Annotated in this window: 50 protein-coding genes and 2 pseudogenes (1 of these 52 running past the window's edge); 10 read left to right on the plus strand and 42 right to left on the minus strand. The window is 40.4% G+C overall.

Going from position 1 to position 57,671, the window contains the following annotated elements:
* Nucleotides 1-5,324 (minus strand): ESPR-type extended signal peptide-containing protein (locus F902_RS22575; RefSeq protein WP_005200787.1); only part of this gene is annotated, 5,324 nt, incomplete at its 3' end.
* Nucleotides 5,325-5,454: 130 nt separating this feature from the next.
* Between F902_RS22575 and F902_RS02640 the strand changes: the two are divergent.
* Together F902_RS02640 and F902_RS22405 are read left to right on the plus strand one after the other, a co-directional pair.
* Nucleotides 5,455-6,259 (plus strand): annotated as a pseudogene (locus F902_RS02640) (IS5 family transposase).
* 179 nt (nucleotides 6,260-6,438) lie between these two features.
* Nucleotides 6,439-6,510: pseudogene (locus tag F902_RS22405) on the plus strand (DUF2132 domain-containing protein); the annotation flags it as partial.
* Between the two features lie 222 nt (nucleotides 6,511-6,732).
* Here the strand turns inward: F902_RS22405 and F902_RS22410 are convergent.
* The gene (locus F902_RS22410; RefSeq protein ID WP_157188069.1) at nucleotides 6,733-6,888 is read right to left on the minus strand and encodes a hypothetical protein; all 156 of its coding nucleotides are present in this window, start codon (nucleotides 6,886-6,888) and stop codon (nucleotides 6,733-6,735) included.
* 288 nt (nucleotides 6,889-7,176) lie between these two features.
* On the opposite strand from F902_RS22410, the gene F902_RS02645 reads away from it, so the two are divergent.
* From F902_RS02645 to F902_RS02660, 4 genes are read left to right on the plus strand one after another with little or no spacing between them, the layout of a single operon-like run.
* A complete protein-coding gene (locus F902_RS02645) occupies nucleotides 7,177-7,572 on the plus strand; it encodes a nuclear transport factor 2 family protein (protein WP_005200792.1) in 396 nt (131 codons plus the stop codon).
* Between the two features lie 11 nt (nucleotides 7,573-7,583).
* On the plus strand, nucleotides 7,584-9,011 hold the full coding sequence (locus F902_RS02650; protein WP_005200794.1) for an NAD(P)/FAD-dependent oxidoreductase: 1,428 nt from the start codon (nucleotides 7,584-7,586) through the stop codon (nucleotides 9,009-9,011).
* A 60-nt stretch (nucleotides 9,012-9,071) separates the two neighbouring features.
* Entirely contained in the window at nucleotides 9,072-10,511 is a 1,440-nt protein-coding gene (locus F902_RS02655; RefSeq protein ID WP_005200797.1) for an amino acid permease, read from the plus strand.
* Nucleotides 10,512-10,568: 57 nt separating this feature from the next.
* Nucleotides 10,569-11,465 (plus strand): EamA family transporter, encoded by an 897-nt coding sequence (locus F902_RS02660; protein ID WP_005200799.1) that lies wholly within the window; start codon nucleotides 10,569-10,571, stop codon nucleotides 11,463-11,465.
* Between the two features lie 111 nt (nucleotides 11,466-11,576).
* Here the strand turns inward: F902_RS02660 and F902_RS02665 are convergent, their stop codons facing one another.
* The 7 genes from F902_RS02665 to F902_RS02695 form a co-directional block, all read right to left on the minus strand.
* Nucleotides 11,577-12,938, minus strand: coding sequence for an MFS transporter (locus F902_RS02665; RefSeq protein ID WP_005200802.1), 1,362 nt, complete (start codon nucleotides 12,936-12,938; stop codon nucleotides 11,577-11,579).
* Between the two features lie 118 nt (nucleotides 12,939-13,056).
* On the minus strand, nucleotides 13,057-14,082 hold the full coding sequence (locus F902_RS02670) for an enoyl-CoA hydratase/isomerase family protein (RefSeq protein ID WP_005200805.1): 1,026 nt from the start codon (nucleotides 14,080-14,082) through the stop codon (nucleotides 13,057-13,059).
* 16 nt (nucleotides 14,083-14,098) lie between these two features.
* Nucleotides 14,099-14,869 carry an enoyl-CoA hydratase gene (locus F902_RS02675; protein ID WP_005200807.1) on the minus strand — a complete coding sequence of 257 codons (771 nt, stop codon included), beginning with the start codon at nucleotides 14,867-14,869 and terminating at the stop codon, nucleotides 14,099-14,101.
* 21 nt (nucleotides 14,870-14,890) lie between these two features.
* The gene (locus tag F902_RS02680; RefSeq protein ID WP_005200808.1) at nucleotides 14,891-16,018 is read right to left on the minus strand and encodes an acyl-CoA dehydrogenase family protein; all 1,128 of its coding nucleotides are present in this window, start codon (nucleotides 16,016-16,018) and stop codon (nucleotides 14,891-14,893) included.
* Between the two features lie 10 nt (nucleotides 16,019-16,028).
* On the minus strand, nucleotides 16,029-17,678 hold the full coding sequence (locus F902_RS02685; RefSeq protein ID WP_005200810.1) for an AMP-binding protein: 1,650 nt from the start codon (nucleotides 17,676-17,678) through the stop codon (nucleotides 16,029-16,031).
* Nucleotides 17,679-17,757: 79 nt separating this feature from the next.
* Nucleotides 17,758-18,648 carry a 3-hydroxyisobutyrate dehydrogenase gene (gene mmsB, locus F902_RS02690; protein WP_005200813.1) on the minus strand — a complete coding sequence of 297 codons (891 nt, stop codon included), beginning with the start codon at nucleotides 18,646-18,648 and terminating at the stop codon, nucleotides 17,758-17,760.
* A 14-nt stretch (nucleotides 18,649-18,662) separates the two neighbouring features.
* A complete protein-coding gene (locus F902_RS02695; RefSeq protein WP_005200814.1) occupies nucleotides 18,663-20,180 on the minus strand; it encodes a CoA-acylating methylmalonate-semialdehyde dehydrogenase in 1,518 nt (505 codons plus the stop codon).
* Between the two features lie 165 nt (nucleotides 20,181-20,345).
* Between F902_RS02695 and F902_RS02700 the strand changes: the two genes are divergently transcribed.
* Nucleotides 20,346-21,227, plus strand: a complete 882-nt coding sequence (locus F902_RS02700) for a LysR family transcriptional regulator (protein ID WP_005200816.1) — start codon at nucleotides 20,346-20,348, stop codon at nucleotides 21,225-21,227.
* A gap of 64 nt (nucleotides 21,228-21,291) precedes the next feature.
* On the opposite strand, the gene F902_RS02705 is transcribed toward F902_RS02700, so the two are convergent.
* From F902_RS02705 to F902_RS02720, 4 genes are all read right to left on the minus strand, one after another.
* Nucleotides 21,292-22,728, minus strand: coding sequence for an amino acid permease (locus F902_RS02705; protein ID WP_005200818.1), 1,437 nt, complete (start codon nucleotides 22,726-22,728; stop codon nucleotides 21,292-21,294).
* A gap of 191 nt (nucleotides 22,729-22,919) precedes the next feature.
* On the minus strand, nucleotides 22,920-23,279 hold the full coding sequence (locus tag F902_RS02710; protein ID WP_005200820.1) for a RidA family protein: 360 nt from the start codon (nucleotides 23,277-23,279) through the stop codon (nucleotides 22,920-22,922).
* Between the two features lie 9 nt (nucleotides 23,280-23,288).
* Nucleotides 23,289-24,392: an alanine racemase gene (gene alr, locus F902_RS02715; protein ID WP_005200821.1), complete on the minus strand. Its 1,104-nt coding sequence runs from the start codon at nucleotides 24,390-24,392 to the stop codon at nucleotides 23,289-23,291.
* 23 nt (nucleotides 24,393-24,415) lie between these two features.
* Nucleotides 24,416-25,672, minus strand: a complete 1,257-nt coding sequence (locus tag F902_RS02720; RefSeq protein ID WP_005200823.1) for a D-amino acid dehydrogenase — start codon at nucleotides 25,670-25,672, stop codon at nucleotides 24,416-24,418.
* Nucleotides 25,673-25,811: 139 nt separating this feature from the next.
* Between F902_RS02720 and F902_RS02725 the strand changes: the two genes are divergently transcribed.
* Nucleotides 25,812-26,279 (plus strand): Lrp/AsnC ligand binding domain-containing protein, encoded by a 468-nt coding sequence (locus F902_RS02725; protein WP_005200824.1) that lies wholly within the window; start codon nucleotides 25,812-25,814, stop codon nucleotides 26,277-26,279.
* A 41-nt stretch (nucleotides 26,280-26,320) separates the two neighbouring features.
* Here the strand turns inward: F902_RS02725 and F902_RS02730 are convergent, their stop codons facing one another.
* Nucleotides 26,321-27,508 carry a capsule biosynthesis protein gene (locus F902_RS02730; protein WP_005200826.1) on the minus strand — a complete coding sequence of 396 codons (1,188 nt, stop codon included), beginning with the start codon at nucleotides 27,506-27,508 and terminating at the stop codon, nucleotides 26,321-26,323.
* Nucleotides 27,509-27,517: 9 nt separating this feature from the next.
* On the minus strand, nucleotides 27,518-29,545 hold the full coding sequence (locus F902_RS02735) for a capsular polysaccharide biosynthesis protein (protein ID WP_005200828.1): 2,028 nt from the start codon (nucleotides 29,543-29,545) through the stop codon (nucleotides 27,518-27,520).
* 162 nt (nucleotides 29,546-29,707) lie between these two features.
* On the opposite strand from F902_RS02735, the gene F902_RS02740 reads away from it, so the two are divergent.
* On the plus strand, nucleotides 29,708-30,409 hold the full coding sequence (locus F902_RS02740) for a hypothetical protein (protein ID WP_005200830.1): 702 nt from the start codon (nucleotides 29,708-29,710) through the stop codon (nucleotides 30,407-30,409).
* 6 nt (nucleotides 30,410-30,415) lie between these two features.
* Nucleotides 30,416-32,098 (plus strand): hypothetical protein, encoded by a 1,683-nt coding sequence (locus F902_RS02745; RefSeq protein WP_005200832.1) that lies wholly within the window; start codon nucleotides 30,416-30,418, stop codon nucleotides 32,096-32,098.
* A gap of 14 nt (nucleotides 32,099-32,112) precedes the next feature.
* On the opposite strand, the gene F902_RS02750 is transcribed toward F902_RS02745, so the two are convergent.
* The 27 genes from F902_RS02750 to prpC form a co-directional block, all read right to left on the minus strand.
* Nucleotides 32,113-32,799: an acylneuraminate cytidylyltransferase family protein gene (locus F902_RS02750; RefSeq protein WP_005200833.1), complete on the minus strand. Its 687-nt coding sequence runs from the start codon at nucleotides 32,797-32,799 to the stop codon at nucleotides 32,113-32,115.
* 18 nt (nucleotides 32,800-32,817) lie between these two features.
* Nucleotides 32,818-33,861, minus strand: a complete 1,044-nt coding sequence (locus F902_RS02755) for a nucleotidyltransferase family protein (protein ID WP_005200835.1) — start codon at nucleotides 33,859-33,861, stop codon at nucleotides 32,818-32,820.
* Between the two features lie 27 nt (nucleotides 33,862-33,888).
* Nucleotides 33,889-35,055 (minus strand): UDP-N-acetylglucosamine 2-epimerase, encoded by a 1,167-nt coding sequence (gene neuC / locus F902_RS02760; RefSeq protein WP_005200845.1) that lies wholly within the window; start codon nucleotides 35,053-35,055, stop codon nucleotides 33,889-33,891.
* Complete coding sequence (gene neuB / locus F902_RS02765; RefSeq protein ID WP_005200847.1) at nucleotides 35,049-36,062, minus strand: N-acetylneuraminate synthase; 1,014 nt, start codon at nucleotides 36,060-36,062, stop codon at nucleotides 35,049-35,051. The genes neuC and neuB overlap by 7 nt, the downstream gene beginning before the upstream one ends.
* Nucleotides 36,049-36,687 carry an acetyltransferase gene (locus F902_RS02770; protein ID WP_005200849.1) on the minus strand — a complete coding sequence of 213 codons (639 nt, stop codon included), beginning with the start codon at nucleotides 36,685-36,687 and terminating at the stop codon, nucleotides 36,049-36,051. Before F902_RS02770 ends, neuB begins: the two co-directional genes overlap by 14 nt.
* 21 nt (nucleotides 36,688-36,708) lie before the next feature.
* Nucleotides 36,709-37,866 (minus strand): LegC family aminotransferase, encoded by a 1,158-nt coding sequence (locus tag F902_RS02775; RefSeq protein ID WP_005200852.1) that lies wholly within the window; start codon nucleotides 37,864-37,866, stop codon nucleotides 36,709-36,711.
* Complete coding sequence (locus F902_RS02780) at nucleotides 37,859-38,839, minus strand: NAD-dependent 4,6-dehydratase LegB (RefSeq protein WP_005200854.1); 981 nt, start codon at nucleotides 38,837-38,839, stop codon at nucleotides 37,859-37,861. Before F902_RS02780 ends, F902_RS02775 begins: the two co-directional genes overlap by 8 nt.
* An 18-nt stretch (nucleotides 38,840-38,857) precedes the next feature.
* A complete protein-coding gene (locus F902_RS02785) occupies nucleotides 38,858-42,040 on the minus strand; it encodes a capsular polysaccharide export protein, LipB/KpsS family (RefSeq protein ID WP_005200856.1) in 3,183 nt (1,060 codons plus the stop codon).
* Between the two features lie 77 nt (nucleotides 42,041-42,117).
* Nucleotides 42,118-43,794, minus strand: coding sequence for a polysaccharide biosynthesis/export family protein (locus tag F902_RS02790; protein WP_005200858.1), 1,677 nt, complete (start codon nucleotides 43,792-43,794; stop codon nucleotides 42,118-42,120).
* A gap of 5 nt (nucleotides 43,795-43,799) precedes the next feature.
* Nucleotides 43,800-44,900 carry a KpsE/RkpR family capsule polysaccharide export protein gene (locus F902_RS02795; protein ID WP_005200859.1) on the minus strand — a complete coding sequence of 367 codons (1,101 nt, stop codon included), beginning with the start codon at nucleotides 44,898-44,900 and terminating at the stop codon, nucleotides 43,800-43,802.
* Entirely contained in the window at nucleotides 44,881-45,552 is a 672-nt protein-coding gene (locus tag F902_RS02800; protein WP_005200860.1) for an ABC transporter ATP-binding protein, read from the minus strand. Before F902_RS02800 ends, F902_RS02795 begins: the two co-directional genes overlap by 20 nt.
* Nucleotides 45,549-46,373 carry an ABC transporter permease gene (locus tag F902_RS02805; RefSeq protein WP_005200861.1) on the minus strand — a complete coding sequence of 275 codons (825 nt, stop codon included), beginning with the start codon at nucleotides 46,371-46,373 and terminating at the stop codon, nucleotides 45,549-45,551. The genes F902_RS02800 and F902_RS02805 overlap by 4 nt, the downstream gene beginning before the upstream one ends.
* Before the next feature lie 301 nt (nucleotides 46,374-46,674).
* Nucleotides 46,675-47,040 (minus strand): ribonuclease E inhibitor RraB, encoded by a 366-nt coding sequence (locus tag F902_RS02810; protein WP_004801857.1) that lies wholly within the window; start codon nucleotides 47,038-47,040, stop codon nucleotides 46,675-46,677.
* A 136-nt stretch (nucleotides 47,041-47,176) separates the two neighbouring features.
* Nucleotides 47,177-47,650 carry a GNAT family N-acetyltransferase gene (locus F902_RS02815; RefSeq protein ID WP_005200862.1) on the minus strand — a complete coding sequence of 158 codons (474 nt, stop codon included), beginning with the start codon at nucleotides 47,648-47,650 and terminating at the stop codon, nucleotides 47,177-47,179.
* A 24-nt stretch (nucleotides 47,651-47,674) separates the two neighbouring features.
* Entirely contained in the window at nucleotides 47,675-48,340 is a 666-nt protein-coding gene (locus F902_RS02820) for a pseudouridine synthase (protein ID WP_005200863.1), read from the minus strand.
* A gap of 96 nt (nucleotides 48,341-48,436) precedes the next feature.
* Entirely contained in the window at nucleotides 48,437-48,889 is a 453-nt protein-coding gene (locus tag F902_RS02825) for a hypothetical protein (protein WP_005200864.1), read from the minus strand.
* 570 nt (nucleotides 48,890-49,459) lie between these two features.
* Nucleotides 49,460-50,347, minus strand: a complete 888-nt coding sequence (locus tag F902_RS02830; RefSeq protein ID WP_005200865.1) for a DMT family transporter — start codon at nucleotides 50,345-50,347, stop codon at nucleotides 49,460-49,462.
* 141 nt (nucleotides 50,348-50,488) lie between these two features.
* Nucleotides 50,489-51,193: a DUF1003 domain-containing protein gene (locus tag F902_RS02835; RefSeq protein WP_005200866.1), complete on the minus strand. Its 705-nt coding sequence runs from the start codon at nucleotides 51,191-51,193 to the stop codon at nucleotides 50,489-50,491.
* Between the two features lie 117 nt (nucleotides 51,194-51,310).
* Entirely contained in the window at nucleotides 51,311-51,550 is a 240-nt protein-coding gene (locus tag F902_RS02840) for a DUF6868 family protein (RefSeq protein ID WP_005200867.1), read from the minus strand.
* A gap of 127 nt (nucleotides 51,551-51,677) precedes the next feature.
* Nucleotides 51,678-52,376 (minus strand): hypothetical protein, encoded by a 699-nt coding sequence (locus F902_RS02845; RefSeq protein ID WP_026057477.1) that lies wholly within the window; start codon nucleotides 52,374-52,376, stop codon nucleotides 51,678-51,680.
* A gap of 65 nt (nucleotides 52,377-52,441) precedes the next feature.
* Nucleotides 52,442-52,960: a GNAT family N-acetyltransferase gene (locus F902_RS02850; protein WP_005200869.1), complete on the minus strand. Its 519-nt coding sequence runs from the start codon at nucleotides 52,958-52,960 to the stop codon at nucleotides 52,442-52,444.
* 76 nt (nucleotides 52,961-53,036) lie between these two features.
* Nucleotides 53,037-53,612 (minus strand): DUF4126 domain-containing protein, encoded by a 576-nt coding sequence (locus tag F902_RS02855; protein WP_016164902.1) that lies wholly within the window; start codon nucleotides 53,610-53,612, stop codon nucleotides 53,037-53,039.
* Nucleotides 53,613-53,739: 127 nt separating this feature from the next.
* A complete protein-coding gene (locus tag F902_RS21990) occupies nucleotides 53,740-53,883 on the minus strand; it encodes a zinc ribbon-containing protein (RefSeq protein ID WP_004637424.1) in 144 nt (47 codons plus the stop codon).
* Nucleotides 53,884-54,013: 130 nt separating this feature from the next.
* On the minus strand, nucleotides 54,014-54,433 hold the full coding sequence (gene vapC, locus F902_RS02860; protein ID WP_005200871.1) for a type II toxin-antitoxin system tRNA(fMet)-specific endonuclease VapC: 420 nt from the start codon (nucleotides 54,431-54,433) through the stop codon (nucleotides 54,014-54,016).
* Entirely contained in the window at nucleotides 54,433-54,663 is a 231-nt protein-coding gene (locus F902_RS02865) for an antitoxin (protein WP_005200872.1), read from the minus strand. The genes vapC and F902_RS02865 overlap by 1 nt, the downstream gene beginning before the upstream one ends.
* 229 nt (nucleotides 54,664-54,892) lie before the next feature.
* On the minus strand, nucleotides 54,893-57,511 hold the full coding sequence (acnD, locus tag F902_RS02870) for a Fe/S-dependent 2-methylisocitrate dehydratase AcnD (RefSeq protein WP_005200874.1): 2,619 nt from the start codon (nucleotides 57,509-57,511) through the stop codon (nucleotides 54,893-54,895).
* On the minus strand, nucleotides 57,511-57,671 hold the final stretch of the coding sequence (prpC, locus tag F902_RS02875) for a bifunctional 2-methylcitrate synthase/citrate synthase (protein WP_005200876.1). 997 nt of this gene lie beyond the right edge of the window; only the last 161 of its 1,158 coding nucleotides appear in the window; its start codon lies off the right edge, out of view; the stop codon is at nucleotides 57,511-57,513. Before prpC ends, acnD begins: the two co-directional genes overlap by 1 nt.

Raw genomic sequence — 57,671 nt, forward strand, 5'->3', positions numbered from 1 at the left:
CCTGTCTTGTCAACAGAAACGACTGTACCTGTACCAGCACTATCCTTAATCGATAGACTGCCCGCATTGCTTAAGGACAATGTATCGTTCAGGCTGTATTTGTAGGTATTCGTCGCCGCATCATAGGTTGCTGTTGTATTTGTACCATTTGCAAAGTTAACAGTTTCTCCCAGCTGTACGTTGTCTGCTGGAGTTACACCATTCACTGCAAAATTCAAACCTTTATCTGCCTGAGTCTTCGCATTAGTCGCGGTGCTATTTACCTGTTGAATTGCATCGTGAACCGTATTGGCTCCTGTAACTCCGCCAATATTTGTTGAAGTTAAATTGCCGGTTGCATCAATCTGTGTGCTGCTCCCCAATACATTCTTCACATTGTTTTGTGCTGTATATAGCTGACTGCCATTCACGGCATCTGTAGATGTTGAATTGACATCCCCAGCTTTAACATTGGTGATCTTCTGATTGCCTGCATTGATCCCTGTCGCTTTGTCGATAATAATGTTCCCAAGAGTCACTTTGTCAACACTAATATTTTTGGCTAAATCATAGTTAATAGTATTATCCGCACTGCGGGTAGCAACTAAATTTCCATCTGTATTGCGGAAATCAACTGTTTCACCTAGCTTAACTTTATCTGAATTAGCACCTTGGGCTGAGATACTGAAACCTTTATCAGTTAAAGTTGTATTTAGCTGATTTTGTGCAGAAAGCAACTGTTCCTCGGTCGCTGCTCGACCACTATTGTAAGTGCCTGCAGGATTCCACGTTATATTGCTTAACCCAGTAACATCATTTGTCGAAGTATTTACCTTCACATTACCGGCTTTTAATCCAGTATCCGTTAAAGTATTTGTACCGACTTTAACTTCATTATTTTTTATGCTCGCAGAGCCTGTTGTCACACTACCATTGCCACCAAGATTTATTGTTTCAGCAAGACGAATATCTAGCTGATTTGTTCCATTGGCAACCACACCTATATTTCCGGTGCCAGCGAGTGTACCTGTTGCACCGCCTTTCACATTGAGCGTTTCACCAAGTTTACGGGATATTTGAGCCCCCGTATCACCAGCAAAGCTTAATGGTTGATTCACTGCGGTATCTAATGCAGTTAAGGCTGCACCTACATTATTGACCGTAGTTTTTGTACCTATTCCTGCCGGGTTAGTTGTGACGGTATAACTTGGCGCACTAATTGCTCCAGTAGCTTGATTGGCTAATGCCCCACCACCTAATGCTTGTGCTGTTTTATTCGCTAGGTTGGCTAATTCTTCATTGGTTTGGAATAACTGGCTACCATTAATTGCATCAGTACTTGAAGCAGATACTCGACCTGCAGCGACATTAATGATTTGACGTTCATTACCTAAACTGCCCACACTCACAGTTGATGTTGGATTTATGCCTGCATAATTATAGGTTTTACCGTTAACAATTGCACTTGTAGTTGGTGTTGCATTACCAGAAATCGATCCACTACCCAAGGCAATTGCATTTGTATGTGTAACTTTTGCACTAGTACCTAAAGCAAAACCATTGGTTGCAGATACATCAGCACCTGTCCCTATAGCATTCGAACTTTCAGCACCAGCTTTAGCTCCATTACCAAATGCATTCGCATTTAAACCTGCTGCGTCTGCACTTTTACCTATAGCAGATGCATTGAGGCCACTTGCAACGGCACTTGTACCTAACGCAAGCGTATCCTGTCTTAATGCTTGAGCGCCTGTACCCATAGCATTCGCATTAACACCTGTTGCTCGCGCATTGGTACCAATTGCACTTGCATCTTGTTCAGATGCTTTTGCACCCTTACCCATAGCATTCGCATTAATACCTGTTGCTTGCGCATTGGTACCAATTGCACTGGCATTATCAGCTGCAGCTTTTGCATTATCACCAATCGCATTACTGCTTGTGCTTGTTGCTTCTGCACTTTTACCCATCGCATTGGCATTACCAGCAGTCGCTTTTGCATTATCACCAATTGCATTGGCGCTTGTTCCACTTGCTGTTGCATAGTTACCAATAGCATTAGCACTTACTGCAGTTGCTTTAGCAAAATTACCCAATGCACTCGCATTTTCTTTTGCTGCTAGTGACTCATGGCCAATTGCTGTTCCATTATCGCCCTGTACAATTGCTTTACGTCCAATTGCAATGGCCTGATCAGCATTCTGTACTTCTGAATAACTGCCAATACCCACTGCATAGTCAGAATTACCAGTGGTTTTATCAATTTGAATATTGGTACCTATTGCAATACTTTCCATACCATTACTGCTGGCATTGGTACCCATTGCAATATTGTTTGTACTTTTTGCTAAAGCAGTCTTACCAATCGCAATAGATGCATCACCATTTGCTTGCGTGCTGGTATTACCAATTGCGACACTTTCTTTTGCATTAGTTGCAGCATCAAAACCTATAACAACACTTTTTACACCTGCATTACTTGTTGTGACACCAGCACCAATTGCTAGCGACTCGTCAGCAGTTGCTCCCACATTATTTTTATTCGCTGGATTTTTACTATTAATGGAGACATGATGTTGTCCATTATCTGCAATAGCTTGATTAAGCTGTGCCAAATTCACAGCATCTGTAGCTTTTGTTCCTGCAGTAACATTCGAAATACGGCCATCAGCGGTATACATGACAGCGTTGCCAGGTAAAACACTAATTGCACCAGATGACACCGCATTAATTGCACTCGAAACATCTTTATATTGATGAGTCTGGCCATTTTTATCTGTCAATTCAATAATGTAGCCTGTAAATGTCCCTGTAGCTGAATCAACGCCTGTTTGTCCACCAATCAGGCTTGCTACATTTTTTTGCATTGCATTTAATTGCTTGACATTGACTGCATCTGTAGCATTTGCACCCGCCGCAACATTCGTAATACGACGCTCTTGTCCAGCTTGACCAACAGAAACTATATTATAGCCGCCCGTTTTTGTATCAGCTGTCAAATAAGCCGCAGCAATTGAAGTTCCATTGGCTACACTGGACGCCCCTAGAGCAATATTATTGGTACTAGCTTCCGAGTCACGTCCCAATGCCGTTCCAGAATCGCCTGTCACTTTTGCTTTATAGCCCAGAACAGTTGCATAATCACCGCCAGAAGCATTGGCCTCATTACCCAGCACGGTCGAACCTGTTGTTGCATCTACACGTGAACCAATCGCTACAGATTCAGCAACTGCGGTTATGTTTTTATTCGCATCGCGGCCAATAGCAATATTATCATCACCACTTAAATTACTTCCTGCATTTACCCCAATCGCAATATTGTCATCTGAGCTGTCATTACCACCCACTGAAAGGTTGGAACCAGCGCCAATACCTAAAGCAATATTTCGATTACCAATAACATTTTTGCCGCTATCACGTCCAATAGCAATGTGGTCTGTACGGTCATTCGTTGCACCTTGTGATGTACCCACTCCCGCATTCTGACCGATTGAAATACCAGCTGTTGTATTTGCAAAAGCACCTTGACCCAATGCAACAGCACCATCACGGCCCGCATTAGATGCTCCGCCGGCAGCCAGTGCACCGCTTGCAGCTGCTTGAGCTCCAGCACCAATCGAAATTGCCTGCTCTCCTGAAGCATTACCCTTTCGACCTATTGCAATCGCATCCTTTGCAACAGCTTTAGATGAATCACCAAGAGCAACACTAGATTCACCGGCTGCCAAATTAGAAGCGCCCAAAGCTATACTATTCTTTCCAAGAGAAAGATTCGCACCGCTGCTTAACAATGCCACGAAGCTATTAACTTCAATATTTGTAACCGACACCCCATTAATTTCAGTAATATCTGTTAAATTCGTACCTGCACCTGTCGTAGTTACAGAGATGCCATCTATTGCAGTAATTCTACTATTTGCATCTCTTGTATAAACAGGCTGGCGCGGTGTCCCTGTGGTTGAACCAATTGCTGTACTATTTAAACCAATTGCTGCGGATTGTTTACCAATTGCAACTGCATTTTCTTGATCTGCGCGCGCTTGGTCGCCCATAGCAATTGAACTTGTACCATTTGCAATTGCTTGAGGTCCTATAGCAACCGATTCTAGACCTTTTGACTGTGAATCAGCTGCAGCAGAGTTGGTATGGAAATATTTAATACCAACCCCGACTCCACTTCCTGTTCCAGTGGTATCAACCCCTGTAATATATTCAATAGCTTGCCTTACATTATTAAAAGCTTGTGTACCGCCTTTACCATCACTCACCGTATAAGTTGGATTTTCTAAGGTTCCATTTGCATCTAATTTTGTTCCTAGGACATCCGCAATATTTTTATTGACGGTATAAAGCTGCCCACCATTAACTGCATCCGTACTGCTCGCATTACTGATATTTCCAGCCGCTAATCCAGTAATTTTTTTACTATTGAGATTCGCACCATTATTAAATGTCGCTAATCCATTAACATTCAAAGTACCGCCTACAGTTGTATCTCCTGTAGTTGTTAAAGTACCTGTAATATTGGTATTTTTAAGAGCCGTCGTACCATTTGCTACAGTCAAACCATTTCCAATCGTTGCTGAGCCTGTCGTCGTAACATTGCTGAGTGTCGTATTACCAACGACATTTAACGTGTTATTAAGTGTCGTTGCACCTGTTACTCCCAAAGTACCGCCTACAGTCGTATTTCCCGTAGTTGTTAAAGTACCTGTAATGCTGGTGTTTTTAAGAGCCGTCGTACCATTTGCTACAGTCAAACCATTTCCAATTGTTGCTGAGCCTGTCGTCGTAACATTGCTGAGTGTTGTATTACCAACGACATTTAACGTGTTATTAAGTGTCGTTGCACCTGTTACTCCCAGAGTACCGCCTACTGTCGTATTTCCTGTAGTTATTAAAGTACCTGTAATGCTGGTGTTTTTAAGAGAGGTCGCACCATCTGCTACAGTCAAACCATTTCCAATCGTTGCTGAGCCTGTTGTAGTTAATGTACCTGTCTTAACTGAACCGTCCGTATCTAAACCTGCAGTACTTAATGTCGTATTTGTCCCGACTTTAACTGTATTTGTGGTTTTATCTAATTCAACACTGCCTACCGTAACTTTATTCAGACTTACGTCATCCGTTGTTGCAACTACAAAATCTGTGCCACTAGGTGTAACTGTAATATTATTTCCTGCCAAAACATCAGCATAAACTGGCATCATCGCACTTGACGCAATAGCTATAGCTACTGCTACAACTTTCACCGTTTTTGTTTTCGTTTTACTTTTTGCATTTTCCGAAACCGCAACCCATGCCCCTATCGAAGCATTCCAAACTACTCTATAGATCCTATTCATACTTACACCCTTTATATGATTTATAACTTATGAAAATAAAGATAATGTGTTTAGGGTCTGTTGACAATTGTTGCCTAAAAAAATAGCGAGATAGTAAAATCAAATCGCCAAACCCAATTTTACACTCGCTATGCCTCGTACAATGCTGAATGATCAACACTGGTCTAAGTTAACTACCATTTTCCGTCATTTTAATATTTATCTCAAATTAAATTTGAGGAATTTTATCGAAGCTATTCTATTTAGGATACGTACAGGTTGTCCTTGGAGAGATTTACCTCAGGAATTCGGTAAGCCAAACTCTATTTTCAAGAAATATAATCGCTGGTCTAAAAACAACAAACTTATGAATATATTTAAGTTATTTAGTCAGCATGCTGATAAAGAATGGATTTTTATTGATGGTAGTCATGTTAGAGCACATCAACATTCAGCAGGAATTAAGAATCAAGATATTTCTAAAAGTATCGGTGGCAATAGTTCTAAAATACATTTAGCAATTGATTCAAATGGTAATCCAATTGAGTTTATTATTTCTGACGGAACTTCTCATGATATGAAAATTGCCCCAGATCTTGTATCAAAACTAGATTTAAGTGAATCAGAAATGCTGTGCGCTGATAAAGGTTACGATTCTGAAAGTCTTAGAAAGCAAATTCAAGACAGCAAAACAAAACCAAATATTCCTAGAAAATCAAACACAAAGTCTAGTAATGATCACATGGATTGGTATATGTATAAAATCAGACACTTAGTTGAGAATTTATTTTGTAGATTGAAACAATTTAGGGGGATTGCGACACGATATGACAAGCTAAAGCGTAATTATCAAAGTGCAGTTGCTTTAGCTTGTATATTTATATGGTTACCGTTATAGAGTGAATTATGAGCAAGAAATGTCAACACACCCTAATTTCTCCTATTATAAGCCATAAAATGATGTGGTCCTAGGATTTTATACCACGCCTATAATTTCAATATCACCTTTCGCCTTATAAACATGTTGGCCAAAAGCATTTGACAAATGTCCAGTGACACAGTCCAGAGAACTAAATTGATATGAAGGCGGTAAGAGTAAAATAATTTCTGATTCTGCTGTCTTGAATGAAGCCTGCCCTGGGCACGTGAAAAAGTAGAAAGCTTATATTTGTACGTCTTACGCCAAAAGGCCAAACAGAAACCGTAGCCTCAGGCAACACCCCTCTCATCATAAAATTATACCAGTCAGTAAAATACCCTTAGATTAAGCATATGTATGTTGGTTATTATTGTTGAATATCACAATAAATTAGTGACCAAAAATAAAAGTACCCACCCTACCTTAAATTACACCACACAAAAATAAAAACCCTATATAACTGTTATATATAGGGTTTATTAAAATACTAATTATGTAATTTAATGCATTTTATGTCGGTGACTCTTGCCAAGGTTGGGGTTTTAGATATCCCTGAACCAAAGCACTGAACATCATCCGACAAATTCGACCTTGCAAATTTAGACCGCTATTTGCAGTATCAGCAAACAAAGCTTCCCATATCTGTGGTGCTAGTGAATTTGTCACTCGTTTGTCCTTTTTCTTAGTGCAATTTATGAGCTATTTTGAAGCCTTCAACCTTAAAGTGGTGCATTTTAGAGATAGAAAGGTCGTATTTCTTTCAATCTGGCATCATCTCAAACTAAGCAAAACACATTCCATAATAAAATTTTTAAATTAATCGATATAAAACAATAAATTAAACTAGAAACTATCTGGCTCCATCAAAACCTCAGTACTGGTACTACGTCGAACACAATGATTTACGTACAGTCCAATCATCAGCCAAGACCTTTAAATATTTGGAGCTATCTAATGAATCCAACTCAACTTCTACAACTCATTACTGACTTTTCTAATGCTTGGAACAAACACGATGTTGAAGCCTTAATGGTCTGTATGCATCACGACTGTTGCTTTGAAACGGTTGCAGGCAGTGATGTATTTGGTACTCGAATTCAAGGCTATGATGCTGTTCGTCAAGCATTTGAAAATACCTTTAGATCCTTCCCTGATGCCCAATGGCTGAATGCTAAACACTGGTTAAGTGAAGATGCCCAATTTGGTATTTCAGAGACTACATTTACTGCGACTGTACCAGATGGCGGACATATTGAAGCCAATATGGTCGATGTCTTTACCTTCAAAGATGGAAAAATCCTAATTAAAAATGCGTTCCGTAAAAATCGGCCTGTACAAGTCGCTGCATAAGGAGCTTGTCTATGAATCAATCCATACAACATTTGATTGGCGATTCGGATCAACACATCCCGCCCATTCAAAATACATTCAATACCTACAATACAAAGTTTGACCCTTTAATCGATCAAGGATTAAAAGGTAATGAACAATATGCACCCACCTATTGGGTTGCAACTGCTGGCACTCCACCAGAAGATGACGGTCCGCTTCTAGGTGACATTGATGCAGATATTGTGATTATTGGTGGTGGTTTCACTGGTCTTTCCACTGCACTCACCTTAGCTGAAAAATTTGGCACTGCACCATTAGTACTAGAAGCCAATCGCACCGCATGGGGGTGTACCAGCCGTAATGGTGGTCAAGGACAAAATGCATCTGGTCGCCTCTATCGCTCACAATGGATTGATAAATGGGGACTCGACACTGCAAAACGCCTCGATGCTGAAATCCGAGAAGGTTTTGATTATTTCAAAGAGCTCGTGAGTGGTATTGACTGTGATGCACAAGATGGTGGGCATTTATATATTGCTCATCGTGCAAAGAAATTGGCCTTTCTTGAACATGAGAACAAAGTCATGCGAGAGGCTTTCGGATATCAAACAAGGATATTGAGCCGAGAACAACTACATGACGAGTTCGTTGCAGATCAAGAGGCTGCGGGTGCACTATTCGAACCTGATGGTGTTGGTGTACACCCATTAAAATTAGCTTTTGGTTATTTAAAGCGTGCCCGTGCGGCAGGTGCAAAAGTACATACATCTACGCCTGTCCTCAATTGGGAAACACACAACGGTATCCATTACTTACAGACGCCATATGGTGTCGTAAAAGCAAAACGTGTTGCAGTTGCGACAGGTGGATATACCCCGAATGGCTTACACCCAAGTTTGTCTGGCAAAATCATGCCGATTTTATCTAATTCAATCGTGACTCGGCCTTTAACAGCACAAGAACTCAAAGAGGCTGGTTTAAACAGTACAACTTTTATTACGGATACACGCACCTTAAGACACTACTACCGCTTACTCCCAGATGGTTCAGTGCAATGTGGCAGCAGAAGTGCGCTTACGGGTGCTGATGCCAACAATCCTGCACACCTTGAAAGATTAAAAGAAGGTCTTTACCGTAAATTTCCTCGCTTGCGTGGTATACCGATTGCATATTCTTGGTGGGGATGGGTTGATGTCAGCCATGACATGATGCCTCGGATCGTACAACCAAATCCTGATGAAACCATCTATTACGCCATCGGTTATGGTGGTAATGGTGTCTCATTTTCAGCAATGGCAGGTCATCGTTTGGCAGAGCGAATCATGGGTATTCAACGTCCTCAATTCGAATTACCTATTTACCAATCACCACTACCATCACATTTATTTCGTCCCTTTAGACGACTGGGTCAAGCCTTGTTATATCGCTGGTATTACTTAAAGGACGAGATGCTTTGAGTGCTATTTCGCAATCAGGCGAACAGTCAAGTTATAAAAAATTATGAGGGATATGCAGTTATGTATGATTCAAATTCTAATCAAGATTTAAAAAGCACATTGAAGCCTCGGCATGTACAAATGATGGCTCTCGGTGGTGTTATTGGTATGGGCTTATTCGTGGGGAGTTCAGTTGTCATTCAAGCTGCTGGCCCAGCAGCTATTTTGTCATTTTTGATCACAGGTATTTTGATCATTCTGGTCATGAGAATGCTGGGTGAATTAGCAACAGCTTCCCCCGTTACAGGTTCTTTTTATGCTTATGCGCGTTATGCCTTTAAAGACTCTCCATTTTTATCCCGATTGGCTGGCTTTATGACGGGGTGGATGTATTGGTATTTTTGGGTGATTGTAATCGCGCTTGAAGCCATCGTCGGGGCAAAACTGCTTGCGTATTGGATGCCTGATTTACCTCAATGGATTGTCAGTCTAGTTTTACTCATGTTACTGACAGCAACTAATCTGTTTTCTGTTCGCTCTTTTGGTGAGTTTGAATTCTGGTTTTCCTCAATTAAAGTAGCTGCAATTACAGTCTTTATTTTCTTGTGTTCTATTTATTTATTCGGCTTATGGCCAAATCATCAAGCTTCAGGATTTGGAGAGCTCTTAAATCATGGCGGTTTTATGCCAAATGGTTGGGGGCCTGTGCTATCAGGCGCTGTAGCAGCAACAGCGTTCTATTTTGGAGCAGAGATTGTTACAATTGCAGCAGCTGAAACCAAGAATCCTGAAGAGTCCGTAGCGAAAGCGACTCAATCTGTTATCACACGGGTTTTGATCTTCTATGTTTGCTCTATTTTCCTCGTGGTTTGTATCGTCCCGTGGAATAGCACTGCGATTGCTACACCTTATGTCAGTGCCTTACAGGTCTTAAATATTCCCTATGTCGCGGACATCATGAACAGTGTGATTTTAGTTGCTGTACTCAGCTGTCTGAACTCTGGCGTTTATGCCGCAAGTCGTATGTTATTTGCTTTAACAAAAAATGGGGATGCACCTCGTAGCCTAACCAAGCTGTCAAAAAATGGCGTTCCTATCCGTGCCATTTTATTTAGCACTTTATTTGGTTATTTTTCGATCTTAGCCTCCTACTTTTCTCCAGACGGTGTATTCCCGTTCCTCGTTGAATCGTATGGAACAGTCGCGCTATTTGTTTATATCATTATTGCCTTTTCTCAAATTCGTTTACGTCGTCATTTAGAACGCGTAGCACCTGAACGCCTGAAAGTTCGGATGTGGTGTTTTCCTTATCTTAGCTACCTAGCGATCATCGGTATGTTATGTATTTTTGCTGCCATGGCATTCTTACCAAACCTACAGAAAGCCTTTTGGTTCGGAATTGCAAGTGCTGTAATTATGTTCTGTATTTTTATGATTCGTGACTACTTTGAACTACTCAAACTACGTCATCGTTATCCCAAGTTAGATACGCTCATCATCACAAAAAATCACAAAATCTAATCTCGCTGTCCCTCAACGACCTGCCTCATCGTAGGTCGTCTTGACCAGGAATCCTTTATGTTACTAAAAGATAAGCTCGCTGCTTTAGCAGTGGTGTTCATCTGGGGTATTAACTTTTATTTCATGAAAGTTGGTATAAGTGAAATCAGCCCAATGATGCTTGGATGCCTACGCTATATATTCGTATTATTGCCAGCCTTGTTTCTTATTCGCATTCCGCAAGTCGGTTGGAAATGGCTTCTACTTTATGGGCTGATCAGCAACTTTTCCCAATTTGCATTTATGTTTAGTGCGATTGCTACGGGTATGCCTACAGGGTTGGTGGCTTTAGTGGTGCAGTCCCAAGCCTTCTTTACTGTAATCATCGCTACTTTTTTTCTCAAAGAGCAGGCATCTTGGAATCAATGGTTGGCTATCCTGATTGCATCACTCGGCTTAGGATTGATTGCTTTAGGACAACATCATAGCCATGTACCTTTGGTCGGTTTGCTATTGGTTCTATGCTCGGCTTTCTCTTGGGCATGTGGAAATATTGTCGTCAAACGCATGAAGTCTGTTCATCCAATTGGTTTAGTGGTTTGGGGAAACCTACTCACACCACTTTGGTTTTTATTATTGGCTATCCAGACTACAGGTTGGCAAGGAATCATTGCAGATTGGCATGCTTTGAGTTGGAGAGGATTCGGAGCAGCGGCTTTCCTAGCCTATTTTGCGACAATTATTGGTTATGGTTTATGGATTTATTTATTAACTCGCTATCCTGCGGCAAAAATCAGCCCCCTCTCCCTCTGGGTACCTGTGATTAGTATGATTTTCGCTTATCTTGTACTAGATGAACATCTGAATAGTTGGCAATGGCTAGGATCAACGATTGTAATGCTGGGCTTAATGGTTCATTTACTTGGACAAAAGATCAAGGTGCCTTTTATTCGTAGAAAGATGATCCAAAGTTAAATGTGTGCATGATTCTTTATATGATTTCTTTTCCCTATACCAAGCAGCCTAATAACTTTTAGGCTGCTTGGTATCAAACGAGTTAGAGAAAAAACCGATTAAGCAAGACAATTAAAAATGATCCGTGGCATTCTTATCGAGCTTTAAACGATCTTTACTTTTATAAGATTGATCTAATCCGACGCTCTGATCCCGTGGCATAAAGGTGGTCGAGATAATCGCAATCACCGCCATACTGCCAATATAGATCATGATCAGATGTGGGCTGCCGCCACCAACACTAAGTAGCTTCGTCGCAATCAACGGTGCTAGTCCACCACCCAATACCCCCGCTAACTGCACCGAAATCGAGATACCACTATAGCGAATTTCTGCGGGAAACTGCCGTGCAAAAAGTTGTGCCTGTGGTGCATACATAATCGGGAACACTACGCCGATCGCCAACACGATTGCAGTCCAGACCAACACAGGGTCCTTGGTATTGAGCATGCTAAAGAATGGATAGCTATACAGCGCCAGTACACATAGGCCGAACATAAACATATTACGCTGACCGACTTTATCGGACAAATGTCCACATAATGGGGTCATAAACATAATCACAATGGCCCCACAAATGGTGGCAAATAGGATCTCTTGTCTAGCAATCCCCAACTGTGTGGTGGTGTAGGCCAAAGTAAAGGTCGAAGCAATATAAAACCATGCATTTTCAGCTGCGCGCGCCACAATAATGGTGATCAGTTGCTTCGGATGATTTTTAAAGACCTGTAAAGCAGGGACTTTAACTTGTTCCGCCTGCTGCTTCACTTTTTCAAAATCGGGAGACTCTGGCACTTTGACTCGAATGTACCAACCGACTGCCAGTAACACGATGCTGGCAAGAAACGGAATCCGCCAACCCCAACTAAACAAAGCCTGCTCAGGCAATAAAGAGACTAATCCCAACGCAAGTGAGGCAAGCATTAAGCCACCGCCAGTACTGGCTTGAGGCAGACTGCCCCAAAAGCCCTTTTTACCTTCTGGGGCATGTTCAACCGCCATTAACACGGCACCGCCCCACTCGCCGCCCATGGCCATACCTTGGACAAAGCGCAAGATCACCAAGCAGATGGCGGCCCAATAGCCAATTGATTCATACGTCGGTAACAGACCAATCAGGACGGTGGGAATCCCCATCAACATCAAGGTAAGCAATAACATCGATTTACGCCCGATCTTGTCACCAAAATGCCCAAATACCAGACCACCCAACGGCCGCCCGATAAATCCCACCGCATAGGTGGCGAATGCGGCAAGCACACCCGTCAACGGATCAAGGTTAGGGAAAAACAATTTATTAAAAATTAAAGCTGCCGCTGCACCGTAGATAAAAAAGTCATACCACTCTATGGTGGTGCCTACCATACTTGAGATACCCGCCAAGCGATGAGAGGACTTTTTAGCAGATGAACCGTTTCCATGTATTGTTTGCATCATCATGTTCCTTTCTTGGATCTTCTTGTTTTAGGTTTTTTTGCTGATCATCAATCCTGACCATCAGCATGTCAGACGTTTTACTACTCCTTCGATGAGTCAATATGCATGATTGGATTTAGCTGAGTTTTTCCAGAATCTGTTCCAGCTCGGGGTTACGTTGTTGCCATTGCGGCTGTTTGTCTTTGTCCACAATCAGGGCACGTACTCCTTCAATAAAATCACCATGCTCAAACCAGATATCTTGTAGGTCTCGCTCCAGTTGCATGCATTGTGGCAAGGAAAGACCACGGCCTAAATGTTGTAGTTTCAAACTGGTTTGTTTGGCAATGAAGGACCGCTGCTGCAAGATGCTGAGCATTTTTTCTGTCCAAGGCTGCAATTGCTCCTCCTGCTCAGTTGCAAGGCTTTGCTCAATTTCGTCCAAATGCTGAAAACCGAAATGTTTGCGAATACCATCTGCCAACTGTTTCAGTTCACTTTCAGCAGGTCGAGTAATAAAGCACGCAACAATATGCTCAATATTCTGTTTGCTTAAATTCGGCTCATTGATCAATGCCTCTTGCAAAGCATCCAACTTGTCACTGGGTACGTGATAGTCGATCAAATCCAAATAAAGGGCATCACTACTGCTAATCTGCTCGCCCGTAATGGCCAGATAAACGCCGATATCATCCAGTCGAGACAGGAAATGGGTCGCACCAACATCTGGGAAAAAGCCAATTGCTGTTTCAGGCATCGCAAATCGAGATTTTTCACTGCTCACCACAATATGACAGGCTTGTGCCAAGCCAAAACCACCACCGAGCACATAACCATCAAGCACCACCACCACAGGCTTTGCATAGTCACGCAGCAGATTCAGCATTTTATATTCGGCACTAAAATAGCCTTTATAATCAGCCGTATCATTTTTATAGCTATCATATAAATAGCGAATATCCCCACCTGCACAGAAAGCTTTGGGGCTATTCGATTTAATCAGGACCGCCTGAACTGCTGCATCATAACGCCACAGTTCCAGTTGGCTACAGATGCCCTCTATCATCTCCAGTGACAAGGCATTTAAATGTTTAACCCGATCTAAGCTAATCAGGCCAAGACTACCTTTTTGCTCAATCATTAACTGATTTTCAATATTCATTGTTGTTGATCTCTTATCAATTTTTAAATTTCGCCTGACGTTTTTCCACAAAAGCCTGCATACCTTCTTTTTGATCCGATGTGGCAAAAATGGAGTGGAACATCCGTCTTTCAAAACGCAAGCCTTCAGTAAGATTGACTTCAAAGGCGCGATTAATGGTTTCTTTCAGCATCATGTTGGCCGTTAAAGAGCGTGCAGCAATGTTCTCTGCGGCTTGCAGGGTTTGTTCAAGTAATTGTTCTTTACTAAACACACGCGCCACCAGCCCACTTTGTTCAGCTTCAACTGCGCCCATTTGCCGTGCGGTAAAGCACATTTCCATGGCTTTGGCTTTACCAATTGCATGGGTTAAACGTTGCGTACCGCCAATCCCTGGAATCACACCCAAGGTGATTTCAGGCAGACCAAACTTGGCATTGTCTGCACAATAGATAAAGTCACACATCAAGGCCAATTCACAACCGCCGCCCAGCGCATAGCCACTCACCGCTGCAATGAGCGGTTTACGCCGTTGCGCGATACGATCTGCCAGATGGAAAAAATCATCAAAATAAATGTCGGGAAAGTTCAGCTCCGCCATTTCCTTAATGTCGGCACCTGCGGCAAAGGCCTTTTCTGAGCCTGCCAACACCATGCAGCCAATCTCGCGATCTTTTTCTAATTCATCTAAAGCCTGATTCACTTCGCTAATCAATTCACTATTCAGCGCATTCAATGCGTGCGGGCGATTCAGCGTAATCAACCCTACGCCATTGTGTTTTTCTAATAAAATGGTTTGCCACTGCATCATCGATTCCTTGTTCTCTGGTTATAAGCTACGGGCGATCACTAAACGTTGAATATCACTGGTGCCTTCATAAATCTGACAAATTCGAGCATCACGATAGATACGTTCAATCGGGAAGTCTTTCAGATAGCCATAGCCGCCAAACACCTGTAACGCAGCTGAACAGACACGCTCAGTCATTTCTGAAGCAAACAGCTTGGCCATGGAAGCTTCATTGAGACAAGGTTGCCCTGCTTCTTTGAGACGTGCAGCGTAGTGCACCAGTTGTCGAGCTGCTTCAATCTCGGTCGCCATACTAGCAAGACGGAATGCCAGTGCTTGATGCTCAAAAATTGGTTTGCCAAAGGTCAGCCGCTCTTTGGCATAGCGCGTGGCTTCTTCCAATGCTGCACGTGCCAAACCGACCGCCTGTGCAGCAATGCCGATACGACCACCTTCCAAATTGGCAAGCGCGATTTTCAGCCCTTCACCTTCCACACCCAACATCAGGCTTTTATGAATACGCACATCCGTCAGCGCAATCTGACAGGTATCAGAGGCATGTAAACCGAGTTTCTCTTCAACCCGAATCACCTCATAACCTGTTGTCTCGCGTGGCACGAGGAAGGCACTAATGCCCTTTTTACCCGCACTAGGATCAGTCACAGCAAATACGATAATCACCCCCGCGTTGTCGCCCGAGGTAATAAACTGCTTAGCACCATTGAGAATATAGTCATCGCCATCTTTCACGGCACGGGTTTTAATCGCTGCCGCATCCGAACCGGTATGCGGTTCAGTCAGGGCAAAAGCACCAATCATTTCACCTTGTGCCAAGGGTTTTAAAAAGCGTTGTTTTTGCTCATCGCTACCAAATTTTAAAATCGGCACACAGCCCACCGAGTTATGTACGCTCATGATGGTTGAAGTGGCACCATCTGCTGCGGCCACTTCCTCAAGCGCCAAGACATAAGCGAGATTGCCTGTATCGGAACCGCCCCATTGCTCTGGAATCAACATACCCATAAAGCCGAGTTGGCCCATTTGTGCCAGTGCTGCTTTTGGAAAAGTGCCATGTCGGTCCCAATCACTGGCATTGGGCTTGATTTGTTCTTGGGCGAAGCTTTTCGCCATATCACGAATTAAGACTTGTTCTTCAGTTAATTGCATCTTGTGTTCCTTACCCTGCTTTCGCTTGCTGTTTGGCAATTTCCTGATTACGTAATAAAAAGCGCTGAATTTTGCCACTTGGGGTTTTTGGCAGTTCGGTAACGAACTCGACTAAACGTGGATAGGCATGTGCAGACAGGCGTTTTTTCACAAATTGACTCAGTTCCTCAGCCAGTTGTGCTAAGGGTTGAACGCCTGTCGATAAAATTACAAAGGCTTTCACCACCTCGGTGCGCTCTGGATCAGGCACCCCGATGACCGCTGCTTCAACCACTGCATCATGTTCGAGTAAGGCACTTTCCACATCAAACGGTCCAATCCGATAGCCCGAGGTGGTGATCACATCATCACTGCGCCCAACAAAACTCATGCTGCCATCGGCATGCAACTCGGCAGTATCGCCCGTCAAATAGTACTGCCCAATAAAAGGCGATTTACGCGTTTCATGATAGCCACCAAACCACATCATCGGGGATTGACTGATATCGACCGCTAAAATCCCGGGGGTATCTGCAGGCAATTCTTCGCCTTGTTCATTCACGACGGCAACACGATAGCCTGCACTGGCAAAACCCGCTGAACCAGCACGAACCTCATGACTTAAACCATGGTGATTACACACCACCATGCCCACTTCAGTTTGCCCATAATGATCATAAATCGGCGCATCCAACACCTGTTTAAACCAGCGAATCACTTCTGGATTCAATGGCTCTCCTGCACTGCTGACCACACGGAACTGGCCTTTTAGCGCGGCCATCTGGGCAGGGTCTGCTGCCATCATCATGCGGTAAGCCGTAGGTGCACCCGCCAGATTGGTAATCTGATAATCCTTCACAATCTGACACAGGCTGTCCGTACTAAAACCACCGTCATAGAACAAGATGGCATGCCCTAAAAATAAGGGGCCAGTAATACCGAAGTACAGGCCATATGCCCATCCTGGATCGGCAATATTCCAGAATGAATCCTCTTCCCTTAAACCAACCGCATCTTGCATATAGCGCGCAAAGGCCAGTAAGGCTTTTAACGGCACTTCTAAAGGTTTGGCAGGTCCTGTGGTTCCTGACGTAAACATCAATAAAAATGGATCTTGAAGGCTTCGCATGACCAAGTCACAGTGCTCAGGTTGCTGCTGTACTTCATCCCAGAAATTAAAGTCTTCTGGGTTTAACGGTGTCGCTTGCTGATCTGCAACCGTGACAATTGCGGGGCAACGCTCAACTTCATCAAGTTTGCTGCGGTTACCCGTATCCGTCACTACCAACTTACTTTGTGCCAGTTGCAGACGATGCTCGATGGCCTTGGGCCCAAATGCAGTAAACAAAGGTTGATATACCGCACCAATTCGCCAAGCGGCGAAAATCGTTACCAGCAACTCTGGTGTTCTCGGCAGTAATCCTGAAATACGATCACCTGCTTTTACACCCTGCGATTTTAAGAAGTTGGCAAATTGACTCGACCATTGCTGTAACTGGCGAAAAGTGTATTGCTCTTTTCGACCATCTTTGCCTTGCCAATACAATGCGATCTTGTCGCTTTGTGCGTGGCGATCACAACATTCATAACAGGCATTCAATGCATCGACTGAACCTGACAGCATCTGTGTTGCTGTACTTTGCAGATCAAAAGCCTGTACCGTCTCTTTATAATTCAACATCTGTGTTCCCTCAGTCTGCTTTGATTGTTATTCATGACAGGGTTTAATTTTTTGATAAGCCATCCTTTGGCTTGAGCTGTTATGCCTCTGGCGGTAGGTATTGCTGAATAATGCTGGAAAAATCGAGATGCGCATTGCCGCGCATACACATTTGCTGATACAGCTGCTGCACCATACCACCCAACACAATCGGTTGTTTGACTTGCCCTGCCGCTTCTACCGCAAGACCCAAGTCTTTCAACATCAACTGAGTGGCAAAACCATCTTGATAGCCACGCGAAGCGGGTGCATTTTCATTAATCTGTGGCCATGGATTACAGACTTCCGAACTCCAGCAACGACCACTTGAGGTGTTAATCACCCCAGCCAAGGCTTTTGGATCAATGCCCAGCTTGGCACCTAGCGCCATGCCTTCTGCCACCGCAGCCATAGAAATTCCGAGAATCAGGTTATTGCAGATTTTGGCAATTTGACCTGCACCCACCTCACCGCAATGCACCACGTTTTTGCCCATGTGACTGAGTACAGGTTTGACTTCATCAAAAGTCTGATCATTGGCACCCACCATAAAGGTCAAGGTCCCCGCTTGTGCACCGATGGTGCCACCCGAAACAGGCGCATCACAAATATGAATATTTTTACTCTGCGCAATCGCAGCAATATCCTTGATGGTTTGCGGGTCAATGGTACTGCTATCGATACATAAGCTACCTGCTTTCAATACCTCTAACACACCATTTTCACCGAGATAGACTTCTTTGACATGTTTGGCCGCAGGTAACATGCTGATCAGCACATCGGCTTGTTTGGCAGCCGCTTGAGGGCTGTCACATACTACCCCACCCGCCTCGGCAAAGTGCTGAATCGCCACTTCGCTGAGGTCATAACCATAGACGGTCAGTCCGGCTTTAAGTAGGTTGTGGGCCATTCTGCCGCCCATATTGCCTAGACCGATAAAGGCGATATTCATCCGTGATCCCCTTGTTAACGTAAACTGATAGTGGTATTGACACCGCTCACTTCGTGACTGTCTTCAAACCAGCGACTGGTAATGGTTTTGGTTTGGGTATAGAACTGCACAGCCTGTTTGCCATAAGGGCCTAAATCACCGAGTTTTGAACCACGAGAACCGGTAAAACTAAAGAACGGTACTGGGACAGGAATTGGAATATTGATGCCGACTTGACCAATATCAATCAGGTTCTGGAAAGTACGCGCAATCGCACCACTTTGCGTGAATAATCCCACACCATTACCAAATGGATTGGCATTGATCAGCGCAATCGCCTCTTCAAGCGTATCGACACAAATAATCGCCAGTACAGGACCGAAGATTTCTTCTTTATAAATACGCATATCCGTACTTACACCACTGAAAATTGTGGCTCCGACAAAGTTGCCTGACTCATAACCGTGTACCTGAACATCACGGCCATCAAGCAGTAGTTCTGCACCTTGTTCAACACCACTATTGATCAAATCCAGTACCCGGGCTTTGGCACGTTTTGAAATCACAGGGCCAATATCAGTATTCGGTTCATGCCCTGCATTAACAGTTAATGTTTTGGCCTTTTCAACCAAGTCTGCAATCCAGTGTTTACTGTCTCCAACCATCACCGCAACTGACAACGCCATACAACGTTGCCCTGCTGCACCAAATGCGGCACCGACTAAAGCATTCAGCGTTTGTTCTTTATTGGCATCAGGCATTACCGCGACATGGTTTTTCGCACCCATCATCGACTGCACACGTTTACCATGTTGTCCTGCAAGGTTATACACATGCGTGCCCACTGCGGTCGAACCGACAAAGGAAATCGCTTTAATATCAGCATGCGTACACAGGCGATCAACCACCTCTTTACCGCCATGTACCACATTGAGCACCCCTGCTGGAATGCCTGCCTGAATCGCCAATTCGACCAGCATCATGGTCGACAATGGGTCTTGCTCAGAAGGTTTCAATACAAAGGTATTGCCACAGACGATCGCCATTGGGAACATCCAGAGCGGGATCATGGCGGGGAAATTAAATGGGGTAATGCCTGCACAGACACCCAAAGGCTGCTGTAAGGTATAGGTATCCACACCACGCGCGACACCTTCAACATATTCGCCCATTTGCAAGGTGCCAACCGAACAAGCATGCTCAACCACTTCCAGACCACGTTGAATATCCCCTTCGGCATCCGCCAAAGTCTTGCCTTGTTCCGCAGTGAGTACCTGTGCAATTTCTTTCATGTTGGCACGAATCAGGTCTTGCAGTTTCAGCATGATACGCATACGCGCCTGAATAGGGGTCTGACGCCAAGAGGCAAAAGCTGCTTGTGCAGACTGAATTGCCGCATCGACTTCCTGCACCGTAGCAAATGGCACACGACCAATCACTTCCTGCGTTGCAGGATTAATAATGTCTTGCCATTGTTGGGTTTCAGATTCGATAAAACTGCCATTAATGAGTAACTTGGCTGTTTCCAATTGAATATTTTGGATTGTGTTCATAACCTCTCCATAGGCCGTATTTTTATTGTGTTCAGTGTTCAGAAAATATCGATCGTCGTATTTTCTTTATTCAGGTTTTATTCGAGACTAGCAAAGAAAGCTTTGACCACCAACGCAAATTAATGCACGATCATTGTGCAAATATGCACAAAGAAGACCATAATAATGAAAGTGGATTGGGATCATCTACAGTTTTTTTTAGTGTTGGCACGGACCAAAACCTTAACCAATGCCGCCCGCATTATTGGCGTGGAACACAGTACTGTAGCGCGGCGGATTCAGGCGTTGGAGCAGGCTTTAGGCATTACCCTATTTAAACGCGAAGCCTCTGGCTATGAGCTGACTATGGAGGGTTTGGCACTGGTGCCGCGGGTTGAGCAAATGGAATACGCTTTCCTGCAAATTGAAAAACCGCATCAACCTTTGCAAGGCCGTGTGCGAATTGGCACACCTGAGGGTTTTGGTACCGCCTTTTTGGCGCGCTTACTGGCGGAGTTTTCCATACAGTATCCCTCACTCACCATTGACCTGATTCCAGTGCCGAAAATGATCAAGCTGTCGCATCGTGAAGCAGATATTGTGGTTTCAATTGAACGACCCACCTCTGGCCCCTATATCATTACGCGACTCTCGGATTATTGTTTAAAAATTTATGGCAGCAAAAGCTATCTGTCTCAGCATCCCCCGATTCGGCATTTACAGGATTTAACCCCGCATCGCTTCGTCAATTATATTGATGATTTGGTTTACAGTCCCGAGCTGTACTGTCTGGAACGCTTACCTTTAAAACTGAATGCAAACTTTCGCAGTAGTAGTATCTTAGCGCAGCAGATTGCAGTGAGTGCGGGTGCAGGATTGGCGATTTTGCCCAAGTTTTTGGCCGATGATAAGCCCGAGCTTGAAGCCGTACTGGAGCAACAGGTGCGCTATACCCATACCTTTTGGATGCTGACCTTTGTCGATCTACAGCATGAGCCCCGTATTAAACTGGTCTGGGATTATCTACGCAAACAGGCTGATCAATATCAGCACTTATTGGTGGATTAAACACATTGGCTAGACCATAAAAAACCGATCAATATAGATCGGTCTTTTACTGAATAGACAAGAATTATTGTGCCAATTCACGACCCAATTTTTTCATGCGTGGTTTATACATCAGCTGATAGGTCACAGCCAAAATAACTACCCACAACGGGCTAACATACAGGGCTTTTAAGGTATCTGGTTCAAGTGCCAAAATCACCAACGCAAATAACAAGAAGGCAATCACGATATAAGACGTGAATACGCCACCCGGCATTTTAAACTTGGATTGAGCATGCAATTCTGGACGTAATTTACGGTAGCGCAGATAGCACACCATGATCAGACTCCAGACACTAATGAATAGAATCACACACAGTGAACTCGCCAGCGTAAAGGCCTCAAGGGTATTCGGTACAAAGTATTGTAGTACGGCTCCGCCCATAATGAAGACACAAGAGAAAATCAAACCATTGGCTGGCACGGCACTTTTGGATAAACGACCAAAGGCATTCGGCGCCTGACCATCTTTAGATAAACCAAATAGCATCCGACTGGTGGAGAATACCCCACTGTTCATCGAAGACATCACTGAAGACAGGACCACCAAATTCATGATGATGGCTGAGGTGACAATCCCTGCATTTAAGAATAACTCCACAAATGGGCTCTTATCTGCGCGGATAATATTCCACGGTGTCACGGACATCACCACCAATAAAGCCAACACATAGAATAAGATAATCCGAATCGGAATCGCATTAATCGCCTTAGGTAAATTCTTATGCGGGTCTTTGGTTTCAGCCGCAGTGGTTCCAATCAGTTCCACCCCGACAAAGGCAAATACCGCGATCTGGAAACCAGCCAAGAAACCATCCAGACCTTTTGGAAACATACCACCATGCGACCAGACATTACTGAGCGAAGCGACAGTGCCATGCGGTGCCTGAAAATGACTAAAAATCATATAGCCACCAACACCAATCAAGCCAATAATCGCCAAAATCTTGATCAGGGCAAACCAGAACTCAATTTCACCAAATAGGCGCACGGTGAGCAAATTCAAGAACAGTACAAACAGCACACAGCCTGCGCTAATTGCGGCCTGTCCAATCGGAGTAAACATGGTGCCTTCAGGCAGCCAGAAGGTGAGATAATTGATCACGGCGGCCAGATCGGCAATCCCGACCAATACCCAACCCAACCAATAGGTCCAGCCCATGTAATAGCCTGCCCATGGTCCAATCAGATCATGCGCCATATCGACAAAGGATTTGTAATGCAGATTGGCAAGTAACAATTCACCGAGTGCCCGCATTAAGAAGAAGAACATGCCACCAATGATCATGTAAATAAACAGAATTGATGGGCCTGCCAAAGAGATGGTTTTGCCTGAGCCCATAAATAGGCCCGTACCAATGGCACCGCCGATGGCGATCAACTGCAAATGGCGATTGGAGAGTTTACGTTGTAAGTCTTGGGGCGACTGTTCGCCTTCTGACTGATGAGATGTAACCGTCATATAAAGTTCCTTTTACTTTTTTCCTAAATGAGTCAGCACTTGATTTATACGCCATACCCTAGCTGTCTTTTAAAGACGGCTGACTCATTTCGATTGCAAGAAAATACGTATCTGACTACGTTTTATCTACTGCAAATACGTTACTTTTCTTCTTTTTTTATATTTTTTAAACAAAAATAAAGCGGATCGCTTTATTTTTGTGCTGCAACGACTGCAATTTCGATCAACCACTTCGGATTGACCAAGTCTGCCTGAATAGTGGCACGCGAAGGTGCAACATGACCTTTTAACCAGTCAATCCAGATGGTGTTAACCACTGGGAAATCGGACAGGTCTTTAAGAAATAATTGCGCCGACAATAAACGTGATTTATCCGTTCCTGCTGAAGCCAAAAGTTGTTCAATGGTGGCCAACACTTCACGGGTTTGCCCTTCAATATCTAAGTCCGCATTTTTAGGCACTTGTCCTGATAAATACACCACTTGATTGAAAACCGTCACTGCACTCATGACTTCATTGGTATTGAGCTTTTGAATATCTGAGTTAGACATAAGAAATCCTTATTCCTGAGTAATAAATGAAACACGTGCAGTCACGCCACACATCAGTTCATAACCGATGGTGCCTGAACCTGCTGCCACTTCATCAATGGCTAAAATTGTGCCTGAACTGGACTGACCCCAAAGCACCACCTCACTGCCAACATCAGCATCGCTGATCGGGCTGAGGTCTACCGCCAGCATATCCATGCTGACCCGTCCAATGATCTGGGTCCGAATCCCATTGACCAGAACAGGGGTTCCTGTTGCTGAAATACGTTGATAACCATCGGCATAGCCACAGGCCACGATGCCAATTCGGATCGGTTGCTCGGCCACATAGCTAGAACCATAGCCCACACTTTCATTGGCATTGAGTTCTTGCACGGCAATAATCTCGCTGCGCAAGGTCATACTCGGCGCAAGGCCCCAGTCCTGAATCGTGTGTTTGGGATAATCAGGCGAACTGCCGTACAGCATGATGCCGCCACGGACATAGTCCGACTGTAATTGAGTTTGATATCTTAAGATTGCAGCACTGTTACTAACCGATCTTTCTCCCGGTAAACCTTCAATCGCGGCATCGAATTGCTGCAGTTGATAGTCAATGCCGGTTTCTCCAAAACGGTCACCATCGGCATCGGAGAAATGCATCATATGGGTGATGCTGGCAATGTTGTTCAACTGACTCAACTGCTGCCAAATGTCACGATATTGTTGTGGTTTGAATCCTAAACGGTTCATACCACTGTTCATTTTCAGGAAAATATCGAATTGAGCGGGATAGGCATGCTGCTGTATCCAAGCCACCTGTTGGGTATTGTGTACGGTAAAACTCAATTGATACTGCACACAATCAAACAGGTCTTGGGCAGAGAAAATTCCTTCCAGCAATAAAATCGGACCGGTCCAGCCCAATCCCCGCAGACGTTTTGCTTCGTCCAAATCGAGCAAGGCAAAGCCATCGGCGCTTTTAAAAGATGCATAAACACGTTCAATCCCATGCCCATAAGCATTGGCTTTGACCACCGCAAACACTTTGCTGTTCGGAACCGATTGCCTTACCACAGCAAGGTTTTGGCGCAAGGCTTGGGCATGGATCACCGCAGTAATTGGACGAGGCATAATTAACTTCCCTGTCTATGCAATTAAGCGGCGTGCGAATAACGTTGAATCGACAAACCATCGGTACTGATATCAGGGCGATGGTTCATGACTAAATCACTGATCAACTTGCCTGAACCACAGGCCATGGTCCAACCTAAAGTGCCGTGCCCTGTATTCAGGAACAGATTCTTGTACTGGGTTGCACCAATAATCGGCGTGCTGTCTGGGGTCATTGGACGTAGGCCAGTCCAGAATGAGGCTTGAGCGAGATCTCCACCTGGGAACAAGTCCTGAGTCACCATTTCCAAGGTGGCACGACGATCTTGATTCAATCCAAGATTGAAGCCACTCAATTCAGCCATACCACCAACACGAATTCGTTGATCAAAACGGGTAATAGCAACTTTATAGGTTTCATCCAATACCGTTGATTGTGGTGCAAATTTTGGCTCTACAATCGGAATGGTCAGCGAATAACCTTTGACTGGATAAACTGGTAAATTCAGTTCCAGTGGTTTCAGGAAGTCACGAGAGTAACTACCAAAGGCCAAGACATAACGATCCGCAGTGAGAACTTCACCATTGACCTTGACGCCTTTGATTTCATCGCCTTCAACAATCAGGTTTTCGACATTTTGGGCGAATTTGAATTCAACACCCAAATCTTGGGCCAGTTTTGCCAAGGCATTGGTAAATAAATAGCAATCGCCAGTTTCATCATTCGGTAAATGTAAGCCACCGACCAGTTTATCGGTATGGGCTAAAGCAGGCTCTACACTCGCCAGTTCTTGGGCATTCAATAAAGCGAAGTCGACACCACACTCTTGCAACACTTGAATATCACGTTGTACCGCTTCAAGTTGCGCGTCGCTACGGAACACTTGTAAGGTGCCCTTTGAACGGTTTTCGTAGTTAATGCCGGTTTGTGCTCTTAAATCACGTAAGCAGTCACGGCTGTATTCTGCCACACGCATCATGCGTTCTTTGTTCACTGCATAGCTTTGTGGATTACAGTTTTTCAGCATCTGTGCCATCCACTGCAACTGCCACATACTGCCATCAATATTGATTGCTAATGGCGCATGATGCTGGAACATCCACTTGACTGCTTTAAAAGGAATACCCGGTGCTGCCCATGGGGTTGAGTATCCTGGGGAGATTTGACCCGCATTACCAAAACTGGTTTCTTTGGCAGGTCCTGATTGACGGTCAAGTACCGTCACTTGCGCACCTTGTTGTGCAAGATAATAAGCACTTGCCACACCAATGACGCCACTTCCTAAAACGATTACGCGCATAACAGATCCCTCAAGCACACACTAGGTTATTTAACTAGTATATTTTTGGATCAATAGTTTTTTTCACTGATTTTATGACTATAATCTAGGTAATTTAATATTTTCGTCGCGAAAAAATTAAAATAAAAGGGAATCTTCTATGCGTAAATTAGACCGGATTGATCGCCAGATTTTAGATATTTTGCAACGTGAAGGCCGCATTGCCATCAGTGAGTTGGCATCTCGGGTCAACCTGTCCACCACGCCCTGCTCAGAACGAGTGAAGCGTTTGGAGCGCGAAGGGATTATTGTGGGCTACTATGCTCGACTCAACCCAGCTTATGTCGATCGTAGCCTACTGGTGTTTCTTGAAATCAAACTGTCTGCCAAATCTGGCGATGTATTTGATCAGGTGGCACGAGATCTGGTTGATATTCCAGAAGTACTGGAATGCCATCTGATTTCAGGTGAGTTTGATTATCTGGTCAAAGCACGCTTAAAGGAAATGAGTGCCTATCGCCGCCTATTAGGTGATTTATTAAAAAAACTGCCAGCCTCCGCCTCTTCACATAGCTATATTGTGATGGAAGAAGTCAAAGAGTCTTTATATTTAGATATGGGGATATAAACTTGTACCCAATAAAATGCCCTGATTTAAAGGCTTTTTTATTATTTCATCCAGAAATTTTTGCCGTAATAGGCCCCATTTAATTGGGTTATTTCAATCAGTTTTTCTCTGAATGCTCGGAAAACAGCACCATTCGGTGCTTGAGGATTCTGCCAGAATTTATCCAGATTCATCTGTACTGTGAGACCAGGTAAATCATAAAGTGAATGCCCTAGGGTTTTGACTGGAAGATGATGGTAGAGGGCTTGAATCCCTGTGGTGCTATTAATCGTAACGAGCCCTAATCCGTGCTTCAACAATGTTGGCAAATGAATATCACAAAAGTAGTGGACACGATCTTCAACCCCTAATTTTCTTGATATATCTTTAATTAAACAGCCATAATGGCGATAACCACGGTCCATCGGATGATGTTTTAACACCAAGTGATGTCCTTGCTCGGCATATTGGGCAAAAGATGTAACCACTTCGGCAATACAATCTCTTACGTCTTTATAATGACTATGAATACGGACTTGTGAATCATTATGTACTTGTAAAGTAAAGATAAAGTACTTTTTATCATTTTCTTGAATAAATGATTGAAACCGCTTAGGTTCTACTAAATGATTTTTAAAGCGACGTAACATCGCTATAAACCAATAACAAAACTCTTGTAGAGGGTTATAACCCCGATGGTGTTGATAAAATGGATAAAGCCAAAACAACAAAGCCCAACACAGGTAATATTGAAAACCATTCCAAATCATTCGATGGTAATGGTTTTCACTTGCTTCACAATGAGTTTCTTTAGAGCTACTATTCTTATCTTCTAAGAAATGTTGCTGGAAATTAGAAAAATTATTGACCCCGCCCTCTTCAAAGGTCAGGTAGTCTGGTCGAATGTAACCCTCTTCAAACACATAGAACTTGATCTGCAACTGTTGCGCAACCGCGTGTGCCTGTTGATGGTAGAAACGGCAATCGCCGAAACATACTATCGCATCAATTTGATTTTGCTGAATATGTTCAGACAACCAAACGCCAAAATCAGTTGATTTTTTTCGGTAATGCCAAATATTCGGGCGAGAGTGATAGTAACGCCAGTCCCCCGCATTAAAATTGACTTTAAAACACTCAATTTGTTTGGTTGTAAGCCAATCTGATAAATCAGTAAAAAATGCTCCTATTGGCCCTTGCAACAACACAACTTTCTTGGCAACCAATAGTTCATCTAAATATATAGACAATATCTAACCCTAAAATTTTATTTTCAATGCACGTAAACGTGTAAACATCCATGACCAAACACTCGATGGAGATTGCCCTGCCCTTTGCTGTAATTGACATAGATGCTCTATGACAAGCTCAGGCGTAACCAATGGAATCTGCATTGGGTTTGTCTGCGGCAGATTATAGATGGGATATTCCACTAATGCACAAAAAGCTAGCTCTTCAACTGTTAATTTTCGTTGCCGTCTTTCACAAGAATGACGATCACACGTCAAACCCCAACCTGCATAAAAAGGCACGCCATAGCAGTATACTTTAATATCTCTTAAAAGTGCTTCAAATCCAGATAAAGATGTGATGGTATGTAGTTCATCGATATGTTCAAAGAGCGTGATGATAGATTGATTGACTTCGATATGCTCTACAAGATCCTTAATCTCATCCCATATGATTTTTCCTTTTCTTAGTCCGCTTTCTACATCTGGGTGAGGCTTATAAATAATATGAGCGTTAGGGTTATTTCTATGAACTTCCTTGATCAGATCTAAATTGGTTTTGATGTCGTAGCCACCTAACTGTATCGATAAGTCATCTTCAACCTGCCCAACAACTAAAATCACCTTTTTATCAGGATCGATTATTTGAGAGGATTCAGGCAATGCCTGACCAACATTATATTTTGTTAATTTATTTTGAATAACTTTTTGAATTAAGCTTTGAATTCGATCCCGTTGATCTTCATTTAACTGAACTTGATTTAACAAATTCTCTAAACGAGATGGGTGACGTGCATCATAGTAAATACCAATATCATCAAAAACCAAAGAATATGGGCGAATTAATTTTGCACCTAACCCCAATGATCGCAAAAAGCCGTCTTCAACTGTCCAAACTTGTTGAAATCCTTGCTGTTTTAATAAAGCAGCCTTTTTCCCCCAAGCAACAATCGGTTGATCCTTCTTGGGCTTCAACCATTGCCTAAAACTTAGTTTGATATGAGGAAAAGCTAAAAAATCTTTGATAAAACTCTTTTTCCATCGACTGAAACCATAAGCCACCACAGATGAAGCGGTTAATTGCTTTTGAAACTCAATATTTGGGATCAGGACATCTATAATCTCCTCTAGTTCACAGCGCTGTTGTGAAACAGGTGAAACGTATTTTGCATAATTTAAATATGCGGCTACAAACAATTGCTCAAGAGATTGAGATATATTTCTTCTCTCTTTAAGAGAATCTGGTAAATCTTGGTAATCCTGTGTCAGCCCCCAACCCGCATACCAAGGCCAGCCAAAACAATGTACTGGTTTGCCACACAGCAATGCTTCAAAACCCAATTGAGAACTCACCACATAAACTTCTGACATCTGTTTACACAGTTCGATTGGATTATAATTCTCTTTTAATAATTCTATATTTGGAGAAGTGAGATCGTTAAATGAAAAATGCCCTTTTGCTTTTCCTGCGATTACATCAGGGTGAATCTTTACCCAAATCGTCGCATCAGGATGATCCGCAATAGCACGATGTAACATAGTATGAAAACGAGCCGCTGATGCCATCGCATAATGAATAGATTGATCACCAAATGTTTGATCAACAACTAGAATATTTTTCTTATTATGAAAGATTGACGAATCAAGCCGCTCGTATTGTAGATTGTATTTAGTAATACCTTGGGCAACCATACGCTTAATTAAAGCTTGAGATCTCTCCAATTGTTGCTTAGAAAAGCTATTTTCAACAATTAGTTTTTCTAAATCTGATATTTGTGCTGCATCAAAATAAATACCAGACTGATCCAAAACTATCGAAAGTGGAGGAGATCCTTGTTTACCTAACCCCAACGAGCGAATAAATCCATCCTCTAAACAAACAGATTCTGTTTCATATTTTTGTGCATGTTTTTCAGCACGGAAAAAACTTGGTTTTCTACCCCACCCCCCAAAATTTTGAGATTCTTTCCAGAAACGACTCATCAATGAACTCACTTCTTCTCCAACAAATTGCTCAATCGCTGGAATTTTTCTTATTTTTTTGGAACATAGAATCATGTCAACCCTATTTATCACACCTTAACCTGTTCATCATATTATAAACCGTAGAGGTAGACAGAAATTAAGTAATTCTATTAAGATATCCCTACTAAATGTTGAATTTCAATATCTTTTAATTACATACATTTAGGTTATAAAAATAAATGTAGGGGCTTTATTTTGGGTACAATTCATGTATTTATTGGCTACGATATAAATGAAACGATTGCTTATCATGTCTGTTGTGAAAGCTTAATTCGGCATAGTTCCAAGCCATTGGCAATACATCCACTTTATTCCAAAGCATTGCCTACACTAGCCTCAGTACAATTTCCTTCTAATTACCCACCATCCAACCAATTTATTTTTTCTAGATTTTTAGTCCCTTATTTAATGGAATATTCAGGTATAGCATTATTTTTAGATGGTGATATGGTAATCAATAATGACATTGTAGACTTATTTTCCAAGTTTCAATCTACAGATGAATGGGCTGTCAAAGTCGTAAAACATGATTATAAAACATCTAGTTCAGAAAAGTTTAAAGGTGCAACTAATCTTGATTACCCTAGAAAAAATTGGTCTAGTGTGATCCTTTGGAATTGCAGTCATCCATCCAATAGAACTCTAACTCCTGACTATATAGGCCAAACAACAGGAACGTTCTTACATCGTTTTAGTTGGTTGAATGACCAACAAATAGGCGAACTGGAAAAAGGTTGGAATGTTTTAGCTGATGAAGAAAATCAAGAAATAAGCCCCTCTAAACAATATATTTATCACTATACTTTAGGGACACCCTGTTTTCCAAAATATAAAAACTGCCAGTTTTCAAGTTATTGGCACCAATATCAAAAGCAAGTTAATTCATTTATTGAGTAATAACTTATGGACAACATAGCAATAAAAACAGATGAACGACTTGCCCAAGTTTTGTTGGAAAATAATCGTTCTAATACGTTATCTAGAACAATATTCAAACAGCTCACTGACAGATTAGCAATTTATACCCCTCTCAATAATGATTTATTAAACGCAATTGCTCAAACGCTATCTTTATTAAATGATTTCCATGTTGGCGAACAAACTGGTCTCTATCGTTGTGCACGATTATTAATTACACATAGCCGCCAAATGCAGGATCGTCATGACCTCCAAGCTTGGGAAAATGATTTAATCTTGTTATTAAATCTTGAGTTTCAGAAAACTGGACTGAATTTAAGTGGTCATCAAAAACGGCTAGAAAATTATCAAAAGCAAAAAATGTTAGTCGAAAAAGAAAGGGGTTCTCCTAATACAGAGACAGCCTCAAATATCATCACTTTTTTTGATCAAGAACAAGATGTTGAAAAAACAGCTATATTTATAGGACAACTTTTAAGTAATAAGACCTGGGGAAATCAAGTTTTCCTAACTATCAGCCAAAAAAGCATTTTGATAAAAAGATATGACTTATTAGAAAAACTAATCAAACAAGCTGGGGAAAGAGTTTTATCTAAACAATCGGCTCCATTAAAAGAAGATATTTTATTAAATAAAATTGCGACCTTGGGTTCTTATTATCATGAAATGGGACAGTATCAAGAGTATTTATCCTTAATAAAATGGTCAAAAAATATTTTTAAAAACAGCAACTTACTAGATTACCATGAAGGAATTTGTAAAATAGCTTTAGGAGATCTAGATGGTTGGCGATTGTTTTCAGTTCGCCGAAAAATGGTAAAGCTCCCCTCCTTAATTCAGAATTTAAAAACTTGGGATGGACACAGTCCTGTAGAAAATCTACTAATTTGGTGGCCAGAAGGTGCTGGTATTGGTGGTGAAATCATGCGCTTAATTTTTCTACCAAATATTCTAATAAAAGCAAAAAAAGTGGGAATTATTTGTGATACGCGATTACATTCCGTTTTAATGCAAAAATTTCCACAAATTAAATGCTATCCATATTCAATGTTAACTTTAGGTACAGCAAATAATTATGATGCAGAAATAGATTTAATCTCCTTAACTCAGTTTTTTCTTACGCCATCATATCAAGCACAGCCTATACTTAGCACCAATACTCGTGCAGATGTCAACGTCATTGGACCCCTTCTAAGTACAAGAAAAATACGCTGTGGTATCTCTTGGTTTACACCAAATAAGCGTAGCCAAATACAACGCTCGATCCCAGCTCATATCTTATCCAACTGGATAGACTCTCTAGATGGTGTAGAATTTTATGCTTTACAACACAGCCTTGATGACTGTCCAGAATTTGAACTACATAATTGTAAAATAAATTACTTAGTAAATGCTGAAAAAGATATTGATGGATTACTTCATTTAGCAGCAGATATGGATCTGATTATCACGATAGGAAATAGCACTGCTCATTTAACAGGAGCACTAGGTATACCGACCTTAGTTCTGCTGCCACAAAAACCCAGATTTCAATGGGGTATAAAAGGTATAAATATGCCCTTTTATAAAAATATGAAACTTATTAGACAAGAAATTCCAAATGATTGGAACGGATGCCTATTGCAAGTATCAAAATACATTCAAGAGTTAAAAGGACTTAACTCCTGAATTATAGTTTCCTATCAACTATCATATTGAAATAAGGCTTCAGCTATACGAAAATCAAAAAGCTCATCAATATCAATAGAGTTCTTTCGTGACATAATAAAACCACAGCTAGGATAATTAAAAAGACTTTTATTCTTTTTAAAATCTTCGACTTTGGTTATATATATAGCACCATTTAATCTGTATTCTTTTTCAAAATCCTGAGATCTCTGAGGAAGTTGTTTAAGCTTAGTAAAAAAATTATCTAACGAATTATTGTCTGGAAGACGCATAGTATAATCAGTAGGATGATCTACTTCAGTAACAGAGACTACACTTGTATATTTGCCTTTCTCAAATAATTCAAATGCTCCGTTCAAGTCATTTACTGTTCTCAGTGGAGACGTTGGCTGTAACAAAAGTAAATTGTCAAAATTTTCTTTCAACTCATCTAACACATTTAAAATAACATCATTTGTAGAGGCAATATCAGACGCTAACTCCACTGGTCGTCTTAAAAACAATATTTTGGGGAACTTTACTACTAAATTTAAAATTTCCTCATCGTCCGATGAAACAACTATATTTTCAAAATTTGCAGCTTGTGCAGCCTCAATTGTCCACTCTATTAATGGCTTACCATTTAAAGGTAGTATATTTTTTCGGGGGAGCCTTTTACTGCCTCCTCGAGCAGGAATAATAACTAAGGAGTTAGACTTCATAAATCACTCAAATTTCAATTAGAAAATTCCAGATTGAACATCTCGCTGTGCTAGCTCAAAATCATCCATTCGACCAACATCTAACCAATATTCATGTATTGGGAAACAACTTACCTTTTGCTCTTTCGACATATGATTAAGCAAAAGTGTTGGCATATCTATCTTCTCATTTGATTTAACACTTTTAATTACTTCAGGTTGTAAAACATATATGCCTGCGTTCACAAAAGAGCGATTTTTCGGCTTCTCTACCATCCCCTTGATATAATGTCCATCTATCTCAATTACCCCAAAAGGTACTTGGTGATAATATTCTCTTACTGCTACCGTGGCGCAACTTTCATGTTCATTATGGAAACTTAGTAGTTGTGCAAAATCTACTTTAGTCATGACATCTCCATTTGTCACAATTAATGGTAAATTCGACTCATCAGGTAAAAGAGATAATGCTCCACCTGTTCCCAAAGGTTCATCTTCATAAACATATTTGATCGAAACACCCCAATGTTCTCCATTCCCAAAATAGTCTGTAATTTGGTCTGCTAAGTAATGGGTCGAAAAATAAAATTTATGAAAACCACATTTTTTTAAATGTAGCATTATTCGTTCTAATATTGGTTTATCACCAATTCTTAACATTGGCTTTGGACAATTATCAGTCAATGGCCTGAGCCTTGTCCCAAATCCTCCTGCCATAATAAAAACAGGGTTATCTAATTTTTTAGTTTCTAAAAAACTATCATAAGTCAAAACATTGACTAAATGATGATTTTCATCAATAACTGGAACATGCAAAAATTTATGTGTAATTAGAATTTCTTTAATAACTTCAGGACTGACATCTTCTTGATAGCAAAAAACTGGCTTTGGATTCATGATTTTTGAAACTTCATCGTCCAAACCAATATTTTTTAATAGACCTCGTCGGATATCGCCATCTGTTACCATGCCAACTAGCTTGTCACCTTCTAATACAAAAGCAGCACGATAGGCATTATCATTAATGACTTGAAGTGCTTCTTTTACCGTTATATTGGGTGCAATTACAGCCTTTGTCCACATAACATTCCCTCTATCTTCAGTTATTTTTTAATACGTTTTGATATTAAAAAATTTTTTACTCAATAATGTTGACCACTCTATATTTTCAATAAAGCTCATAATTTCTTTAACCGTATTTCCATTTCCGTATGGATTTTTGATTGAGCCTAAAGACTTTTTAAAAGTGGAGTCTGATATTTTCTCAAGTGCCTCAGAAACCCCGTTGAACGTTGGCTCACAATTGATAATTGAATCGGCTTGTAACCTACCTGCTTGTCTATTCCCAATATTAATAGTAGGCACAAATAAAGACGGCGCTTCAAGTATTCCACTTGATGAATTACCAACAACAGCTTCACAATGCTTCACTGCAGATAAATAACGTAATTGCCCCAATGAAGCAAAACAATGAATCCTATCTGGATGCTTCTCACTCCATTTACGCATGCATTCATTAATTGTACGCCCACCGACGTCTGCATTTGATAATGTCACAATAATTTGCTTCAAACCATCACTCAGTAATGCAGACATGATGTCGTCTATTTCTTTAATAATGTCTTGCTCACTTACAGTAACGGGATGGTACGTCATCAAGAAAAATGGAATAGATAAATCAAGTTTTAATGATTTCGCTAATTCTTCTTTCGTAAGTAAAGGGAGTATATTGATATTATCAATTCCTATCGCCCCACTATTACAGACGTACATAGGTTGCTCACCTAACTGTATAACACGCTCTCTATATTCATCTGTAGATGTAAAATGTATATGACTTAACTTTGTTAGAGCATGTCTAAAGTTATCATCTGATGCCCCTTCTGTAATCTCCCCCCCATGCAAATGCACGACAGGTATTTTAAAAATATTCGCAGCTGTTGCCACGCCTATCATTTCGTAACGATCACCAAGAATGACAATAAAATCAGGCTTCAGCCTCTCAAATGCATCCGCAATCCCGATACACAGTAGCCCTAAACTCTTAACCACAGCAGTTGAGGAATCATTACTCAATAGCATGTCAACCTTAGCATCTATCGAAAAGCCATCTTGCTCAATCGCATGCCATGTCATACCAAATTCAGATGAGAGATGTGTTCCAGACACAATCAACTGTAATTCATAGTTTGCAGACTCATTCAGAGCTTGAATCAATGGTTTGAGTAACCCATACTCAGCTCGAGTTGCTGTAACTACACAAGCTTTTTTCACCATTCGATTTTATCCCCTGCCTTGTAGTCTTTTACCGCAGGTTGTCCCACAACCTCATTCCAAAACATAGGAGAAATTCCATCTCCTGGACGCATCGTTGTCAGTACATCCTCTGACATGAGCTCCCCTTTTTGAATATCTGTGGCTGCAACTATACTTTTTCTAGCGACATGAATATTTTTACGTTCGGAGTCAGAAACAAACTTGATTGAACTACCTAAAACTTGTTCTACGACTCTAATCGAGTCAACCATCGCTTTTAATTCATGAGGTTCTAAAGAAGCTTTGTGATCTGGCCCAGGTAAGTTTTTATCTAAAGTAAAATGTTTTTCAATGACCTTGGCACCTAAAGCTACAGCTGCAGTTGGTACAGTAATTCCTGTGGTATGATCAGAATATCCATAGGCTGTTCCAAATATTTGTCCCATACTGACCATCGCTTTTAAATTCACGTCCGTCCAAGGAGTTGGATATTCCGTATTACAGTGTAATATGCAAATCTCTTCTCTCTTTCGTCCACAATCTAAAAAAACTTTTAAAGCCGCCTCAATATCAGCCAGATTACACATACCTGTAGACAGAATAACCGGCTTATTCAACGCTGCGATTTTCTTTAAATACGGATAGTTTGTGATCTCTCCTGATGGAATTTTCCATACAGGAATATCTAATTCAATCAAGGTATCAATACTTTCAAAATCAAACGCTGTAGAGAACCAAATGAGTCCTTTGGACTCAGCATAATTTTTTAACTGACTTAATGCTGGTACAGGTATTTCTAATTTTTTTAACATTGCATATTGGCTATCTTCATAACCAAGGTTCTGCTTCTGATATTCAGCCATTTTTGCTGATTTAGAAACAAGATTATCTGCCTTAAATGACTGAAATTTAATCGCATCTACTTTTGCTTCTGCAGCAGCATCAATTAATTGATAAGCTTTTTCCAAATCACCGTTATGATTTACTCCAGCTTCTGCAATTAAGAAAGTTTTATTAGCCCAAATCATTGTTTAATTTCCTCGCAGGTGAACCAACCCAAGTCCCAGCTTCTAATATATCTTTGATTACAATAGCACCTGCACCAATTGTTACATTATCAGCTATTGTGATTCCTTGAAGAATTACAGAACCTGAACCAATCATACAATTCTGACCAATAGAAACATCGCCATTCACCACAGCACGAGTGGAAATATGAGTGTGATTTCCAATCCTTGCACCATGTTCAATAATTGCCGCAGTGTTGATAATAACGTTTTCACCCACGATAGCTTTTGCATTAATTACAGCCTGCTCGAGAATTACGCTCGCCTTACCAATTACTGCATGCTTTGAAATAACAGCTGTTTTTGCAATTAACGATGCTCTATTTGCATTAATATCAATCAGTTTTTTATAAATTTTTGCTCTTAAAGAATTAGAGCTAACCATACCAACAGTAACGATAAAGTTAATATCATCCGCTTTAGCTAAATCAGGTAGGTCACTATCATTGCCAATTACTTCATAAGAAAGTACTTTGGCACCAACCTGATTGTCTACAATACCAACCACATTAAAACCTGCTAACTCCGCAGAGTTAATACATGATTGGCAGTGCCCACCACCACCGACAAAAACAAATTTCTTCACTGGTGTACGCTCAACTCTAACTTAAAGGGAAATAACACTACTAGGAATATTCACTAAGCGTTCTTGTAACCATTTAGCAGTTTCACATCCATCATTCTGACATTCTGAAAAGGCTGGCAAATCACTCATAAGCTCCCAAACAGGCCTCATCATGATTCCCCGCTTATTGGCTTCAGCAAGTAGTGTTTCTCGTACAGAGAAATCTTCCACCAAAATAGCATTCAACCAAAAATTTGATTCGCCGCCTTCAGTATTCGAGATAAATGGAATATCATTTTTTTCACAGATATCCGCATAGAAACTTGCAAGTTGCTTTTTCTTTTCCAAGAAAATAGGCAACTGCTCTAATTGAGCACATGCGAGAGCAGCATTCACATTTGGTAGGCGATAGTTATAACCAACTTCATCGTGAAAAAATTGCCATGCATGAGGTAACTTAGCTGTAGTACTTAGATGTTTTGCTCTTTTTGCAATTTTTTCATCATTGGTTACAACACACCCACCGCCGCCACTGGTCACAATTTTATTACCATTAAAACTAAAAGCAGCGAGATCGCCATAAGAACCTAATGCTCTCTCTTTATAACGTGAACCTAATGCTTCAGCTGCATCTTCAATTAAAACTAAATTCCAATCAGTACAAATTGCTTTAATTTCATCAATTGCAGCAGAAATACCAAAGGTATGCATAGGTACAACTGCTTTAATCACTCGACTTGTATTTTTGTTAATACATTGATTATTTTTAATAAAAGCATTTTTTTCCAAAAAATCTTTCAGCGCCTTGGGACTTAATCCCAATGTCTCTTTATCAACATCGACAAAAACTGAATGAGCCTTTTGATAAGAGATCGCATTACACGTTGCCACAAAAGTTAGCGGCTGTGTAATAACCTCATCATTCTCACCAACATCAGCTAAAATTAATGCTAGGTGTAAAGCCGCTGTTCCGTTCATTGTCGCGATCGCGTACTTAGTGCCTGCTATTTCCGCCATCATCTGTTCAAAACGGTCAACAAAAGCACCAACAGAGGATACAAATGTTGTATCGATACATTCAGCTAAATACTTTTTTTCATTACCATTAAAGACTGGTGCATGTAAGGGAATAAATCCCTCACCAAACACCTCCCTAATGGAACCTAAAAGATTTTCATACTTTTCAGGTAAATTAGACATTATAAATACCTGCTTTATACTTTTCTAAATTCTTAGGATTTAAGAACCACTCAATAGTGTTCTTTAGGCCTTCTTCAATTGAATACTCTGGTTTAAAACCAGTTAAACTATGAATTAAAGTGTTATCACACCAAAGTCGGAAAACTTCTGAGTTTTGTGGACGTAAACGATCAATATCTTCAATAAATTGAGCATCACTATTCATTAGATCTCGAATGAGGTTAAGCGTGTCTCTTACTGAAATTTCATAATTAGAACCAATATTTACAGTTTTACCAATCGCTTCATCACAATTTGCTAAAGCAATAAAACCACGGCAAGTATCGCTCACATAATTGAAATCACGAGTAGGACTCAAGTCACCTAACTTAATTTCTTTATGCCCAGCTGCGATTTGCGCAATAATCGTTGGAATAACAGCACGAGCACTTTGACGAGGGCCATAAGTATTAAATGGTCTTGCAATTGTTAATGGGAGTTCAAATGCATTATAAAAACTCATAGCCATTGCATCTGCCCCAATTTTTGAAGCACTGTATGGTGATTGTGGTTGCAAAGGATGTTTTTCATCAATTGGAACGTATTGTGCTGTCCCGTATACTTCACTCGTTGAAGTATGAATCACACGTTTAGTACCCAATTCTTGAGCTGCCTGACAAATATTAAGCGTACCAATTACATTGGTATCAACATAACTTGTAGGAGCCACATATGAATATGGAATCGCGATAAGTGCAGCAAGATGGTAGACCACATCAATATCTTGCATAATGTGTTTGCAATAATGTGCATCACGCACATCGCCATTTACAACTTCAACTTTATCTAAACAATTGATGTCTTCTAACCACCCCCAATAATTGAATGAATTATATTGAGATAAAGCACGTACTTCATGACCTTGGCTTACTAGCATTTCTACCAAGTGAGAACCAATGAATCCATCTGCTCCAGTGACTAATATTTTTGACATATCTATTACCTTTGTAAGTTAGTTAAGACTATCTGAAAGAAATTTCTCAAGACAATGAGTATTATAAGGAGCCATAAACTGTGGGTTTTTGCTTAAATAACTATCTCTAGTTTTTACAAGCTTTCTATATTCAACGCCTTTCTGTATTAAATCTTGAATTAATTGCTCAAGCTCTTGCTCATTTCGAGCTTTTAAAGCAAGGCCAAGTTCCGAATAATCAATAGACTCATGTAAATCTTTAAAATCAGCAACAATAACTTCTTTACCATAAATTGCAGATTCTAAAAGCACACTGCTGAATAAACCAATAACTATGCTAGATTTTGCAATAGCGAGATATGTATCGCTATCTCTCGATAAAAAATTAATATTTTCACTACCATCAAATATATTTTTCACTCTATTTAAAATAGGTAGTTCTTGCATAGGATGAGGTTTTACAATCAATTTAATATTGTTTTTTCTCGAAATATTATTTAATGCTTTACTAATTAACATCATCTCTTCAGGTAAAGAATGTTGCATTGCAAAGAAAATCGTTGGCTCATTATTAACATTAATACCACTATGAGCTTCTTCCATACGATACATACGGTCAATAATATTAACCGAACCAACAATATGTAAATTTTTTGAAGTAGTTCCTAATGCCTCAAAAATATCTTTTTGCTTAGTGTCAATCACCCCCATCTGATCAACTAGAGCTTTTCTATATCTAGCAGACTCAGAAATAACCTGTGGTTGTAAACCTATAGTCTTAACGCCAGACTCACGAGCTATTTCAACAATAGCTCGTGAAATATGTCCACGCTCCATAGATGTGAAATAAGCCTTTGCATTCCGCATTACCACAGAGAATTCTGATATCAAAACAAATAGTGGAGCTAAATTATTAATATAAGCTTTAATACGACTTTGAACAATTGAGATAAACTCTGTAGGTAACTGCTTTCTCAACTCATAAATATAAAATGCGAGTAAATCTTCTGAAAAAAACTTTTCAGCGTCAGTATAAACTTCTGCGTATTTTTTCCTAAAATTCAACACACTACCATTATAGACTTCACAGCTCTCTGCATAATTATATTTTAATAAAGTCGCTTTTATTTTATCTTGCAAAGAATCACCAAGAATAGAATTGTTTATATATAAAACTTTCAATTTCTTCTGTTTTATAGCGACATCTAAAAGTTTAAATGTAGCTGGAGAATATGCATAATTTTCATCAGCAATATCGCCACAAACGACTACAACATCATCCTTAACTTTTAAGTTTTTAAAACTCTGATGATCAACACCCCACCAAAAAGCTGCAAATTTCTCTTTACAATCTGCAATTAATCTTATTTCCTCTTCTAAATTAGTTGAAATACCTTCCTTTAATATTTTTTTGGTGGCATTTACTTCCTTAAAGGCAACGTTTATCTTAGAGAAACATTCCATTTTCTCACCATGATACATCAAAGAATCTATTACATCCTTACTAGACTCATAATCATCAAAGTAAGCTAGTAAATGGTCACTGTTATTCAACATATCAGCATAACCATTAAACCTTAGAATCTCCATATAAAGATAATCTTCAATACCTTCACTTATCTGTGCCAAAATATTATGATGCACCAAATTATTAGTAATCAATTTTAAGATTTTTAATAATTCAAAGCTGAAAATTTTTGCATATCTTACTGCTTGTGATTCAGCATCAGACATAGGTTTTGAGTAAAGCTTATGAATAGAAGTAAGTTTAATGTTATTTAAAAATTCATTTTTAACAAACATTGCCTCATCATTTGCTAAATTATCTCTCGTTGTGACTAAAAGAATTTCCTTATTATATTTTGATAGCTTTTCTGCCAACATAAGGCTGTCTTTCTTATCAGTTAATATAATTGTTTTGGAGTCTGTTGATTTTGCAAAATATTGCAAACCAAGTGGATGAGTAGTAGCTGCATTATAGAACGACATGCCTCGCTCTACTGAAAGGGAGGAAGATAAGTGTATATCAGTTAATCTTTCTTTAAGGAAAGCTAAAGTTTCATATAAATTTGTTTTTTCCAACCCATTATAACTTCTATATCTTGGATACAGAATATATGCCGCGGCAAATAGCTTCTCTAGTGTTAACTTTCTTTTTCTTCGACTAACAATTTGGCGATCATCTGTTAACCCCCATCCTGAATAGAAAGGTGCTCCAAAGGTAGTGACTGGCACACCATACAATAAAGATTCAAAGCCACCTAATGATGTCAAAGTATACACTCTATCTACTTCATACAAGGCATCAGCTAAAGACATTGGTGTTTTAAAGATTTCTACTTTATCTTCAACCTCTGATAAATCAGATAATTCTTTTCGCTTTCCAAAAAGTACATCAGGATGAGGTTTGTAAATAATTTGCGCCTCAGGATTTTCTTCTAATGCTTTTTTTATTAACTGAACATTTGTAATAACAACATTACAGCCATATATTAATGACTGATCATCTTCAACTTGACCTAGAACCAATATTCTCTGATTCGTTTTAGGTCCATATAATGACTCCGCCAAGCCTTCATTTGTATCATTGTATTTGGACAAATGGTTATGTTTAATAAAATTTAAACATTTGTTTGCCTCTTCAAGCAACTTACTATCTTTTTCAAAATCATATGTATTTAATATATTTTCTAGATCTGATGGCTGAGTTGAATCGTAATACAGACCTGTTTTATCTAAACAAAGTGATAATGGTGGTACATGATTAGCACCTAAACCAATCGAACGAATAAAACCATCTTCTATATAATAAATAGGAATTCTGTATATTTCTGCATACGAACTAATATGTACTGGCGTATTCCTGCCCCATATGACAAATACAGGGTTATGTGCAATTTTCATTGCAATATGTAAAGAATCCATATCCATATTTGATGAAAAAAATAATACATTATATTCGTTTAGGAAATTTATAACATATTTCCTTTTCCATTGAGCCACATTAAAGGCTATTGCTGTTCTCTTATAGGGTTGAGTAATATATCCAGAATAGTATTTAATAGCCAGTCTCGTATCTAAATAGGCTTCTCTTACTTTCTCCAATTCTTTTGTAGTTTTTTGTACTGTTTTCAAAAAACCATCTTTTTTTATTTTTTTTATTTTTCCTTTTATATTTGCTTTTACCGCATTAGTTTTACTCTGAATATCTTCAAAATCCATTGTTTAAACTCACTCAATTCCAAATAAAAGAAAAACCTGATTCTATTAGCTTTAAAACAACAAGCTCAATTTATAAACTACAAGTCCAATGCAACTTTCGCAGCAATCGCAATTTGATATAACACTTGGGTAATTCCTCGTGTCAACTCCACTACTTTAGTTTGCGCCTTAGGTAACACTAAGATTTCATCACCTTGTCTAATCTTATAACGTTTACTCACTAATTCAGATTCACCATTTTGATGAATCACGACTAATTTAGATTTGTTTGATTTCTGGGTAAACCCTCCGACCTGATCAATATACGACCCTGCAGACATGTTTGGTTGCCATACCACACCATTTGGGAAAGTGACTTCACCATGTACCATAATCACCGAAGTCTTCTCTGGTATATTAAGAATGTCACCATTTTCTAAGATTACATCATCAAAATCTTTGGCATTTAATACCACCTGCCCTTTAGGCTCTACAGTCCGTGCTTTGGCAATAAACTGCTTTACTAGCTCTGCATCTTTGACGCGTAGATTAGCTTCTTCTTGAGTTGTTGAACGTACAGAAAATGTTGCCTCTTCAAGTTTATCTAAAGAAACATTTAACATCTCTTTCTGACGCTTCGCTACAGATGGACGGAATAATTGTAGTGCCTGAACTTCAGAGAGGGTGTTTGGCTGTATTTGTTTAAGAACTTCCGATAATTTTGAACCATATGGTAACACTACAGCATGCGCGCCATTATGTGCACCTTCAATCCGTACCTGAATAGTGCCTGCATAACGATCTGCAGTCACTGTTAAGATATCACCATCTTCAATCACGACATTATTTGCTGCTGAAAGCGGGTAATATTCACTACGATATTCACTACCTTGACGTCGCATAATACTGACATTGGTGGCACCAGGCTTTAGTTTTGCAACCGATAATGCTTGTGCAACTGTTACTTCTGGCACATTAAACTCAAAATCATAAGCATTAAACACTTCACCCGACACCGAGAAAGTATGGCTACGCGGTGCAACCACAATCACATCACCATCACGGAAACTAAATGGCTGTAACTTTCCTGCGATTAGGAAATCATATAGATTTACATATTGCTTTAATTGTCCATTGCGCATGATACGAATATCAACATAACTACCTCGTTGCGCATCGACCCCACCGGCTCGATCCAAATAGGCCATAACACTGTCATTGGCAACCCCCCCATAAGAGCCAGGTTGATTAACAAAACCTGTGACCATAACCTTAACCGGTTGTGATTGAACTAGAGCTGCATAAACTCCTACATTGGCGACATAAGTTTTGCGCACATAGCCTTCAATCAAAGACTGTAAACGACCATTAGTTGTGCCCATGACTTTAACTGGACCCACATTTGGAATAAAAATATTACCTTGTGGATCAACAGTTAAAGTCCCCGAAAACTGGTAAGCGCCCCATAGACGTAGATTGATATCATCACCAGGATTTAATACATAACTATCATTAAAAGTTGAACCTGCTGTACTGGCAAAAGCCCCTTTAAATAATTGCTCACCAAACATTTTGGTAGGTGCAGAATATTTTTGTACACTACTTGGAGAAAGCCCTACCACTGATTGGCTCGGTAAAATGGTATTATCAGAAAAATTATTATTTGCTTGTGAGACATTGTTTGCCAATTCTTGAGGCAAAAGTGTTTGCATATCCGCCGCAAAACTATAAAAGGAGGATATTGCAAGCATACTAGTGATTAATAGCTTTTTCATTTTACTTACTCCTTATGCTCACGGATAATCGAGTAAATCAACATCGTGATACCAAATAAAATATTTAAAATCAAAAAATAAGTCGCAATCAAATATAAAGTGCGTGGATACACAGCATCTTGAGCCAACTCTGGCGTAGATATAACAACTAATTTTTTCAGTTTCCGCGAAGCCTCTAAACGTGCTTTTTCAAGTGATGCCAGTGAAAGCTTATATAGATCAGTTGCAAAATCAACATTGGCTTTTAAAGCCTCAAAATCCGCCACACTCTTATTCAATTTACTGGTATTTGGAGAAGTCAGTTTGGCTTTTTCATCGACAATTTGTTTTTGCACCGATTCGATCTGACTTCTAATAGCAACAACCTGTGGTGCAGTTCCATTTAGATAGCTTAAAGAAGTTCGTTCCTCAGTACGTAACTGTGCCAGATTAGACTCTAAACTAGCAACCACCGTTGCAACCGCTTGAGCTTGCGCCTGTGGATCAAACATTTGGTTTTTATTCTGATAATCAAGTAAAGTATTTCGTGATGCATCTAACTGTTCTTTTGCTTCATTTAATTGCTTTTCGGCAAACTTGAGTTGCTCTTCTGCAATTTGTTGTGAAAGATCATTAATAAAACTTTCACTATTTTTTAGAATTTCTTGATTAAGGCGAAGGGCAAAACTTGAACTAAAACCTTGTGATGCAATTGTCATCATCATCGTTTTTTCATCTAAACTTACTTGGACACGCTTGTTAAAATATTTAACTAAATCTTCAACAGATGCATCTGAGCTCAAACTAAAAATAGGATCATTAGTAGCAATAAACTCTTTACGCAAATTGAGTTTTTTATCTAAGCTTTCCACCATATTTCTCGAGCTAATATAAGCAGTTAAAATATGTGCATCCTCACTATTAGTATTACTTACACCTAATAACGTGCTCAACCCACTTGAAGCAGCAGTATTGGACACTTCACCAACTTGCTTCACTAATAAAGTAGATTGCGAAACATAGCGCTGTTGTGCAAAAAAGATAAGGTAAGCAATGATGAATAACAATGGCAACATCACAATCATGATGTAGCTAATCGTTAAACCCTTATTTGTTATTGATCGCATACGCTTTATAGACCTCTATTGCTTCTGCAATATCTTCAAAAAATTCAGCTTGGCCATTTCGCATCAGAAAGGCCACATCACAGTTTCGGGTTAAATCGTCCAAACTATGAGACACCATAATAATATTAGACTTCTGTTTTAATTCATCGAGTAACGCTTGGCTTTTCTTCTTAAAATTTGCATCACCCACAGCACCAGCTTCATCCAATAAATAATAATCAAAATTAAAAGCCATACTTAAACCAAAACTAATTCTAGCTCGCATCCCTGAAGAGTAGCTTTTTATTGGCATATCGAAATATTTACCAATTTCAGCAAAAGACTGGACAAAGTCAATAACCTGGTTCACATCATCTTCATTGCTTAAATATAAACGTGCTACAAATCGAACATTCTGACGCGCTGTGAGACTTCCCTGAAAACCACCAGACAATGCCACTGGCCATGAAATAGATTTATTGGTGATCACCTTACCCTTATCAGCAAAATCAATGCCACCAATGATTCGAAGTAAAGTACTTTTCCCCGCACCATTTTTACCTAAAATCGCAACACTCTTATTTTCGGGTAATACAGCATTTAGATTTCTAAAAACGTAATGTCTTCCTTTTGGTGTCACATATGATTTCGTCAAGTTTTTAAGTTCAATCATTTTGACTTTACCATTTGCTGTTCAAATCGTTTATAAAGAAGCAAACCCAAAAATAAACCACCTATTATCCATAAAAATACATATGACAAGGACACTCCCTGCGCTATAGGGTATGTTGAAGCAATACTATGCCTCATCAATTCGAAAATATGTACTAATGGATTCCATAATAAATACTTTTGATACTCAGCAGGAATAATATGTATTGAATAAAGAACACCGGATAAAAGGTAAAGTATAAAAAATATTCTCGATACGAATTTATTAATTTCTTGTGAAATATGACCTATGACAAGGAGAATCAGCCCAATACTCATAGTAAATAAAAACAATACTAACCAATAACCTAATAATTGAGGAATCGCAGCGCTGCTTATATGAAAACCAAACCAGACTAAAATCAAGCTAAACAGTACATAAACAATAAAATGTAATAAAAGTTCTAAAAAACCTCGTGCCATTAAAGTATCTATTGGTTTTACTGGGCGATAACTAAATAATCCTTTATTTGCCTGAACAGCTCCAAGAGCTTGCGTTGCAATTTTTCTAAACATGAAAAAAGGTAATATTCCATTTATTAAGAATATTTCAAACTCCATACCAGGGATCATTCTTTGGCGAAGTGTTCCAAATAGCACCAGCATAAAACCGATATGCAAGGCTGGCTCAATTAATATCCAGAAATAACCAAGACGATATTGGCCAAAACGGGTTTGCAACTCGCGTAAAAAAAGTGCACGAACTGAAGCATACATCACTTGCAATCCGCCACGGGGCTTTAACCGTGGTAATCCTTTTAAACTGGATGTTTGCTCATCCATCCGACCCCCTGTAAGTGCTTAATCTTTGCACTAGCCTTATTTTCCAGCGAAGCTTAAATTATTTTTTCGAAAAGTTAAAGTTTCAAAATGTTCCATAATTTCTAAATACGAGAAAGTTCTTCTATTAAAAAATGTCAAATCATGGCACGGATTAAAGCAGAAAAGATCAGTAGATCACAGAGATAACTAAAATATATATCTTTCAAAAAGTTATAAACCGAAAGTCAACCACCCCAATGTGCAAGGTAGGGAAAAATAGTGTAGTGAATTGTTATTTTCAATAACAATTCACATAATTAAGTTACTCGTCTTCGTCGTAAATATAGCTCATACAACCCCAACCATCATACTCGCCATTGAACTCTTTGGCGATCTTGGTCATCCATTCTTCCAAGTCTTCAATATCTTCATATTCCAAAATCATGTTGACATGAATGTTCAGCACCCAAAGATCTGAACCATCTGAGTGTACTTCTTCCTGAAAAAGTGAAATTTTTTGTTCTTGGTGTAAAAGATGTAAGGCACATTTTTCAACCTGTTCTTGTTTTTCAAAAACAATTGAAAATTCGACTTCATGTGGCTCGTTGAGTTCATTACCATCTTCAACCATCTGCCATAGCACGTTGCCATTATCATTGTCTGGGAATTGGTCATAGTCGCGAGTCATATAAATATCCTTTGTTGTGTTTTGGACTTGATATTTGGCTATAGATTAACCGATTTTTATGTCATTTTTTAGACGGATTAATAGCAATATTGTAGTCAAAAAACGATCAAAGTAAACGTCCTGAGACTCCCGTGTCTCAACGTAATACGATGCTCAGTACGATCTGATCAAGGCAAGCTATGCCATTTTCATAGATGGGTTCTGGATAGTCTCTAAAAACATCTCGCTCAATATGCGACAGACGAAAGCCACATTTTTGATAAAGTGCTAGTTGATCCAGACTGGAGTTACCTGTTTTGACCCATAATGTTTGGATATTTTGATCTCTTGTATTTTCAATGGTAAATTGAATCAATGCCTTGGCAAGCCCCTGTTTTTGATAGCGTGAATCTACGGCTAGATTTTTAATTTCAGCTTGATCATCCGTTCTAAGTAAACAAAGTTGCGCAATGATTTGTGCCTGATCATTCAACATGATGAACAGATTCGACTGCAATAAATAGGTTAAGACCTGTTGCCAACTTGGATCGGCCTCTAATAAAAGTGCCTTTAATTGACTTTGCTGTATCTCTGAAAGTGCTGCCCATTCAGTATATTGAATCGAATACATGCGCTTGCCTATTTATTGTAGTGTTTAGAACTTTAGCTCAGAATGGATTTCGACTGCATGCATTTTTAAAGGATGTTTGAATGCCAGATAAGCCGCATGCAGCGCCATCCGTTGTAAATGAAACTTGGCTGGTTCAGGATGATAGAGTTTATCGCCCATAATCGGATGGCCAATGTGCATCATATGTACGCGTAATTGATGCGAACGGCCTGTAACCGGCTCTAAACGGACACGGCTTTGATTGCTTACTTCATCATATTGCATGAGCTGAAATAGGGTCTTAGCGGGCTTACCCAACTCAAAGTGCACCATCTGACGCGGACGGTTTTCCCAATCGGTAATAAGTGGTACTTCCACACTGCCCTCGCTTTGAATCTGTCCCTGTACCAAAGCCACATAGTATTTTTTGACAGTACGCGCCTGAAACATTTTACTGATTGCCACTTCTGCATCACGGTGTTTAGCAAACATGAGTAAGCCCGAAGTTGCCATATCCAGACGATGCGTGACTTTGGCAGCAGGGTATTTTTCCAAAACACGTAAATAGGCACTGTCCTGATGTTCAGGTAAACGCCCCATCACTGACAATAGCCCAGCAGGCTTATTGATCACCAGTAAATCATCATCTTCATAGACGATCTCTAAAGGATCTTGTGGTGGTGTATAAATAAAATTGTCGTTTAGAGCCATGGCAACAGAACAAATTGAATCAGGTACAGGATGGGGAGTGATTATAGTTGCGCCAACAGCTTTCGCAACCGCTGATTTTCCTCATCACTGTTACGATCAAGACGGTGTTTTCAACCCCTTGCCCAAGCCTTGTTTATAGATCTCTTCTAATGTGGCAATGTCCCGATTTAAAAATGCAATCAGATAATCTTTGACACGCGCCAAGCTCAATTGTTTAAACGAAATGCTGTCTTTGCTTTTACGCGTGACCAAGCCAAACAAATCTTTTTTAGGAATGATGACGGGAATATCACTGTCCAGTTTGAATTCAAGCTGCTGTGACTTGGCATAGGCATCAAGGGTAATGGAAATGGTCTGTTCTGTCCGATGATCGCTGACAATAAAACTGGTATCGGCACCATTGAGTTGTAATTGACGAACCAACTGCTGACGCCAAGTCATCTCGTCAAACTTGGTTAAAATCGTTGCCAAATCAAAGCGACCGACATGATCGATGTCATTGTGATTCATTTGATGTGGATAGCGGATTTTAAGCTCGAACTCGTTCATTATAGTGCTGACCTATAGCTGTGATTTTTTGATTTATTAATATAAAAATAATTATATCACTTTGTTTTTTAATATAAAAATATCGACTTATATTCACAATATTCAGATTACAGGATTAGTTTCACACTCAGTTTTAGTTTTATTGATCTAGTTTTTATTATTTTGATCGAATTATTGATGTTCTCTTCAATTAAATTTTTTAGGGTATCAAGGGAAAACAGAGGTTGTTTACTTCAACACCTATGACTTTGTAAGCCATAACCTTTGCCTATAAACTTTTGATCTATAGCGTCCTAAGCCGAATCGAGACCTTTTGGGTTCGTACACACTTGCTTTATAAGCGTCGGTGCATGCTACTCTTTTCGATCCCTTTCACACCCTTGAGACATAGTTTAGGCAGATCACGGTGGGATTGTTTTCCTAAAAACTGCTATTTTTAGCAATCAATGAAATAATTTTGCATACTCTATTCTAAAAGTCAAAATATTTCCCATATCTAATAAAAAACCACGATTTATATTCCGATAAATTCAAATTTACATGTGTATTTTTTCAAATAGAACTTCTCACCTAAGCCCAAATCACCATAATCGCAGCCACAATCACCAGCCATAAACCTAAATGATCAGTTTTAGCGAGCTTTTCCTTAAAAAAGAAAGCCGAGATCAATAGACTAAATAGAATTTCGACCTGCCCCAGTGTTTTGACAATTGCCACGGTTTGCATACTCATGGCACTAAACCAGCCGACGGACGCCAAAAAGCTACAGATACTCACTCTTAAGGTTAAGCCAACCCGTTGCCACATTTTATATAGCGTTGGGCGGCTAAAAAATCCGAGATAGATCAGCAATACAATGCATTGAAAGCTGATCAAACTGCACAACACCCATGCAGCACGATGTAAGAATGGCAACATGCTTAGTTCTAAACTGGCTTCACGCACCAACAAAGAAGTGATCGCAAAGCAAAGCCCGCTACCGAGTCCAATCATCAAGGTTTTGAAAGACAGATCAGACTGTTGCTTGCCTTTACTGAGTAAGAATACTGCAAGTCCTCCAATCACGACCCCGATCCAGCCCCATGTACTGAGATGTTCCTGTAAGAACAGCACACCGACCAAGGCCGCCAAGATCGCTTCACTTTTTGCAAGTCCGACACCAATGGCATAGTTCTTTTGTTGAAATAGTTTCACCATCAAGGCAGTGGCATAGATCTGGCTAATACCTGCAATCACGATATAGAGCCAGAATTTATCGGAAAAATGCACAGGCGCTGTGACAGGTTGATGCCAATAGAGAAAGGCTAAATAACTAAAGGCAAAAATGGGCGAAAAGATGAATCGCGCTAGCGTAGTACCGTACACATCCACGCTGGTACTAAGTTGTTTTTGAAATGCATTGCGCCAAGCTTGCATAAATGCAGCCATGAGAGTGAACAGAATCCAAGTGATCATCATAAGCTTGAACGCAATATTATAAGTGCCGCTAATTTACGCTGTTCTGCTTATTTTTTCGATGGTCATCTTCAAATCTTAAGTTCTACTGCATATTTTTCACAAGCAATTGCAACTCTAGCCTGTGTTCATTCAATCCATCATCTATTGTTTCTTCTTGCTCATTTCAGTCAGTAGGTCGAGCTGTATTTCCTGAATTTTTGCCAACCTATCCCATTGATGCATAAGCAGATGATCCATTTTCTCATGTAAGTTATGGATTTCCAGCTCTGCTTTGAGATTCACCTTATAATCATTTTCTGAGCGTAAACGGTCTTTAGCTTCCTGACGGTTTTGGCTCATCATAATAATCGGAGCTTGTACTGCAGCCAAACAAGATAAGATCAGATTCAACAGAATAAAGGGATAAGGGTCCGCAGGATGTTTCACCATAACCACGGTATTGACCAAAATCCAAATCGCCAGAAAAGCGGCAAAACAAATCAGGAATGTCCAGCTCCCACCAAATGATGCGATTTTATCTGCCAGCCGTTCGCCCAAGGTCCAATCTTGATCAAATTTACTTTCTATATTCTTATTAATTAAATCATGATGTTGCATACTCTGTAATACATCATTCTCTAGATTTGAAACTTCACCTTGTTCTGAATTTAACAGTGAATGTACATATTGCATTCGATACTTGGTTAAATCGGGTAGACAAATATAATCCTGTGCCCCCCATTCTGGAAAATCCTGCTCAATTTCTTCTGTAATGACCCGACGCAGCGTTCCAAGTGGGATCAAACTTTTAATAGAAAAGCTTTTTTTACAAACAATACAGTTTTGACACTCAGTTTTCCCATTCATGTCCTACCCTCTCTTTCTGAGATTTATTCATTTATCTGGTTATTGTTATTCAATTTTATCCTGCGACATCCAGTTGCCCGTGATGCTTTTGTAAGCCTTAGCCAAAAAGATCATATTTTAGAGCAGCTTTAAAGCAAGATAAGGCGCGAGACCGAATAATAAGATACCGATTTTATAGATTGCCATGCCACCATAATGAATTGCATCAAACTGTTGCTCGGAGAGACTAAACCAGCGCCCATGCAGTCGCTTGATTGAATCTTTTGCAAAGATAAAGACCAAGAACCAAATGATTAAAACGATATAATTCAAGATCATCATGTAAAGAAAAAATTGTGTGAGTTGGAAAGTGTGCATGACTGTTTCCCTCCATTTTATCGTTATTATTTTAAGCGCCTTTTATGATGCAAAACTTAAAATACTTCCCCCAACGCTTTGTACGAATCCAACAGATGGCAACCATCTTCAAAATAATTATTCGTCTTTAAAAACTTAAATAATCAAACTCTTTAATTTTCGATAAATAGATTGGGGCTTGATCAATTTTACTCCAATTCTCTTTAAATTTTGGATCACCTTCAAAGTCTTGGCTTAAATTTTCACGAATCACTTTGTTTGCTGTTAAAAAGTTAATACTGGTTTGGCTTTCAACATAGGGCCCACGATTGCTTGAATCATCATAACCAATCAAGCGCAAATCATTGCCTTCCAAGCGAAATAGATAACGCCAATAGCCATAGCGTCCATGGGCAAAGTGTACATTCAGCACATTATTGTTAATTTCTAAGCTTATATCAGGGGCGAAATAAACACCCCCCTCTTCATTTTCCGAGTAAAAACAATTTAAGTTACTGACAATCGGCTTGTATGTGCCTTTTTCATTGAGCAATACAACAACACCACGGCGGTTGATATCTAAACGACCACGATACTCATGCTCAACAAAAGCTTCGGGATCAGTTGCTTTAACCATCAGCACCACATCCTTCACGCCATCTTTATTCAAGTCACCTTCAATGGCTTTAAATAAGCGATATTTTGCAGGGATATAGGCTTGATAAGTGACTTGGTCTTTGCGTAGTTTAAGCTCTTCTACTGTCGGTTGCTCTTGAGCAAAGCTGACTTGTGGCAATATCGGTAAGCCTGAAAATACGAATAATGCGGCAATGAGTTGAGTTTTCATAAGTCCATCATTTTTTTTAATATTGAATAGCATTCACACCAAGCATTTATTTGCTCAGCACTAACTCAGATTTTTTCTATTGCTTTATTTAAGACATACCTTTGAATCACTTGATCTAGGGTGATTTCAGAATCAAGATAGCCATTATTTGCTTGAATCACTTTTGCTGAAGCCAAATTGGATTTATAGCAATGTATATGCAATTGCGTTAAGCCCAGCTCCCACGCTTTCTGAATGGTAAGTTCCATTAACTTAGTACCTAAATTTTGTCTGCGTCTAGAAGGACGAATCCCTAAACCAATATGTCCACCACAATGTTGAATCTGTGCATTGAGCTGAGGTCGCAGATTAGACACACCAATAATTTCATTCTCATTGACTAGCCAATACGTCATATTGGCTACATGTCCTTCTTGTAAATACTGCCCTTTTTCATATTGTTCTAATTTATTCAAAAACTTGTCAAAATCTGTGTGATCGAAGTCCAATGTAAGCGGGTAACGTTCTTCCTCAGCAAGTTCATCAATATAGTCGTTATAACTCTGTTTAAACCTTGTGTGAGGTTTTACCAAACGAAGTGACATCTACTTATAACTCCTAAAGAAGCGTTTTTCTTATCCGTATTCACAATATAGAAATGATAGATTTGCAAATATAAGCTTATCGTGCAGGAGTGGCTTGCTCTTGACGTTTTGCATGAATCCAACGTGCGGCAACAATAATAAGAATAATCACCAAGACCGTAATCACCACAGGCATGATAAAGGCCAGAATCGATAACACGACCGAGCCAATCAACTCACCTGTCGAGATCACAAAGTTACCCAACCCACCTGTGGTTGCCGTCGAGACCCCGCGTGCCGCTACGGTACTCATTTGCACCACACCTGCGGTTCCGCCACCGACAATCAGTGCAGCGGCCCAAGTGGCAAACTGGGACATTTCGCCACTGCTCACCGCCATCGTGGTCAGCGTACCTGCCACCACAGCCGCAGGTGTGGCGATGGTATCTAATAGATTATCTACCCATGGCACATAGTAAGCTGCGATTTCACAGATTGTGGCAAAACCCAGTGCCATACATACCGATGGAAGTGCCAGCCATTCAAAGCCTTGAGCGGGTTGATACCACCCCATTAAGGTGGCAATGCTCATCGCTAATAGCGGTACAAAGACACGAAAACCACAGGCTGCGCTGAGTCCAACGCCAATACAAAGTCCTAAAATTGTTTCCATCATGGATTACCTTTCTATGCCTATGACAGGTCTTGTTATTTACATCTTATTTTTAAGGTAACAAAAAGCCCTATCAAGGGATAGGGCTTTTATTCAAACAGTGGATAACTGTTTGGTATTTTGCGGCTTAGGCATTCTTACTGTTGAATTGATTGCCAAGGCATTTGGTACACGGAGGTAAACGATCAGTACCAATTTCTAAATAGGTGCGGTGTCCGCATTGAACACAAAAATAGAAGCCTGTTCCAGGTTTTTCGCCAGCAGTTACCATCTTTGTTCTCCATAGATTTTAGAAATGGTACATATACTATAGCGTGATAGTTTTGATTATTTATTGACCTTTCCGACAAGTGGTGATGGCGGAAAGGTGAAGGGTGAGGGTTATTTACAATTTAAACGAGTTATAAGGGAGTCGACACCCAATTCTCCACACGCAGTCCATCAACACGTAAAAACTCTTTTTCATTATTGGTGACCATCACCCAATTATTTGCTCTGGCATGCGCTGCAAGCCATAAATCATTAGATCCAATAATCTGACCTTTAGAAGAAAGCGCTTGACGTATTTGCGCATAATGATCTGCAATATCTTCATCTAATTCAGCCACTTGAATCATTGAGGTAAACTCATCAATGACTTTTAATGCTTTTTCTTTGCTTTGACTTTTTTCAGCGCCAAAACGTAGTTCACCTAAGGTAATCACTGAGATTAAAATATTCCGATTGGGAAGATGTTTTTCAAAATGCTGGCGGACACTTTCAGGCTGATGTTTGCTGATATAGATACAAATATTGGTATCCAATAAATATTGTGTCTGCATTAAAACTCTTCTCGTTCTTGCGGTGGTTGATCCACTCTTTCTTCTGCATAAAAATCATCTGGCATTTGTGCTAATACATTAAATAAGCGTTCTGCAGTGATTGGTTTTTCACGTAGGATCACTTCATCGCCACGGCGAAATATTTCAACTTCTGTGCTTTCAAATCGAAACTCTTTCGGTAAGCGAATCGCTTGACTACGACCGGTCATAAAAACTTTTGCGGTAGACATTGTTGCTACTCCAACCGTTCTGATACATACCTTATGATAGATACTATTTGATCATTTTACCAACAATATTTGATTAAAATAAATAAAGCCAAATACAGCTAAATACTTAACGTCATTCATCTTCAAAATTAAAAAAAGATGAAGCCGGATTTCTTTTATATATAAAAATAAAAGACCCTACGCAAAGTAGAGTCTTTTAATCACACTATGATCGCTTTTAGCTAAGGTATTAAGCCACTTGACCTTCTAAAAAGTCTTGTGCGAAACGCTGTAATACACCACCCGCTTCATACACAGAAACTTCTTCTTCAGTATCTAAACGACAGGTCACAGGCACTTCAACAATCTCTTCTTTACCATCTGCTGTGGCACGCTCAATCACCAAAGTTAATGTCGAACGCGGTGCAATGTTACCAATCACACTATACAGCTCAGTACCATCTAGCTTTAAGGTCTTACGGTTTACACCAGCTTTAAACTCAAGCGGTAAAACACCCATACCCACCAAGTTAGTACGGTGAATACGCTCAAAACCTTCGGCAACAATCGCTTCAACACCTGCAAGACGAACACCTTTAGCAGCCCAGTCACGGCTTGAACCCTGACCATAATCCGCACCCGCTACAATGATCAACGGTTGCTTACGGTTCATATAGGTTTCAATCGCTTCCCACATCCGCATCACTTCGCCTTCAGGCTCTACACGCGCTTTTGAACCTTGCTTAATGCTGCCGTCTGAACGAACCACCATTTCATTAAACAGTTTCGGGTTGGCAAAGGTTGCACGTTGTGTGGTTAAGTGATCACCACGATGAGTTGCATAAGAGTTAAAGTCTTCCTCAGGCACACCCATTTTCGCCAAATACTCACCAGAAGCACTGTCTAGCACAATCGCATTCGATGGTGACAAGTGATCGGTGGTGATGTTGTCACCCAAGATCGCAAGCGGACGCATATTGGCTAAAGTACGTGGTGCAGCCAACGCCCCTTCCCAATACGGAGGACGGCGAATATAGGTACTCATTGGACGCCAATCATATAGTGGGCTTGCCGCTTCTTCATTGACACCCAAATCGAACATTGGAATGTAGATTTTACGGAACTGTTCAGGCTTCACTGCCTCTTTGACTAGCGCATCAATTTCAGCATCCGAAGGCCAGATATCTTTCAGGTAAATTGGATTACCGTCTTTGTCATTTCCGAGCGAATCTGTTTCGATATCAAAACGAATGGTTCCTGCAATCGCATAGGCCACCACAAGCGGGGGAGATGCAAGGAATGCCTGTTTTGCGTATGGATGGATACGGCCATCGAAGTTACGGTTACCCGAAAGCACAGCAGTCGCATACAGGTCACGCTCAATGATTTCTTGTTGAATCACAGGATCAAGTGCGCCTGACATCCCGTTACAGGTGGTACATGCATAAGCGACGATACCAAAACCAAGTTTCTCAAGATCACCCAACACACCCGCTTCTTCTAAATACAGCGCAGCTGCCTTAGAACCTGGTGCAAATGAAGATTTCACCCAAGGTTTACGTACCAAGCCCAGTTCATTGGCTTTACGTGCCAATAGACCTGCAGCAACGGTATTACGTGGGTTAGAGGTATTGGTACAAGAGGTAATTGCAGCAATAATCACTGCACCATCAGGGATTAAACCTTCTGCTTCTTGTGCCTTGGCAAGATCCAAATTCCCTGCAATGCCTTTTGCTTTCAAATCAGCGGTAGAGACACGTGCATGTGGGTTTGATGGGCCTGCAATATTACGCGTCACCGTTGAAAGATCAAAACGAAGCACACGTGGGTACTCAGCTTTGGTCATATCAGACGCCCAAAGACCGATTTCTTTAGCATACTGCTCAACCAAAGCCACTTGCGTATCTTCACGGCCCGTCAGGCGTAAATAGTCGATGGTGTTCTGGTCAATGTAGAACATTGCCGCAGTTGCGCCATATTCTGGGGTCATATTTGAGATGGTGGCACGGTCGCCCACAGACATGCTGTCAGCACCTTCACCGAAGAACTCTAAATATGCACCCACTACACGTTCTTTACGCAAGAACTCGGTTAATGCCAATACGATATCCGTTGCAGTAATACCTGCTTGACGCTGACCGACAAACTCAACCCCAATGATGTCTGGAAGACGCATCCACGACGCGCGACCGAGCATCACATTTTCAGCTTCCAAACCACCGACACCAACTGAAATCACGCCAAGTGCATCGGTATGTGGGGTATGTGAATCTGTACCAACACAGGTATCAGGGAAAGCCAAGCCATCACGGTTTTGAATCACTGGAGACATTTTCTCCAAGTTGATCTGATGCATGATGCCGTTGCCCGCAGGGATCACGTCGACATTTTTAAAGGCTGTTTTGGTCCACTCAATAAAGTGGAAACGGTCTTCGTTACGACGATCTTCAATTGCACGGTTTTTCTCAAACGCGTCAGGGTCAAAGCCACCGAACTCCACTGCCAAAGAGTGATCCACGATCAACTGAGTTGGTACCACAGGATTGACCTTGGAAGGATCACCGCCTTTGTCCGCGATCGCATCACGCAGACCTGCAAGATCCACCAATGCGGTTTGACCCAAAATGTCGTGACAGACTACACGTGCGGGATACCATGGAAAATCCAGATCCTGACGGCGTTCGATCAACTGGGTTAAATAGGCCGTTAAGTTCTCGGCATCCGCTTTACGTACCAGCTGTTCAGCAAGCACTTTCGAGGTGTATGGCAGCTTTTCATATGCGCCTGGCTGAATATCTTCAACGGCTTGACGCACGTCATAATATTCGAGCTGGGTACCTGCCAGCGGTTTACGATATTTTGTGTTCATTAACCACGCTCCGCCAATGGTTTGAATTCGAGGTTTTCAGGACCAGTATAGTTCGCGCTTGGACGAATGATTTTGCCGTCTTGACGTTGTTCAATCACGTGTGCAGACCAGCCCGCAGTTCGTGCAATCACGAATAATGGCGTGAACATTGCTGTTGGCA

It is taken from the genome of Acinetobacter higginsii, from assembly GCF_000369525.1.
GTDB lineage: Bacteria > Pseudomonadota > Gammaproteobacteria > Pseudomonadales > Moraxellaceae > Acinetobacter > Acinetobacter higginsii.

Excerpts from the sequence above, each read along its gene's own strand:
- F902_RS02645 (WP_005200792.1), top strand. The coding sequence starts at position 7,177 with ATGAATCCAACTCAACTTCTACAACTCATTACTGACTTTTCTAATGCT.
- F902_RS02650 (WP_005200794.1), top strand. The coding sequence starts at position 7,584 with ATGAATCAATCCATACAACATTTGATTGGCGATTCGGATCAACACATC.
- F902_RS02655 (WP_005200797.1), top strand. The coding sequence starts at position 9,072 with ATGTATGATTCAAATTCTAATCAAGATTTAAAAAGCACATTGAAGCCT.
- F902_RS02660 (WP_005200799.1), top strand. The coding sequence starts at position 10,569 with ATGTTACTAAAAGATAAGCTCGCTGCTTTAGCAGTGGTGTTCATCTGG.
- F902_RS02665 (WP_005200802.1), bottom strand. The coding sequence starts at position 12,938 with ATGCAAACAATACATGGAAACGGTTCATCTGCTAAAAAGTCCTCTCAT.
- F902_RS02670 (WP_005200805.1), bottom strand. The coding sequence starts at position 14,082 with ATGAATATTGAAAATCAGTTAATGATTGAGCAAAAAGGTAGTCTTGGC.
- F902_RS02675 (WP_005200807.1), bottom strand. The coding sequence starts at position 14,869 with ATGCAGTGGCAAACCATTTTATTAGAAAAACACAATGGCGTAGGGTTG.
- F902_RS02680 (WP_005200808.1), bottom strand. The coding sequence starts at position 16,018 with ATGCAATTAACTGAAGAACAAGTCTTAATTCGTGATATGGCGAAAAGC.
- F902_RS02685 (WP_005200810.1), bottom strand. The coding sequence starts at position 17,678 with ATGTTGAATTATAAAGAGACGGTACAGGCTTTTGATCTGCAAAGTACA.
- mmsB (WP_005200813.1), bottom strand. The coding sequence starts at position 18,648 with ATGAATATCGCCTTTATCGGTCTAGGCAATATGGGCGGCAGAATGGCC.
- F902_RS02695 (WP_005200814.1), bottom strand. The coding sequence starts at position 20,180 with ATGAACACAATCCAAAATATTCAATTGGAAACAGCCAAGTTACTCATT.
- F902_RS02700 (WP_005200816.1), top strand. The coding sequence starts at position 20,346 with ATGAAAGTGGATTGGGATCATCTACAGTTTTTTTTAGTGTTGGCACGG.
- F902_RS02705 (WP_005200818.1), bottom strand. The coding sequence starts at position 22,728 with ATGACGGTTACATCTCATCAGTCAGAAGGCGAACAGTCGCCCCAAGAC.
- F902_RS02710 (WP_005200820.1), bottom strand. The coding sequence starts at position 23,279 with ATGTCTAACTCAGATATTCAAAAGCTCAATACCAATGAAGTCATGAGT.
- alr (WP_005200821.1), bottom strand. The coding sequence starts at position 24,392 with ATGCCTCGTCCAATTACTGCGGTGATCCATGCCCAAGCCTTGCGCCAA.
- F902_RS02720 (WP_005200823.1), bottom strand. The coding sequence starts at position 25,672 with ATGCGCGTAATCGTTTTAGGAAGTGGCGTCATTGGTGTGGCAAGTGCT.
- F902_RS02725 (WP_005200824.1), top strand. The coding sequence starts at position 25,812 with ATGCGTAAATTAGACCGGATTGATCGCCAGATTTTAGATATTTTGCAA.
- F902_RS02735 (WP_005200828.1), bottom strand. The coding sequence starts at position 29,545 with ATGATTCTATGTTCCAAAAAAATAAGAAAAATTCCAGCGATTGAGCAA.
- F902_RS02745 (WP_005200832.1), top strand. The coding sequence starts at position 30,416 with ATGGACAACATAGCAATAAAAACAGATGAACGACTTGCCCAAGTTTTG.
- F902_RS02750 (WP_005200833.1), bottom strand. The coding sequence starts at position 32,799 with ATGAAGTCTAACTCCTTAGTTATTATTCCTGCTCGAGGAGGCAGTAAA.
- F902_RS02755 (WP_005200835.1), bottom strand. The coding sequence starts at position 33,861 with ATGTGGACAAAGGCTGTAATTGCACCCAATATAACGGTAAAAGAAGCA.
- neuC (WP_005200845.1), bottom strand. The coding sequence starts at position 35,055 with ATGGTGAAAAAAGCTTGTGTAGTTACAGCAACTCGAGCTGAGTATGGG.
- neuB (WP_005200847.1), bottom strand. The coding sequence starts at position 36,062 with ATGATTTGGGCTAATAAAACTTTCTTAATTGCAGAAGCTGGAGTAAAT.
- F902_RS02775 (WP_005200852.1), bottom strand. The coding sequence starts at position 37,866 with ATGTCTAATTTACCTGAAAAGTATGAAAATCTTTTAGGTTCCATTAGG.
- F902_RS02780 (WP_005200854.1), bottom strand. The coding sequence starts at position 38,839 with ATGTCAAAAATATTAGTCACTGGAGCAGATGGATTCATTGGTTCTCAC.
- F902_RS02785 (WP_005200856.1), bottom strand. The coding sequence starts at position 42,040 with ATGGATTTTGAAGATATTCAGAGTAAAACTAATGCGGTAAAAGCAAAT.
- F902_RS02790 (WP_005200858.1), bottom strand. The coding sequence starts at position 43,794 with ATGAAAAAGCTATTAATCACTAGTATGCTTGCAATATCCTCCTTTTAT.
- F902_RS02795 (WP_005200859.1), bottom strand. The coding sequence starts at position 44,900 with ATGCGATCAATAACAAATAAGGGTTTAACGATTAGCTACATCATGATT.
- F902_RS02800 (WP_005200860.1), bottom strand. The coding sequence starts at position 45,552 with ATGATTGAACTTAAAAACTTGACGAAATCATATGTGACACCAAAAGGA.
- F902_RS02805 (WP_005200861.1), bottom strand. The coding sequence starts at position 46,373 with ATGGATGAGCAAACATCCAGTTTAAAAGGATTACCACGGTTAAAGCCC.
- F902_RS02810 (WP_004801857.1), bottom strand. The coding sequence starts at position 47,040 with ATGACTCGCGACTATGACCAATTCCCAGACAATGATAATGGCAACGTG.
- F902_RS02815 (WP_005200862.1), bottom strand. The coding sequence starts at position 47,650 with ATGTATTCGATTCAATATACTGAATGGGCAGCACTTTCAGAGATACAG.
- F902_RS02820 (WP_005200863.1), bottom strand. The coding sequence starts at position 48,340 with ATGGCTCTAAACGACAATTTTATTTATACACCACCACAAGATCCTTTA.
- F902_RS02825 (WP_005200864.1), bottom strand. The coding sequence starts at position 48,889 with ATGAACGAGTTCGAGCTTAAAATCCGCTATCCACATCAAATGAATCAC.
- F902_RS02830 (WP_005200865.1), bottom strand. The coding sequence starts at position 50,347 with ATGATGATCACTTGGATTCTGTTCACTCTCATGGCTGCATTTATGCAA.
- F902_RS02835 (WP_005200866.1), bottom strand. The coding sequence starts at position 51,193 with ATGAATGGGAAAACTGAGTGTCAAAACTGTATTGTTTGTAAAAAAAGC.
- F902_RS02840 (WP_005200867.1), bottom strand. The coding sequence starts at position 51,550 with ATGCACACTTTCCAACTCACACAATTTTTTCTTTACATGATGATCTTG.
- F902_RS02845 (WP_026057477.1), bottom strand. The coding sequence starts at position 52,376 with ATGAAAACTCAACTCATTGCCGCATTATTCGTATTTTCAGGCTTACCG.
- F902_RS02850 (WP_005200869.1), bottom strand. The coding sequence starts at position 52,960 with ATGTCACTTCGTTTGGTAAAACCTCACACAAGGTTTAAACAGAGTTAT.
- F902_RS02855 (WP_016164902.1), bottom strand. The coding sequence starts at position 53,612 with ATGGAAACAATTTTAGGACTTTGTATTGGCGTTGGACTCAGCGCAGCC.
- F902_RS21990 (WP_004637424.1), bottom strand. The coding sequence starts at position 53,883 with ATGGTAACTGCTGGCGAAAAACCTGGAACAGGCTTCTATTTTTGTGTT.
- vapC (WP_005200871.1), bottom strand. The coding sequence starts at position 54,433 with ATGCAGACACAATATTTATTGGATACCAATATTTGTATCTATATCAGC.
- F902_RS02865 (WP_005200872.1), bottom strand. The coding sequence starts at position 54,663 with ATGTCTACCGCAAAAGTTTTTATGACCGGTCGTAGTCAAGCGATTCGC.
- acnD (WP_005200874.1), bottom strand. The coding sequence starts at position 57,511 with ATGAACACAAAATATCGTAAACCGCTGGCAGGTACCCAGCTCGAATAT.